55 protein-coding genes (2 of these 55 running past the window's edge) are annotated in these 56232 nt (G+C 68.4%); 31 read left to right on the plus strand and 24 right to left on the minus strand.

Translation table 11 applies throughout. The features are described 5' to 3' along the window. From ACFSGX_RS16955 to ACFSGX_RS16970, 4 genes are all read left to right on the plus strand, one after another. Window positions 1–1023: the 3' portion of a glutathionylspermidine synthase family protein gene (locus tag ACFSGX_RS16955; protein ID WP_380931478.1), read on the plus strand. 162 nt of this gene lie to the left of the window's left edge; only the last 1023 of its 1185 coding nucleotides appear in the window; its start codon lies off the left edge, out of view; it ends in the stop codon at window positions 1021–1023. 135 nt (window positions 1024–1158) lie between these two features. Beyond that, a complete protein-coding gene (locus ACFSGX_RS16960) occupies window positions 1159–2103 on the plus strand; it encodes a polysaccharide deacetylase family protein (RefSeq protein WP_380931479.1) in 945 nt (314 codons plus the stop codon). Between the two features lie 117 nt (window positions 2104–2220). Then, window positions 2221–2907, plus strand: a complete 687-nt coding sequence (locus tag ACFSGX_RS16965; RefSeq protein WP_380931480.1) for an EI24 domain-containing protein — start codon at window positions 2221–2223, stop codon at window positions 2905–2907. Beyond that, window positions 2904–3293, plus strand: a complete 390-nt coding sequence (locus ACFSGX_RS16970) for a hypothetical protein (protein ID WP_380931481.1) — start codon at window positions 2904–2906, stop codon at window positions 3291–3293. Before ACFSGX_RS16965 ends, ACFSGX_RS16970 begins: the two co-directional genes overlap by 4 nt. Before the next feature lie 3 nt (window positions 3294–3296). On the opposite strand, the gene ACFSGX_RS16975 is transcribed toward ACFSGX_RS16970, so the two are convergent. Then, a complete protein-coding gene (locus ACFSGX_RS16975; protein WP_380931482.1) occupies window positions 3297–4118 on the minus strand; it encodes a shikimate 5-dehydrogenase in 822 nt (273 codons plus the stop codon). Between the two features lie 226 nt (window positions 4119–4344). Between ACFSGX_RS16975 and ACFSGX_RS16980 the strand changes: the two genes are divergently transcribed. Further along, window positions 4345–5343: an adenosine kinase gene (locus ACFSGX_RS16980; protein WP_380931483.1), complete on the plus strand. Its 999-nt coding sequence runs from the start codon at window positions 4345–4347 to the stop codon at window positions 5341–5343. Window positions 5344–5768: 425 nt separating this feature from the next. On the opposite strand, the gene ACFSGX_RS16985 is transcribed toward ACFSGX_RS16980, so the two are convergent. From ACFSGX_RS16985 to hisB, 8 genes are all read right to left on the minus strand, one after another. Further along, window positions 5769–7301 (minus strand): amino acid permease, encoded by a 1533-nt coding sequence (locus tag ACFSGX_RS16985; protein ID WP_380931484.1) that lies wholly within the window; start codon window positions 7299–7301, stop codon window positions 5769–5771. Between the two features lie 115 nt (window positions 7302–7416). Beyond that, window positions 7417–7794, minus strand: coding sequence for a histidine triad nucleotide-binding protein (locus ACFSGX_RS16990; protein ID WP_380931485.1), 378 nt, complete (start codon window positions 7792–7794; stop codon window positions 7417–7419). Window positions 7795–7798: 4 nt separating this feature from the next. Further along, complete coding sequence (locus tag ACFSGX_RS16995; RefSeq protein WP_380931486.1) at window positions 7799–8119, minus strand: phosphoribosyl-ATP diphosphatase; 321 nt, start codon at window positions 8117–8119, stop codon at window positions 7799–7801. Next, on the minus strand, window positions 8116–8910 hold the full coding sequence (hisF, locus tag ACFSGX_RS17000; protein ID WP_380931487.1) for an imidazole glycerol phosphate synthase subunit HisF: 795 nt from the start codon (window positions 8908–8910) through the stop codon (window positions 8116–8118). The genes ACFSGX_RS16995 and hisF overlap by 4 nt, the downstream gene beginning before the upstream one ends. A 220-nt stretch (window positions 8911–9130) precedes the next feature. Beyond that, on the minus strand, window positions 9131–9862 hold the full coding sequence (hisA, locus tag ACFSGX_RS17005; protein WP_380931488.1) for a 1-(5-phosphoribosyl)-5-[(5-phosphoribosylamino)methylideneamino]imidazole-4-carboxamide isomerase: 732 nt from the start codon (window positions 9860–9862) through the stop codon (window positions 9131–9133). Beyond that, a complete protein-coding gene (gene hisH / locus ACFSGX_RS17010; RefSeq protein WP_380931489.1) occupies window positions 9859–10470 on the minus strand; it encodes an imidazole glycerol phosphate synthase subunit HisH in 612 nt (203 codons plus the stop codon). Before hisH ends, hisA begins: the two co-directional genes overlap by 4 nt. Then, complete coding sequence (locus ACFSGX_RS17015) at window positions 10467–10751, minus strand: YciI family protein (protein WP_380931490.1); 285 nt, start codon at window positions 10749–10751, stop codon at window positions 10467–10469. The genes hisH and ACFSGX_RS17015 overlap by 4 nt, the downstream gene beginning before the upstream one ends. Before the next feature lie 18 nt (window positions 10752–10769). Continuing rightward, complete coding sequence (gene hisB, locus ACFSGX_RS17020) at window positions 10770–11366, minus strand: imidazoleglycerol-phosphate dehydratase HisB (protein ID WP_380931491.1); 597 nt, start codon at window positions 11364–11366, stop codon at window positions 10770–10772. A gap of 73 nt (window positions 11367–11439) precedes the next feature. Between hisB and ACFSGX_RS17025 the strand changes: the two genes are divergently transcribed. Both ACFSGX_RS17025 and fumC read left to right on the plus strand, forming a co-directional pair. Next, a complete protein-coding gene (locus tag ACFSGX_RS17025) occupies window positions 11440–11919 on the plus strand; it encodes an SspB family protein (RefSeq protein ID WP_380931492.1) in 480 nt (159 codons plus the stop codon). Window positions 11920–12093: 174 nt separating this feature from the next. Next, complete coding sequence (gene fumC / locus ACFSGX_RS17030) at window positions 12094–13485, plus strand: class II fumarate hydratase (protein WP_380931493.1); 1392 nt, start codon at window positions 12094–12096, stop codon at window positions 13483–13485. A gap of 316 nt (window positions 13486–13801) precedes the next feature. Here fumC and ACFSGX_RS17035 read toward each other — a convergent pair whose 3' ends face one another. From ACFSGX_RS17035 to ACFSGX_RS17045, 3 genes are read right to left on the minus strand one after another with little or no spacing between them, the layout of a single operon-like run. Then, the gene (locus tag ACFSGX_RS17035) at window positions 13802–15799 is read right to left on the minus strand and encodes a M3 family metallopeptidase (RefSeq protein ID WP_380931494.1); all 1998 of its coding nucleotides are present in this window, start codon (window positions 15797–15799) and stop codon (window positions 13802–13804) included. Continuing rightward, complete coding sequence (locus ACFSGX_RS17040; protein WP_380931495.1) at window positions 15789–16619, minus strand: transglutaminase-like domain-containing protein; 831 nt, start codon at window positions 16617–16619, stop codon at window positions 15789–15791. Before ACFSGX_RS17040 ends, ACFSGX_RS17035 begins: the two co-directional genes overlap by 11 nt. Before the next feature lie 29 nt (window positions 16620–16648). Continuing rightward, window positions 16649–17536: a transglutaminase family protein gene (locus ACFSGX_RS17045; RefSeq protein WP_380931496.1), complete on the minus strand. Its 888-nt coding sequence runs from the start codon at window positions 17534–17536 to the stop codon at window positions 16649–16651. 16 nt (window positions 17537–17552) lie between these two features. On the opposite strand from ACFSGX_RS17045, the gene ACFSGX_RS17050 reads away from it, so the two are divergent. The 5 genes from ACFSGX_RS17050 to ACFSGX_RS17070 all read left to right on the plus strand — a co-directional run bounded on the left by ACFSGX_RS17050 (window position 17553) and on the right by ACFSGX_RS17070 (window position 24695). After that, a complete protein-coding gene (locus ACFSGX_RS17050; RefSeq protein WP_380931497.1) occupies window positions 17553–18362 on the plus strand; it encodes an N-formylglutamate amidohydrolase in 810 nt (269 codons plus the stop codon). Window positions 18363–18389: 27 nt separating this feature from the next. Next, the gene (locus ACFSGX_RS17055) at window positions 18390–19223 is read left to right on the plus strand and encodes a PDZ domain-containing protein (protein ID WP_380931498.1); all 834 of its coding nucleotides are present in this window, start codon (window positions 18390–18392) and stop codon (window positions 19221–19223) included. A gap of 172 nt (window positions 19224–19395) precedes the next feature. Further along, on the plus strand, window positions 19396–20976 hold the full coding sequence (locus ACFSGX_RS17060) for a hypothetical protein (RefSeq protein WP_380931499.1): 1581 nt from the start codon (window positions 19396–19398) through the stop codon (window positions 20974–20976). Between the two features lie 76 nt (window positions 20977–21052). Beyond that, window positions 21053–23782 (plus strand): TonB-dependent receptor domain-containing protein, encoded by a 2730-nt coding sequence (locus tag ACFSGX_RS17065; RefSeq protein WP_380931500.1) that lies wholly within the window; start codon window positions 21053–21055, stop codon window positions 23780–23782. Between the two features lie 100 nt (window positions 23783–23882). Then, the gene (locus tag ACFSGX_RS17070) at window positions 23883–24695 is read left to right on the plus strand and encodes an APH(3')-I family aminoglycoside O-phosphotransferase (protein WP_380931501.1); all 813 of its coding nucleotides are present in this window, start codon (window positions 23883–23885) and stop codon (window positions 24693–24695) included. A 129-nt stretch (window positions 24696–24824) separates the two neighbouring features. Here ACFSGX_RS17070 and ACFSGX_RS17075 read toward each other — a convergent pair whose 3' ends face one another. From ACFSGX_RS17075 to ACFSGX_RS17085, 3 genes are all read right to left on the minus strand, one after another. Beyond that, window positions 24825–25844, minus strand: a complete 1020-nt coding sequence (locus tag ACFSGX_RS17075) for a patatin-like phospholipase family protein (protein WP_380931502.1) — start codon at window positions 25842–25844, stop codon at window positions 24825–24827. Next, window positions 25841–26854, minus strand: coding sequence for an SDR family oxidoreductase (locus ACFSGX_RS17080; RefSeq protein WP_380931503.1), 1014 nt, complete (start codon window positions 26852–26854; stop codon window positions 25841–25843). Before ACFSGX_RS17080 ends, ACFSGX_RS17075 begins: the two co-directional genes overlap by 4 nt. 419 nt (window positions 26855–27273) lie before the next feature. Continuing rightward, window positions 27274–28491 carry an FAD-dependent monooxygenase gene (locus ACFSGX_RS17085; RefSeq protein ID WP_380931504.1) on the minus strand — a complete coding sequence of 406 codons (1218 nt, stop codon included), beginning with the start codon at window positions 28489–28491 and terminating at the stop codon, window positions 27274–27276. Between the two features lie 193 nt (window positions 28492–28684). On the opposite strand from ACFSGX_RS17085, the gene ACFSGX_RS17090 reads away from it, so the two are divergent. Beyond that, the gene (locus ACFSGX_RS17090) at window positions 28685–31021 is read left to right on the plus strand and encodes an FtsK/SpoIIIE family DNA translocase (protein ID WP_380931505.1); all 2337 of its coding nucleotides are present in this window, start codon (window positions 28685–28687) and stop codon (window positions 31019–31021) included. A gap of 64 nt (window positions 31022–31085) precedes the next feature. Here the strand turns inward: ACFSGX_RS17090 and ACFSGX_RS17095 are convergent, their stop codons facing one another. After that, complete coding sequence (locus ACFSGX_RS17095; protein WP_157176055.1) at window positions 31086–32003, minus strand: manganese catalase family protein; 918 nt, start codon at window positions 32001–32003, stop codon at window positions 31086–31088. Between the two features lie 245 nt (window positions 32004–32248). Here ACFSGX_RS17095 and ACFSGX_RS17100 point away from each other — a divergent pair, with 245 nt between their 5' ends. The 4 genes from ACFSGX_RS17100 to ACFSGX_RS17115 all read left to right on the plus strand — a co-directional run bounded on the left by ACFSGX_RS17100 (window position 32249) and on the right by ACFSGX_RS17115 (window position 35616). Next, complete coding sequence (locus ACFSGX_RS17100; RefSeq protein WP_380931506.1) at window positions 32249–32854, plus strand: LolA family protein; 606 nt, start codon at window positions 32249–32251, stop codon at window positions 32852–32854. A gap of 415 nt (window positions 32855–33269) precedes the next feature. Next, window positions 33270–34064: an exodeoxyribonuclease III gene (locus tag ACFSGX_RS17105; protein WP_380931507.1), complete on the plus strand. Its 795-nt coding sequence runs from the start codon at window positions 33270–33272 to the stop codon at window positions 34062–34064. 35 nt (window positions 34065–34099) lie between these two features. Continuing rightward, window positions 34100–35119, plus strand: a complete 1020-nt coding sequence (gene ribA / locus ACFSGX_RS17110) for a GTP cyclohydrolase II (RefSeq protein WP_380931630.1) — start codon at window positions 34100–34102, stop codon at window positions 35117–35119. Beyond that, complete coding sequence (locus ACFSGX_RS17115; RefSeq protein WP_380931508.1) at window positions 35116–35616, plus strand: L,D-transpeptidase family protein; 501 nt, start codon at window positions 35116–35118, stop codon at window positions 35614–35616. Before ribA ends, ACFSGX_RS17115 begins: the two co-directional genes overlap by 4 nt. Before the next feature lie 20 nt (window positions 35617–35636). On the opposite strand, the gene ACFSGX_RS17120 is transcribed toward ACFSGX_RS17115, so the two are convergent. From ACFSGX_RS17120 to ACFSGX_RS17130, 3 genes are all read right to left on the minus strand, one after another. After that, window positions 35637–36932, minus strand: coding sequence for an Hsp70 family protein (locus ACFSGX_RS17120; protein WP_380931509.1), 1296 nt, complete (start codon window positions 36930–36932; stop codon window positions 35637–35639). Window positions 36933–37032: 100 nt separating this feature from the next. After that, window positions 37033–37671, minus strand: coding sequence for a carbonic anhydrase (locus tag ACFSGX_RS17125; protein WP_380931510.1), 639 nt, complete (start codon window positions 37669–37671; stop codon window positions 37033–37035). Further along, the gene (locus ACFSGX_RS17130; protein ID WP_380931511.1) at window positions 37668–39245 is read right to left on the minus strand and encodes a SulP family inorganic anion transporter; all 1578 of its coding nucleotides are present in this window, start codon (window positions 39243–39245) and stop codon (window positions 37668–37670) included. Before ACFSGX_RS17130 ends, ACFSGX_RS17125 begins: the two co-directional genes overlap by 4 nt. A 414-nt stretch (window positions 39246–39659) precedes the next feature. On the opposite strand from ACFSGX_RS17130, the gene ACFSGX_RS17135 reads away from it, so the two are divergent. The 6 genes from ACFSGX_RS17135 to ACFSGX_RS17160 all read left to right on the plus strand — a co-directional run bounded on the left by ACFSGX_RS17135 (window position 39660) and on the right by ACFSGX_RS17160 (window position 46130). Next, window positions 39660–40793: a phosphoserine transaminase gene (locus tag ACFSGX_RS17135; protein WP_380931512.1), complete on the plus strand. Its 1134-nt coding sequence runs from the start codon at window positions 39660–39662 to the stop codon at window positions 40791–40793. A 144-nt stretch (window positions 40794–40937) separates the two neighbouring features. Beyond that, window positions 40938–42512 carry a phosphoglycerate dehydrogenase gene (gene serA, locus ACFSGX_RS17140; protein ID WP_380931513.1) on the plus strand — a complete coding sequence of 525 codons (1575 nt, stop codon included), beginning with the start codon at window positions 40938–40940 and terminating at the stop codon, window positions 42510–42512. A 131-nt stretch (window positions 42513–42643) separates the two neighbouring features. Then, window positions 42644–43111, plus strand: coding sequence for an endonuclease domain-containing protein (locus ACFSGX_RS17145; RefSeq protein ID WP_380931514.1), 468 nt, complete (start codon window positions 42644–42646; stop codon window positions 43109–43111). Then, window positions 43108–44211, plus strand: a complete 1104-nt coding sequence (locus ACFSGX_RS17150; protein ID WP_380931515.1) for an ATP phosphoribosyltransferase regulatory subunit — start codon at window positions 43108–43110, stop codon at window positions 44209–44211. Before ACFSGX_RS17145 ends, ACFSGX_RS17150 begins: the two co-directional genes overlap by 4 nt. Before the next feature lie 70 nt (window positions 44212–44281). Continuing rightward, window positions 44282–45571, plus strand: coding sequence for an adenylosuccinate synthase (locus tag ACFSGX_RS17155; RefSeq protein ID WP_380931516.1), 1290 nt, complete (start codon window positions 44282–44284; stop codon window positions 45569–45571). 13 nt (window positions 45572–45584) lie between these two features. After that, window positions 45585–46130, plus strand: a complete 546-nt coding sequence (locus ACFSGX_RS17160) for a hypothetical protein (protein ID WP_380931517.1) — start codon at window positions 45585–45587, stop codon at window positions 46128–46130. Window positions 46131–46328: 198 nt separating this feature from the next. Here ACFSGX_RS17160 and ACFSGX_RS17165 read toward each other — a convergent pair whose 3' ends face one another. The 3 genes from ACFSGX_RS17165 to pdxH are packed head-to-tail and all read right to left on the minus strand — an operon-like array spanning window position 46329 to window position 48691. Beyond that, complete coding sequence (locus ACFSGX_RS17165) at window positions 46329–47138, minus strand: PhzF family phenazine biosynthesis protein (protein ID WP_380931518.1); 810 nt, start codon at window positions 47136–47138, stop codon at window positions 46329–46331. Window positions 47139–47171: 33 nt separating this feature from the next. After that, window positions 47172–48116, minus strand: coding sequence for a cation diffusion facilitator family transporter (locus tag ACFSGX_RS17170; protein WP_380931519.1), 945 nt, complete (start codon window positions 48114–48116; stop codon window positions 47172–47174). Beyond that, entirely contained in the window at window positions 48113–48691 is a 579-nt protein-coding gene (gene pdxH / locus ACFSGX_RS17175) for a pyridoxamine 5'-phosphate oxidase (protein WP_380931520.1), read from the minus strand. Before pdxH ends, ACFSGX_RS17170 begins: the two co-directional genes overlap by 4 nt. A gap of 155 nt (window positions 48692–48846) precedes the next feature. Between pdxH and ACFSGX_RS17180 the strand changes: the two genes are divergently transcribed. The 5 genes from ACFSGX_RS17180 (at window position 48847) to ACFSGX_RS17200 (ending at window position 53224) form a co-directional block, all read left to right on the plus strand. After that, the gene (locus tag ACFSGX_RS17180) at window positions 48847–49794 is read left to right on the plus strand and encodes a DnaJ C-terminal domain-containing protein (RefSeq protein ID WP_380931521.1); all 948 of its coding nucleotides are present in this window, start codon (window positions 48847–48849) and stop codon (window positions 49792–49794) included. Window positions 49795–49854: 60 nt separating this feature from the next. Then, on the plus strand, window positions 49855–50826 hold the full coding sequence (locus tag ACFSGX_RS17185; protein WP_380931522.1) for a YihY/virulence factor BrkB family protein: 972 nt from the start codon (window positions 49855–49857) through the stop codon (window positions 50824–50826). 16 nt (window positions 50827–50842) lie between these two features. Next, a complete protein-coding gene (fabI, locus tag ACFSGX_RS17190; RefSeq protein ID WP_380931523.1) occupies window positions 50843–51646 on the plus strand; it encodes an enoyl-ACP reductase FabI in 804 nt (267 codons plus the stop codon). A gap of 120 nt (window positions 51647–51766) precedes the next feature. Then, entirely contained in the window at window positions 51767–52837 is a 1071-nt protein-coding gene (aroC, locus tag ACFSGX_RS17195) for a chorismate synthase (protein ID WP_380931524.1), read from the plus strand. Between the two features lie 123 nt (window positions 52838–52960). Beyond that, a complete protein-coding gene (locus ACFSGX_RS17200; protein WP_380931525.1) occupies window positions 52961–53224 on the plus strand; it encodes a hypothetical protein in 264 nt (87 codons plus the stop codon). Between the two features lie 50 nt (window positions 53225–53274). On the opposite strand, the gene ACFSGX_RS17205 is transcribed toward ACFSGX_RS17200, so the two are convergent. Together ACFSGX_RS17205 and mnmA are read right to left on the minus strand one after the other, a co-directional pair. Beyond that, window positions 53275–53952 carry a class I SAM-dependent methyltransferase gene (locus tag ACFSGX_RS17205; RefSeq protein WP_380931526.1) on the minus strand — a complete coding sequence of 226 codons (678 nt, stop codon included), beginning with the start codon at window positions 53950–53952 and terminating at the stop codon, window positions 53275–53277. A gap of 180 nt (window positions 53953–54132) precedes the next feature. Beyond that, the gene (mnmA, locus tag ACFSGX_RS17210; RefSeq protein ID WP_380931527.1) at window positions 54133–55239 is read right to left on the minus strand and encodes a tRNA 2-thiouridine(34) synthase MnmA; all 1107 of its coding nucleotides are present in this window, start codon (window positions 55237–55239) and stop codon (window positions 54133–54135) included. A gap of 106 nt (window positions 55240–55345) precedes the next feature. On the opposite strand from mnmA, the gene ACFSGX_RS17215 reads away from it, so the two are divergent. From ACFSGX_RS17215 to ACFSGX_RS17225, 3 genes are all read left to right on the plus strand, one after another. Next, complete coding sequence (locus ACFSGX_RS17215) at window positions 55346–55624, plus strand: hypothetical protein (RefSeq protein ID WP_157176078.1); 279 nt, start codon at window positions 55346–55348, stop codon at window positions 55622–55624. 114 nt (window positions 55625–55738) lie between these two features. Next, the gene (gene sciP, locus ACFSGX_RS17220; protein ID WP_157176079.1) at window positions 55739–56038 is read left to right on the plus strand and encodes a CtrA inhibitor SciP; all 300 of its coding nucleotides are present in this window, start codon (window positions 55739–55741) and stop codon (window positions 56036–56038) included. Window positions 56039–56212: 174 nt separating this feature from the next. Next, window positions 56213–56232: the 5' end (the start) of a DUF3617 domain-containing protein gene (locus tag ACFSGX_RS17225; RefSeq protein WP_380931528.1), read on the plus strand. The gene runs 451 nt beyond the window's last position; the window shows 20 of its 471 coding nt (coding positions 1–20); it begins with the start codon at window positions 56213–56215; its stop codon lies off the right edge, out of view.

Below are 56232 nucleotides of genomic sequence, written 5' to 3' on the forward strand. Positions count from 1 at the left end.
GAACTGCACCGCATGTGCCTCGACCTGGTCGAGGAGGTCTGCCGCCATGACGCGCTGATGGACCGCCTCGCCATCCCGCGTGAGCAGCGCCAGTTAGTGCGCGACAGCTGGTCACGGCGCGATCCCTCGCTCTACGGCCGGTTCGACTTCGCCTATGACGGCTCCGGCCCGCCCAAGCTCTACGAATATAACGCCGATACGCCGACCGCGGTGTTCGAATGCGCGACCTTCCAGTGGATCTGGCTGGAAGAACGCCTCTCAACCGGCGCGCTCCCGGCCGGAAGCGACCAGTTCAACTCGCTGTTCGAGGCACTCCGCGACCGGTTCAAGGCGATCTTCCCAACCGGCGGCTACGTCCATTTCGCCGCCGAGCCGCAGTCGATCGAGGACCGCCAGACCGTCCGGTTCTTCGAGGATCTCGCCAGCCAGGTCGGGATCGAACCGAAGTTCGTCGCGATGAACGCGATCGGCCTCAACGAAACCGGCCAGTTCGTCGACGATGCCGGCGACGAGATCCAGGCCGCGTTCAAGCTGTACCCGTGGGAGGACATGTTCCGCGAACCCTACGCGCCGAGCCTGACCGGCGCGGGCGTCCGCTGGATCGAACCGGCGTGGAAAGCGATCCTGTCGAACAAGGGCATCCTGCCGCTGCTGTGGGAACGCCACCCCGACCACCCCAACCTCCTCCCCGCCTTCTTCGACGACGACTCCGCGGCCGCGGCATTGGGCGAAGAATATGTCCGCAAGCCACTCCTCTCGCGCGAAGGGGCCAACATCGAACTGGTCCGCGCCGGCGCATCCGAAACCGTCCTCGACGAAGGCTACGGCGCCGAAGGCCACATCCGCCAGGCGCTCTGCATGCCCCCCGAATATGACGGCCGCTACCCGGTGATCGGTGCCTGGATCGTCGGCGACCAGCCCGCCGGCATCGGCATCCGCGAGGACGACCACGCCATCACCCGCAACCTCGCCCGCTTCGTGCCGCACTATATCGAGCCGGCGGAGGCATCGCCAACGCCGTAACGTGCGTCCCGCCCGCGCATAGCAGGCCGATGCTGCTATGCGGGCGACTGGTCGAAGATTGTCAGACCGATCCGGAACCTGACGAAACCCATCGGCTGAGATTGCCAGACGACCCCATGGCCCCCATCATGCGGCATGGCCGTTCATCCCGATCGTCGAACCCTGCTTGCCGGGCTCGCTGCCTCCGGCCTCGTCGCCGGCTGCGCACGGCCCGACCGCGGGCGGGCCGCGGCGACCCCCGGCATTGCCGTCACCATCGACGACTTCGACCTGTCCGACACGCCACTGCTCAGCGGATCGGAGCGCGACGCGGCGATCCTTGCGGCCTTGCGGCGTCACCGGGTGAAGGCGGCCGGGTTCGTCGCCGGCAAATATGTCGACGCCACGGTCGCCCCCCGCGTTCTGACGCGCTGGTCGGACGAGGGGCATATCCTGGGCAACCATAGTTTCTCGCATCGCTATTTCAGCGGGCAGGATCCCGCCGGGCTGATGGCGGACATCCTGCGTTGCGAGCCCCTGCTGTCACGCTACGCCGGCTTTCGCAGGCTTTTCCGTTTCCCCTATCTCGCGGAAGGCAAGACTGCGACCGGGCGCGACGCGATGCGCGCGCTCCTCGATCGCCACCGATATCGCAACGCGCCGGTGACGATCGACACGTCGGACTGGTACATCGACAACCGCTTGAAAGCCCGGCTGGCGGTCGATCCGCACAGCGCGATCGCACCCTATCGGCGCTTCTATCTCGACCATGTGTGGGAACGGGCGACCTTCTACGACGGCCTCGCCCGATCGCTTTTCGGACACTCAATCGATCACACGATCCTGCTGCATCACCGGCTGACGACCGGCCTCTTCCTCGACGACATGCTGGCCATGTTCCGCGCACGGGGCTGGCGGCTCGTCGATGCCGAAACCGCCTTCGCATCGTCGACCCTTGCGTTGAAGCCGGACACCCTGCCAGCCGGGCAGAGCCTCATCTGGTCGCTGGCAAAGGCGGACGGCCGCTTCGCAGGTCAATTGCGCTATCCGGGCGAGGATGGCGATTACGAAGCACCGCGGATGGACGCGCGCGGACTGTAGCATCGCGGGCCGGGCAGGACCGACGCCACCGGTAGAGCAGCGTCCGATCCGGTGATATGCCCGAACCGCCGATCGGCCGCCGCCGGTGCCGAACTCAACAACAGGATACTCCGCCGCATGATCGCCGCCCTCCTGCTTTCGATTCGGCAACTGGGCGACCGGGCGATCCTGCGCGTGCTCGGGCTGTCGCTGCTCGTCACGCTGCTGCTGTTCGCGGCGGTCGGCTATGTGCTGCATACCTTGATCGTCGGCAGCGACAGCTGCGTCGCGGTCGCGTCCTACGAGCTTTGCACGCGCGATCTGGGCACGGTCGGCACGCTGTTGTTCCTGGTCGTTGCGGTCTGGCTGCTGTTTCCGGCCATCGCGATCGGCGTGATCGGTGCCTTTTCGGACGAGATCGTCGCGGCGGTCGAGCGGCGGCACTACCCCGCGGCGGCCACGGCGGCGCGGGCCCCCGGCTGGGCGCGCGGGGCGGCGATGGGGCTGCGGTCGGCGCTCCGGCTACTCGGCTACAATCTGCTCGCCGCGCCGTTCTACATCGTGCTGCTGGTCACCGGGATCGGGCCGCTGCTGCTCGTCGTCGCGGTGAACGGCTTCGCGCTCGGCCGCGACCTGTGGGAGATGGTCGCGGTGCGTCATCTGCCGCCTGCCGCGATTAAGCCCGAACTGGGCGCGACGCGCGGCGTCCGGTTGCCGCTGGGGCTTGTCGCGGCGGTGCTGTTCGTGGTTCCGGTCGTCAACCTGCTGGCGCCCGTGCTGGGTGCCGCGATGGCGACGCATCTGTACCACCGGAGACGGCGATGACCATGACGACCCGGCGGACATTCCATGGCACAGCCGGCGCCTGCGGGGCCGCGCTGCTGCTCGCGCTCGCCGGTTGCGCCACCGCACCGGTCAAGCCCGGCGTGGCGCAGGCGCCGCCGCGCGCGACGGTCATCAACCCGGCGGGGCTGGAACGCGTGATGGGGCGCGATGCCGACGCGGTCGTGGCACTACTCGGCACCCCCGACCAGGACCAGCGCGAGGACCGCGGCCGGCGGCTGCAGTTCGTCGGCCCCGCCTGTGTGCTCGACACCTATCTCTACCCCAAGGGCAACGGCAAACCGGTCGTCACCTGGGTCGACGCCCGCACCCCCGCCGGCGCCGACTACGACCGCGCAGCCTGCCTCGCGATGCTCAGCCGGCAATAGGCGCTAACCCGCCGCGGCGAACACAGCCGCCGCCGCGACCTGCGCATCGTTCGGCGTCTGCCCGGTATAGAGCACGAACTGCTCCAGCGCCTGCAACACCGCGATCTGCTCGCCCGTGATCCGCGCGACGCCGTGCCGCGCCGCTGCGGCGAGCAACGGCGTCTCGACCGGTACCGCGACCGCATCGCACACCAGCACCGCCTGCGCGATCATCGCGTCGGGAAACGCCAGCGCACCCTCGTTCCCGCCGCGCATACCGATCGGCGTCACGTTCACCAGCATGCCGGCCGCTGGCGCATCGTCCAACTCCGCGACCCAGCCGAATCCATATTGCTCAGCCAGCCGCCGCCCGGCGTCCGCGTTGCGCGCCACGATCGTACCCTGCGTCTGCCCCGCATCGCGCAACGCAGCGGCAACCGCCTTCCCCATCCCCCCGCTGCCGCGCAGCAGGAACGGCGTGTCGGCGGTGATCCCGGACCGCGTCACCAGCGTCCGCACCGCGCCATAATCGGTGTTGTACCCGGTCAGGTGCCCGCCATCGTTGACGATCGTGTTGACCGAATCGATCGCCCGCGCCGACGCGTCGAGATCGTCGAGCAGCGTGATCGCCGCCTCCTTGAACGGCATCGACACCGCGCAGCCGCGAATGCCCAGCGCACGGATCCCCGCCATCGCGCCGGCAAGATCGGTGGTCGAAAACGACTTGTAGACCCCGTCGATCCCCATCGCGTCGTACAGGTGATTGTGGAACCGCGACCCGAAATTGCCCGGCCGCGCGGACAGCGACATGCACATCATCGTATCGCGACCGATCGCGGGTTTCATGGGCAGGTCTCCTTCGTCGGTTCGTCGCCGCCTCATCCCGCGTTCCCCGCCAAAATGCAAAGCCGCGTCGCTCCCCGGCGAAGGCCTGGGCCTGGACACCACCGCTTCACCTAGGCCCCGGCCTGCGCCGATGAACGAAGCAACCCACAAACCCACCACCACGCTCGACAACCCCGCCGCGTCCGCCTAGGCGCGATCCCAACCAACGCAGCCACCGGAGACCGCCTTGACCGCCCCAACGCTCGATATTCTCGCGATCGGCAACGCCATCGTCGACGTCATTGCCGCCACCGACGACGCCTTCCTGTCGCAGGAGGGCATGGTGAAGGGCCAGATGCAGCTGATCGACGCGCCGCGCGCCGAAAGCCTCTACGCCGGCATGGGCCCGGGCCGCGAAGTCAGCGGCGGGTCCGCCGCCAACACGCTCGCCGGCGCCGCCATGATGGGCGCATCGTGCGGCTTCATCGGCCAGGTCGCCGACGATCAGCTCGGCGCCGTGTTCGTCCACGACATCCGCGCGCAGGGTATCGCGTTCGACGTCCCCGCGCGCGACGCTTCGGTTCCCACCGGCCGCTGCCTCGTCCTGGTCAGCGAAGACGGCCAGCGCACGATGAACACCTTCCTCGGCGCGGCGCAGTTCCTGCCGACCAACGCCGCGGACCGCACGCTCGTCGAATCGGCCGCCGTGCTGCTGCTCGAAGGCTATCTCTGGGATCCGGCCGAACCGCGCGCCGCGATGCAGGATGCGATCCGCATTGCCCGCGCCGCCGGCCGCAAGGTCGCACTCGGCGTCTCCGCGACGTTCTGCATCCTCAACCACCACGCCGATTTCGTCGCGATGGTCGAGGCCGGCGACATCGACATCCTGTTCGCCAACGAGGAGGAGCTGCTCGCCCTCGCCGCGCTCGACGATTTCGAGGCCGCGGTCGCCAAGATCGCCAAGTCGGTCCCCGTGCTCGTCGTCACCCGCGGCGCGGACGGCGCGATCGCGATCGAAAACGGCACGACCCGTCACGAGGTCGCCGCCGAACCGGTCGACCGGATCGTCGACACGACGGGTGCGGGCGACCTGTTCGCCGCCGGTTTCCTCGCCGGCCAGGCCAAGGGCCGCTCGATCGCCGACAGCCTGACCATGGGCGCCGTCGCCGCCGCCGAAGTCATCAGCCACTACGGCGCGCGCCCCGAAGCCGACCTCAAGACCCTCGTCACCGCCCGCCTGGGCTAAGTCCCGACGCAGGACGAAGACGCAACAAAAAACCCCCTCCCGTTCAGGGGAGGGGGTTTGGGGGTGAGGGCAACGGCACCACCAACACGGCACCGAAGACGAGCGTCACGCCAGCCGGGCCCGTCTAAACGCCTCAAGGTTTCGTGCGTAAGCACGTGATGGCCTAAGTTGCAGGCCGTGCGCGTCGCCTCGGCGCAGTTACAGCGCCACGATCGCGCCAAAGCTGGTCCGGCGATAGGCCGGCCGCATCCCGCAAGACGCTTCTCGTCAGAAAGCAGCAGAGAAACCCTGCGTCCGCTCGCCGACCGTGTCACGTTCGGGCAGCGCCACGCTTATGGCTGAGCCCAGCTGCATCCCATCACCAACCGCTGGTCCGCCCGGTCCGCGCCTCATCACGCGAACCGGGCCACACGCCGGACCTGGCCTTAAAACGTCCCCGGCGTCTTCGGTGCGTCCGGCACCACGTCCAGCCCGCGCGCCACGTGGCTCTTGCGGTAGCCATAGGCGAAGTACAGCAGCAGCCCGACCGCGCCCCACACCGGCAGCACCAACTGCGCGTCGCTCGGCAAGGCGAGGAACAGCCCGACGCAACCCAAGATCGTCAGGATCGCGACCAGCCACACCGCCGGCACGCGGAACGCGCGCTTCACGTTCGGATGCGTCTTGCGCAGCCGCAGCACCGCGATCGCCACCATCAGGAATGCGAACAGCGTGCCCGCATTGGCGATATCGGCCAGCTTGCCGACCGGCAGGAACGCCGCGGCCAGAGTCACGCCGATCCCGGTGATCGCGGTGATGATGTGCGGCGTCTTCCACTTCGGATGGATCGTCGACAGCTTTTCGGGCAGCAGCCCGTCGCGCGACATCACGAAGAACATCCGCGTCTGGCCGAAGATCATGACGAGGATCACCGACGGCAGCGCCAGGAACGCCGCCAGACCGATCAAATTGCCGATCTTCAGATAGCCGATCTCACGCAGCACGTGCGCCAGCGCTTCCTTCGAACACGCCAGCGGCTCGACACCGGCGGCGGTGATCGTGGCGCAGCGTGCAGCCAGTTCGGTCGAACCGGGCGCCAGCCACTGGCCAGCCGCGTTCAGCACCGGCTGCGCGCCCAGCGGCGATCCGATCGCGCCGGATGCCACCAGCATGTAGAAGATCGTGCAGATCGCGAGGCTGCCGAGCAGGCCCAGCGGCACGTTGCGCTGCGGATTCTTGGTCTCCTCCGCCGCGGTCGACACCGCGTCGAACCCGACATAGGCGAAGAAGATCGACGCGGCCGCCCCGATCACGCCCGAACCGCCGGCCCCCATCCAGCCCTGCGGGGCGAACGGTTCGAAATTCTCCATCCGCATCACCGGCAACGCGAGCACGATGAACAGCGTCAGCGCGGTCACCTTGATCCCGACCAGCACCGCGTTCACCTTGGCGCTCTCGCTGGTGCCGATGATCAGCAGGCCCGTGATCGCCAGCGAGATGATCACCGCCGGCAGGTTGATGATCCCCCCGGCATAAGGCCCAGCGATCAGCGACAACGGCATTTCGACGCCGAACCAGCCGCGCATCTGCCCGACGAAATAGCCGGACCACCCGACCGCGACCGCACTGGCCGCCACCGCATATTCCAGGACCAGCGCCCACCCGACCGTCCAGGCGAGCAACTCGCCCAGCGACGCATAGGTATAGGTATAGGCGGAGCCAGACACCGGCACCATCGATGCCAGTTCGGAATAACACAGTGCCGCAACCGCGCAGACCGCGCCCGCGATGATGAAGCTGATCATCATGCCGGGGCCTGCCTTCTGCGCGGCCTCCGACGTCAGCACGAAGATGCCGGTCCCGATGATCGCCCCGACACCCAGCAACGTCAGCTGCAACGCCCCCAGCGATCGGTGCAGCGATTTCCTCTCCGCCGTCGCCAGGATGGCGTCCAGCGACTTAACGCGCCCGAATATCATTCTGCCCAGTCCCCCATAGCCGGTACGCGCGGCTCATCCGCTCCGGCTGAAAGGGGAAAGACTAACCGCTATTCCGCATCGCGCAATAGGCTAAGCATTGCCGCGAAAAGCGTGGCTATTCGGCCACCATCCGGCCAAGCGCCCGCCCGCCGAACAGGTGGACGTGCAGATGCGGCACCTCCTGCCCGCCATGGCTGCCAACATTGGCCAGCAACCGGTATCCCGGCTCGACCAGCCCCTGTTCCCGCGCCACGGTCGCCACCGCGCGCACGAAGCCGGCAATCTCCGCATCGCCGGCGGTCGCGGAGAAATCGTCCCACGATACATAGCGCCCCTTGGGGATCACCAGCACATGCACCGGCGCCTGCGGGGCGATGTCGTGGAACGCCAGCGCATGATCGTCCTCGTACACGCGCTTCGCCGGGATCTCCCCGCGCAGGATCCGCGCGAAGATATTGTCGTCGTCATAGGGCAGCGTCGCATCGATCGGCATGGCGTCAGTCCTCTGTGCGGGCAGCTTTCTCGGCAAGGCCGGACAGGCCCTCGCGGCGGTCGAGTTCGGCCATGACCTCGGCGATCGGCACGCCCGCGTCGGCCAGCAGTACGGCCAGGTGGAAAAGCAGGTCCGCCGCCTCGCCGACCAGTCCGGCGCGGTCGCCCGCAACCGCGGCGATCACCGCTTCGACCGCTTCCTCGCCCACCTTCTGCGCGATCTTGGGTGTGCCCTTGGCGAACAGCCGCGCGACATAGGACGCGTCGGGGTCGCCCCCGCGGCGGGCGGCGATCGTGGCTTCCAGGCGAGCGAGCGTCTCGGTCATGCGTCCACCCTCCCCGCCGCGCCCGCACCCGTCAAGCGTCGCACCGGCAACCCCGCGGCCGCCAGCGACGCCCGCGCGTCCGCGATCGTATGCTGCCCGAAATGAAAGATCGACGCGGCCAGCACCGCGCTCGCATGACCCTCGACCACGCCGTCGACCAGATGGTCGAGCGTACCCACGCCGCCGCTGGCGATCACCGGCACGTTGACCGCGTCGGCAATCGTCCGGGTCAGCGCAAGGTCGTATCCGTCGCGCGTCCCGTCGCGGTCCATCGACGTGACGAGCAGCTCGCCCGCACCCAGCTTGGCCAGCCGCACCGCATGCGCCACCGCGTCGATGCCCGTGCCGCGCCGCCCGCCATGGGTGAAGATCTCCCACCCGTCGCCCGACCGTCGCGCGTCGATCGACCCGACCACGCACTGCGCGCCGAACCGGTCGGCGATCTCCGCCACCAGTTCGGGCCGCTCCACCGCCGCGCTGTTCACCGCGACCTTGTCCGCGCCGGCGAGCAGCAGCGCGCGGGCATCCGCCGCACTGCGCACCCCGCCGCCGACGGTCAGCGGCATGAAACACACCGCCGCCGTCCGCGCGACGACGTCGAGGATCGTTCCGCGCCCTTCGTGGCTCGCGCCAATATCAAGAAAGCACAGCTCGTCCGCGCCCGCGGCGTCATAGACGCGCGCCTGCGCCACGGGATCGCCCGCGTCCGCGAGGTCGACGAAATTCACCCCCTTCACCACGCGCCCGTTGGCGACGTCGAGACACGGAATGATGCGCGTGCGGACGGTCATGACAGAAAGCCCTCCCCCCCACGGGGGGAGGGTTGGGTGGGGGGCGTGGCTTGGGCTGACGTAGCCAACCGACGCTCCACCCAGAAAAGCCCCCCACCCCGGCCCTCCCCCCGTGGGGGGGAGGGACCAGAAGACGCTAGCCGTACCCCCGCGGAGGCGGGGATCCAGATCGGAGCGCGGAACTGGACCCCCGCCTGCGCGGGGGTACGGAGCGGAACCATCACGCCCGCCCGACCCTGAGCGCCTCGCCCAGATCGAGCCGCCCGTCGTACAGCGCGCGCCCGGTGATCACGCCCTCGATCCCCTCCGACGCCAGCCGCGCCAGCGCGAGCACGTCGCCGATATCGGTCACGCCCCCGCTCGCGATCACCGGGATGCGCGTCTTGCGGGCGAGCGCCACCGTCGCCTCGATATTACACCCGCGCATCATCCCGTCGCGCCCGACATCGGTGAACAGCAGCGACGCCACCCCCGCATCGCGGAACCGCTCGGCCATCTCGACCACCGGCACGTCGGAAACGTCTGCCCAGCCGCGCGTCGCGACCATGCCGTCGCGTGCATCCACCGCCACCACGATCCGCCCCGGCAGATCGCGCGCCGCCGCCCGGACCAGTTCCGGGTCCTCCAGCGCCGCGGTGCCGATCACCACCCGCTCGACACCCAGCGCCAGCCAGCGGTCGATCCCCGCCCGGTCACGGATGCCGCCACCCAGCTGAACCTTGCCCGGAAACGCCGCGACGATCGCCTCGACCGCCTGCGCATTCACCGCCTTGCCCGCGAACGCGCCGTCGAGGTCGACGACATGCACCCAGTCCGCCCCCGCCGCAGCGAACGCTTCCGCCTGCTGCGCCGGGTCGTCGCCGTATACCGTGGCGCGGTCCATATCGCCCTCGGCCAGCCGCACGACCTGGCCCTGCTTCAGGTCGATCGCCGGGAAAATGATGATGCTCAAGGCCGCCACTCCAGAAAACGCGACAGGAACGCCAGCCCGTAGGACTGGCTCTTTTCAGGATGGAACTGCACGCCGATCACCGTGTCGCGCGCCACGGCGGCGGTGACCGGCCCGCCATGCTGCGTCTTCGCGAGCACGTCGGCGGCATCGTCCGCATCGAAGCGGTAGCCGTGCAGGAAATACGCCTCGCCCGGGCTCAGCATCGCATGCGGCCGCGCCGGCACGACGTCGTTCCAGCCCATGTGCGGCACCCGCGCCGCCGCGCTCGGCACCATCGCCGACACGCTGCCCGGGATCCAACCGAGCCCGGCATGGACGCCGTGCTCCTCGCCCTGCGTCGCGAGCAGCTGCATCCCCACGCACACGCCCAGGAACGGCACGCCGCGCGTCTGCACCGCCGCCGCCATCGCCTGCTCCATCCCGTCGATCGCGCGCAACGCGCCGATGCACGCGCCGAACGCGCCGACGCCCGGCAACACGATCCGGTCCGCCGCCGCCACGACATCGGTGTCCGCGGTCACGACCAGATCGTCGCACCCCGCCGCGCGCAACGCATTCTCCACCGAGCGCAGATTGCCCGCGCCATAATCGATCAGCGCCAGCGTCACGCCTGCAAACCCTCGTACCCGTCGCCGACCATCGTCGCGCGGAACTCGGTCACGGCGTAGGTCGCCACGCCAGCCGTCGCGAACGGATCGGTCTTCACCAGTTCCTCGATCAGCGTGCGCTCGCCCAGCGCCAGGATCACGCCGCCGGTCCGCGGGATCTGCCGCCCCGCCGCCACGAACACGCCGGCGGCAAAGCCCTGCTTCAACCACGCGACATGCGCGTCCATCTCGGCGTCCACCGCCTCCAGCGGCGCCACGTACGTCAGCGTCAGCACGAACATCGACAAGTCTCCCAGCGGTCAGATGCCGCCCAGCGTACCCTTGGTGCTCGGCACCTGATCGGCCTTGCGCGGGTCCACCTCCACCGCGAAGCGCAGCGCGCGCGCCGCCGCCTTGAAGATGCTTTCGACGATATGGTGGTTGTTGCGCCCGTATAGCGTCTCGACGTGCAGCGTGATGCCCGCCGTCTGCGCCAGCGAATGGAAGAAATGCTCGAACAGCTCGGTGTCGAAATCGCCGAGCTTGGCCTGCGAGAACTCCGCCCGCCACACCATGAACGGCCGGCCGGAAATGTCGATCGCGACCCGGCTCAGCGTCTCGTCCATCGGCGCATAGGCGTGGCCGTAACGCTGGATGCCCTTGCGGTCGCCCAGCGCGCGGGTCAGCGCCTCGCCGATCGCCAGGCCGGCGTCCTCGGTCGTGTGATGCTGGTCGATGTGCAGGTCGCCGGTCGCCGCGACGTCGATGTCGATCAGCGAATGGCGCGACAACTGCTCCAGCATATGGTCGAGAAACCCGATGCCGGTGCGGCAGTGATAGATGCCGGTCCCGTCGAGGTTCAACGTGACGCGGATCTCGGTTTCGCTGGTCTTGCGGTGGACGGTGGCTGTGCGCATGCCGCCGCTATAGCGCAGCGTCGCCCCCACGCAACGCTTGACCCCGCCGCGCCCCGCGTTCACCTAGCGAGCCATGACCGAGACCTCGCCCGACAGCCTGATTCCCTATGACGAGATCGTCCAGGAGGCGTTGCGCGCCGTGGTCGGCCGCGTGCTGGGTGAGGTCGAACGCGGCGGCGGCCTGCCCGGCGAGCATCATTTCTACATCACGTTCAAGACGCATGCGGCCGGCGTCGACATCCCGCGCCACCTGATCGAACGATTCCCGGACGAAATGACGATCGTCATCCAGAACCGCTACTGGGACCTGATCGTCCGCCCCGACGAGTTCGAGGTCGGCCTGTCCTTCAACCAGATCGCCTCGCGCCTGGTCATCCCGTTCGCGGCGATCACCGGCTTCGTCGACCCCGCCGTCAACTTCGCGCTCCAGTTCCAGGCGCAGGCCGACGACGACGCCGTCGAACAGACCCCAGCCGGCAACGACACCCCGATCGCCGAACCGATCGAAGACGGCAGCAACGTCGTGTCCGTGGACTTCACGCGGAAGAAATAAGGCCGGACTGAAGGGGCAAACTCTTCACGGGGTCTGCGCTCGAGGGAGGCGTATCCCGGACTTGATCCGGGATCCAGGGTCACAAGGACCGCCGCCCGACCGTTCGGCTCCCGCGCCGTGGCGCCCGTCACGTCATAAAATGCAACCCAAGCCGCCCCCGCGCGCTTGTCCGTCATGACCAGCCAGACCCGCACCGAAACCGACAGCTTCGGCCCGCTCGAAGTTCACGCCGACCGCTACTGGGGTGCCCAGACCGAGCGATCGATCGCCAACTTCCCGTTCGGCGCGCAGGAACGCATGCCGATCGGCATCGTCCACGGCCTCGCGCTGGTGAAGCAGGCCGCCGCCCGCGTGAACCGGCTTCACGGCCTCGACGCAAAGGTCGCTGATGCGATCGAATCCGCCGCGGCCGAGATCGTCGCCGGCAAGCTCGACCAGGAATTCCCGCTCGTCATCTGGCAGACGGGTTCCGGCACGCAGTCGAACATGAACGTCAACGAGGTGATCGCCGGCCGCGCCAACGAGGTGCTCACCGGCACCCGCGGCGGCAAGAGCCCGGTCCACCCGAACGACCACGTCAACCAGGGCCAGTCGTCGAACGACAGCTTCCCGACCGCGCTTCACATCGCCGCGGCGCGCGCAGTCCACGACGCACTGCTTCCCGCCCTCCGCGCGCTGCACGCCGAACTGTCGGGCAAGGCGCAGGCGTGGGACGCGATCGTCAAGATCGGCCGCACGCATCTCCAGGACGCGACCCCGCTCACGCTCGGCGACGAATTTTCGGGCTATGCGCAGCAGATCGCCGACGGCATCGCGCGCATCGAAGGCGTCCAGCCGCGGCTCTACCGCCTTGCGCAGGGCGGCACCGCGGTCGGCACCGGGCTCAACGCACCGGCCAATTTCGGTCCCGCAGTCGCGGCGGAGCTCGCGGAACTGACCGGCCTGCCGTTCGAAACCGCTCCGAACAAGTTCGAGGCGCTCGCCAGCCACGACACGCTCGTCGAGCTGTCCGGTGTGCTGAGCGTGCTCGCGGTGTCGCTGTCGAAGATCGCCAACGACATCCGCCTGCTCGGCTCCGGCCCGCGCTGCGGCCTGGGCGAACTGCACCTGCCCGAGAACGAGCCCGGCAGTTCGATCATGCCCGGCAAGGTCAACCCGACGCAGTGCGAGATGCTGACGATGGTCGCCGCCCAGGTGATGGGCAACCACATGGCCGCCACGATCGGCGGGCTCCAGGGTCATCTCGAACTCAACGTCTTCAAGCCACTGATCGGCGCCGCCGTCTTGCGCTCGATCGACCTGCTCAGCGTCGGCATGGACAGTTTCCGCCTCCGCGCGCTCGAAGGTCTCGAACCCGATCGCGACCGCATCGCCGCGCTGCTCGACCGTTCGCTCATGCTGGTCACCGCACTCGCCCCCGAGATCGGCTACGACAACGCCGCCAAGATCGCCAAGACCGCGCATCACGAGGGCCAGACCTTGCGCGAGGCTGCGCTGGCGTCGGGGCTGGTCGATGCGGAAACGTTCGACCGCGTCGTGCGGGCGGAGACGATGCTGGGGCGGTAATTGACCCGGCGAGGGACTGCCCTGGCCGACATCACTGTCCGCCTTATCCGGCCTCACCCCAAACCTTCATCCCGGCGAAGGCCGGGATCGCCCTACGGTGAAGCGCTCATCCCCAGCCCAAGGGAGATCCCGGCTTTCGCCGGGATAACGGTCGCGGTGAACGCAAGGTCGCCGCGAACGGGACAGTAAGCCCCTCTCCTTTAGGGGAGGGGTTGGGGTGGGGCTGACCGCTTCAACCAAACAGCGTTGCAGGGGAGGCGAGGTAGCCCCCACCCCAACCCCTCCCCTGAAGGAGAGGGGCTAAGAGAGAAGCAGCCTACCCCACCAAACCCCGCTGGCGCAGCAACGGCGCCTCATCCGGCCCACGCCCGCGGAACGCTACGAAGGACAGCATCGGATCGCGACTGTCCCCGCGCGCCAGCACCTCGTCGCGGAACCGTTCCGCCAGCCCGCGATCGAACAACCGACCCGGTTCGGCGAAGCTGTCGAACGCATCCTCGTCGAGCACCTCGGCCCAGAGGTAGCTGTAATAGGCCGCCGCATAGCCGCCATCGAACACGTGGGTGAAGTGTGGCAACCGGTGGCGCAGCACGATCGCGTCCGGCATCTGCAGTTCCGCCAGCATCGCCGCCTCGAACGCCGGCGCTTCGACCGGCCCGGTCGCGCGGTGCAGCGCCAGATCGACGATCGACGACCCGGTCAGCTCGACGGTCGAGAAACCCTGCCCGAACCCGTCGCCCGCGCCGATCGCCGCGATCATCGCATCGTCCATCCCGAACCTGCGCAGCACTTCCGGCGCCACGATCCAATGCTCCATGAACTTGCTCGGGAATTCGACGAAATCGCGTGCCACCGCGGTCCCGGCCAGGCTCGGATAGGTCACGTTCGACAGCAGCGCATGGAGCGCATGGCCGAATTCGTGGAACAGCGTCCGCGCCTCGTCCAGCGACAGCCGGCTCTCCGCCGCGACCGGCGCCTTCGAGAAGTTCGCGACGGTGTAGACGATCGGCAGCACCGGCCCGTCCATCCGCTCCTGCACGCGGAGCGATCCCATCCACGCGCCGCCATGCTTGGTCGGCCGCGCGAAATAATCGGTGTAGAGCAGTCCGACTGCCTCGCCCGCCGCATCGCGCACGTCCCACGCGGTCACGTCGGGGTGATAGACCGGCACGTCCGGCCGCGCGACGAAGCGCAGCCCGTACAACCGCCCCGCCACATCGAACGCCGCGGCGCGCACGCCCTCGACGCGCAGCAACGCGCGCACCGCACCGGCATCCAGCGCATACTCCTCGCGCCGCACCTGTTCGGCATAATAGCGCCAGTCCCACGGCGCGATCATCACGCCGTCGCGGTCGGCCAGCCGCTGCAACGTCGCGGTCTCTACGATCGCCTTTTCCCGCGCCGGCCCCCATAGCCGCATCAGCAGCGCATGCGCCGCGTCCGGTGACGCCGCCATGCTGTCGACCAATTTGTAGTCGGCATAGGTCGCATGACCGAGCAGCGCCGCGCTCTCGCGCCGCAACGCGACGATCTCCGCCACCAGCGGGTTGTTGTCGTAGGCCGAGCCGTCGCAGCGTTGCGTGAACGCGCGCCACATCGTCTCGCGCAGCTCGCGGTTCGTGGCGAACGTCGTGACCGCCTCGAAATCCCCGCGGTCCAGCATGAACCGGTACCGCCCCGCCAGCCCTTCGGCCGCCGCACGCGCCGCCGCCGCCTCGCGCACCGCGGTCGGCAGGCCGTCCACCTCCGCCTCGTCCGCCACCAGCGACCAGTCGCCAACCGCGCCCATCACATTCTGCCCGAACTTGACGGACAGCGCCGCCAGCCGCGCATCGATCGCCGCGAACCGCGCCTTGTCCGCCGGATTCAGCCCCGCCCCGCCATTCACGAACCCGTGATAGACATTGTCGACCAGCCGCAGCTGTTCGGCAGTCAGCCCGGCCAGCTCGCGCGCTTCCCACACCGCGGCCACGCGCGCGAACAGCGCGGGATCATGCGAGATCGCGGTGCCGTGCGCCGACATCCGTTCGGACACCTCCGCCTCGATCGCGCGGATGCCCGCATCGCCGTGCGCGGACGACAGCGTCCAGAAGACGCGTCCGACCTTCGCCAACGCGGCGCCCGACCGTTCGAGGGGCGCGATCACGCTGTCGAACGTCGCGGGTCCGGTCGCGTCGGCGATGGCGCGGATCTCCGCCATCTTCTCCGCCATCGCGATTTCCAGCGCGGGCAGGAAATGGTCGGCCTCGATCAGGTCGAACGGCGGCGCACCGAACGGGGTATCCCAGTCGGCGAGCAGGGGATTAGGGGACATCGGTATGGCCTTCATCAGGAAGTTCGTCGGTATGGACATCGAACCGGCTGAGCGTCGCCGGACCGAACACGGTGGTCAGCGCCGTGTCGGTCGCGTCGCGCCCGCGCGCCATCAGGATGCGGCCGATCCGCGGGATATTGTGCCGCGCGTCGAACGTATGCCACTCGCCGCCCAGATACACGTCGAACCACGCGCTGAAATCCATCGGCGCGTCGGAAATCGGCACGCCGATATCGCCCAGATATCCGGTGCAGTAACGCGCCGGGATGTTCATGCAGCGGCAGAGCGTCACCGCCAGATGCGCGAAATCGCGGCACACGCCGCGCTTTTCCTGGAACGCGTCCCACGCCGTCTTGGTCGACCGCGCATGGTTGTATCCGAATTCGATATGGTCATGGACGAAATCGACGATCGCCTGCACCCGCGCCCAGCCGGGCGGCGTGTTGCCGAAGAGGTTCCACGCGGTGTTCGAGAGCCGGTCCGTCTCGCAATATCGGCTGCCCAGCAGGTAGACGAGGATCTCGTCGGGCAGGTCCGCCACCGGCACCTGCGGCGCATCCGGCACCACCCGGTCCGGTAACCCGCTGTCCTCCACCGTGAAATCCGCCGACAGGGTGATGCCGCCGGCGGGGATCGTCAGCCGGGTACACACATTCCCGAACCCGTCGATATAGTCGTACATCGGAACATCCTTGTCCGATGTGATGCGGTGCGGCGTCGTCAGGTCGCGGCTGCGCGACGGGTGGATACTCAGCATCGCCATCATCGGCGTCGGCCGGTTCGCGGTAAAACTGATGTCGTAACCGGTGCGGATCAGCATGATGGCACGTCTCCCAGTGACGCTTGTGCTCAAGCGGGGATCGTATCGTCGTCCAGATGAACCGCAATGTCGACAGTCATGCCGGTATCGCTGCCCGGAAAGCCCGCCCAGCTTCCCGACAGCGGCACCGCCTGCATCGGATCGCGCGCCACCGCGACGCGGATCAGGCCGCGATTGCCGACGATGCCGTTGGTCGGATCATATTCCACCCACCCCGATCCGGGCAGGAAGATCCGCACCCAGGCATGGGTGTTGCCGCCCCCCACGCGGCCCTCCCCGCGCGACGGGCTGTAGACGTAACCCGACACGAACCGCGCCGCGAGGCCGAGCGCACGCGCCGCCTCCATCATCAGCACGGCATAGTCGCGGCAGGTGCCCTGCCGCCGGTTCAGCGTCTCGATCGGGCTCTGCGTCCCCTGTTCGTAGCGCGGGACATAGGTGAATTCGCGGCGGATCGTCTCGGTCATGGTGGCCAGCATCTCGGCCGTGTCGGTCCGCCGGTCGTCGCTCACGAAACTGCGCGCCCAGCTGTCGACGATCCGTTCGGGGTCGAGGTGCTGCCGCTCGATCGAGCGCAACAGGTCGGGCATGTCCTCGCTGGCATAGGTGAACGGGAAGGCGCGGGCATAATCCTCGATCGCGACCGCATGGTCGCCGGCCGGGCTGTGTTCCATCCGCACCACGCTGTCGAACCGCAGTTCGCGCGCGCGCCGGTCGAACCGCGCGATCGCGACGGAATTGCCGAACACGTCGTGGATGTAGCGCAGCTCGGCCGGTGCGGGCGTGATATCGAGCCGCGCCTCGATCAGGCGCTGGTCATGGCTTTCGCGCGGGCGCACCATGATGCGGTGTTCGCCGAACGATACCGGGTGGCGATAGGCATAGCGGGTGCTATGCGCGATGGTCAGGAACGGCATGATGGGGAGATCGGACGTGACGACGGCTGCATGGAATACCCTGTTGTCCGCGGGCGACCCCGATCCGGTCGCCATTCGCAACCCGTCGGGGACCGCCCCTTTCCTCCTGATAGGGGATCATGCCGGAAACGTCATCCCGCAAAGCCTGGGCGACCTGGGCGTGTCGGCCGCCGAGCGCGCCCGCCACATCGGCTGGGACATCGGCATCGCGGCGCTGGGGGCGGAATTGTCGCGCCATCTCGACGCCGTGTGGATCGCGCAAAATTATTCGCGGCTGGTGATCGACTGCAACCGTGCGCCGGATGCGTGCGCCGTGCCGAACGCGGTCGTGCCGGTCAGCGACGGGACGCCGATTCCCGCCAATCACGGGCTGGACGATGCCGCCCGCGCCGCCCGCGTGGACGAGATCCACGCCCCCTATCAGGACGCGATCGCCGCCGAGATCGCGCGCCGCACCGCCGCCGGCCAGCCGACCGTGCTGGTCGCGCTGCACAGCTTCACCCCGATGATGGCCGGCACGAAACGCCCATGGCACGTCGGCATCCTGCACGACGGCGCGAACGACGGCTTCGCCCGCGCGGTTCTGTCGCTGCTCCAGTCCGACCCGCTGCTGACGGTCGGCGACAACGAACCTTACAAGATGGACCGCATCGACCACACGATCCCGCGCCACGCCTTCGCGGCGGGGCTTCCCTATGTCGAATTCGAGGTGCGGCAGGACCTGCTCGGCGATGCGGCCGGGATCGACCGGTGGTGCGGCATCGTCGCGCGCGTCCTGACCGCGGCGGCACGCGGCGACGCGACGTGCGGCATGCGTCACCATTAAGTCATTGTAACGTCATAGGCCGCCGCGATGGTTACCGCGTCCACAACACCCGACCCGATCGTCGTCGTGCGCCCTGCTTCGGCGAACCGGCGACTGGGCGTCATCCTGGCGGTCGGCACGCTGGCCGTGATCGGCGCCTATGCGGCCACATCGCCCTCCGAACCGACCGCCGCGGTCATATCCGAACCGCCCCCGCTGCCCGCCCCGCCCCCGATGCCGGCGCTCGTCACGCCCGTGCCCCCGCCACCGGCCATGCCCGTTGGGCCGGTCGCGCCCGGCGCGATCCTGCGCGGCAGCATCCCCGGCCTGTCGGTCAACGCCACCTTCGCGACGCGGGCGGGCGGCGGCAGCATCCTCGTCACGCGCGGCGACGGCACGCGCGCGCTGATCGCCAGCGGCACCGACGTCGTCCCCGGCACGCGCCTCACCGGCGTGGCCGCAGATCGCGCCACCTTCACCACCGGCGCCACGCGCTTCTGGATGCCGCTCCAGTCGGAGGCCGCGGCCAAGGCGGATCCCGGCCCCGCCACCGTCATGACTGCCGCCGCGGCACCACCGCCACCGCCCAGCGTGCCCGCCGCCGCGTCGGCCGCCGAATTGCGCGATTCGGTCGCCTATCAGGCGGCGCTCACCCCCGGCGCGGACGGCGTCTACCGCGGCTACACCGTGCGTGCGCTGCCGCCGCTGTTCGCCAAGGCCGGGCTGAAACCCGGCGACATCATCACCGGCATCAACGGCCGCGCGTTCGACGGGCCGACCGAAATGGCGACGCTGGCGCACGAGGCCGCGATCTCCAGCACCGTCGTGTTCCGCATCCGCCGCAACGGCCAGACGCAGGAACTGCAGGTTCAGCCGCGCTGATCCTCCCCGAGTCGCGGCGCCGCGATGCAAGTGGGCCACAGTTAAGAACGAGATTACCTCGTTGTAACATTACCATCACGAACCGCCCCTAGGCACCGCGTCAGCGAACAGTGGAACCCGCATCCGCGGAGTGGCCCGTCGCGCACGACGTGAACACCAAAAGGGGCCGATCATGACATCCTTCAAGTCCATCCTGCTGCTCGGATCCGCACTGGCACTGGCCGGTTGCGGCGCAGACGATGTCGCATCGCCGGGCGAAGGCGTCATCATCCAGCCGACGCCAACGCCGACCCCGACTCCTACGCCGACCCCCACGCCCACCCCGACCCCCACGACGGGTCCGGCCACGGGTTGCCCCACCGGCACCACCGACGTCGGCACGATCGGCTCCTACCGCTCCTGCCGCATCCCCGGCCTGATCACCGGTTCGCTGACGCTGCCGCGTCGCGCCGGCACCGCCTATGAAATGAACGGCCGCGTCGATGTCGGCGTCGATCTGGGCGGCGCGGGCAATGCCGCCGGCGGGTCCAGCGCCACGCTGACCGTCGAGCCGGGCGCGCTGGTCTATGCCAACACGACGAACTCCGACAACGACTACATGGTCGTCAACCGCGGCTCGCGGATCGTCGCCGACGGCACCGAATCGCTGCCGATCGTCTTCACGTCGGAACAGAATATCCGCGGCACCGCGACCGACGATTCGCAGGGCCAGTGGGGCGGCATCATCATGGCCGGCCGCGCACCGATCAGCAATTGCAACGCCACGACCACCGGTGGCGCCGCGAACTGCGAAAACGTCGTCGAAGGCACCGGCAACGCACTGTACGGCGGCAACGTCGCGACCGACTCCAGCGGCGTGTTCCGCTACGTCCAAATCCGCTATTCCGGCACGGTCATCAGCCCGAACAACGAGTTGCAGGGCCTGACCCTCGGCGGCGTCGGTTCCGGCACCGCGATCGACCACGTCCAGATCCACAACAGCTCGGATGACGGCATCGAGGTCTTCGGCGGCCGCGCCAACATGCGCTACCTCATCGTCACCGGCGCGGACGACGACTCGCTCGACACCGATGTCGGGTATCAGGGCTTCATCCAGTTCGTGATCGCGGCGCAGAAGCCGAACAACACGCAGACCGACAACTACATCATGGAAATCGACTCGAACGGCAGCGAAGACGCCCTGCCGCGTCAGTTCGGTCGCATCTCGAACTTCACCTTCATCCACACCTCGACCGCCACCAACGCTGCGCTCCGCGTGCGCGGCGGTGCCGACTTCACCTTCGTGAACGGCATCGTGGTCAGCCCGACCGCCTGCCTGAACACCGTCGCATCGAACAGCGCGACCGACCCGTCGACGATCCGCGCCGCCAACACCGCGCTGGAAGATCAGGGCCCGCCCGTCTTCAACTCGGTGTCCTTCGCCTGCGCCGCATCCTTCGCTGAAACCGCGCAGGGCGGCGTGACGATCACGAACGCACAGCAGGCGACGTTCTTCAACGCCGGCAGCAACAACCTGGCGATGGCGACCTCCACCCTCGCCAGCCTGTATGTAAACGGTGCCAACGAAACGGCGCGCCCGGCCTTCAACGCCGCGACGCTGAACCCGACCGGCACGTCCTTCATGGTGTCGACGAACTACATCGGCGCCGTCCGCGACGCCAATGACGGCTGGTTCCGCACCTGGAGCTGCAACTCCAACCGCGCCCAGTTCGGCGCGGCCAGCAGCGCCTGCACGGCTCTTCCGACGACCTGAGCTGCGCCGACGCCGGGCGGGTGATGCGCAAGCGTCACCCGCCGTTCGCGCATATCCGATCTGACAGGATGCCATCATGACCAAGCCGCTCGCCTACGGAACGCTACTCCTCCTCACCTCCACGCTCGTGACGCCCGCGGCGCTCGCGCAGACCGCGTCCGGCGGCGGTGGCACGTCCTCGACTCCTGCCATGTCCAGCGCACCGGCCACGCCGGCCGCCGCAGACCCGCAGAGCGCGGCGCAGGTCGAGGAAGACGTCGAAATCTCCACCCCGGGCGGCGCCAACCGCCCGTCCGCCGCACCGATGCAGGAAGGCGACATCGTCGTCACCGGGCGTTACATTCCCAACGTCGTGCGCAACACGTCGCAGGTCCTGTCGGTGCTGTCGCAGGCCGACATCGCCCGCACCGGCGAAGGCGACATCGCCGGCGCGCTCCAGCGCGTGACCGGGCTCAGCCTCGTCGGCAACGGCTTCGTCTATGTCCGCGGGCTGGGCGATCGCTACTCCTCGTCGCTGCTCAACGGGTCGCCGCTTCCGTCGCCGGAACCGCTGCGCCGCGTCGTCCCGCTCGACATCTTCCCGACCAGCATCGTGGCGAGCGCGCTCGTCCAGAAGAGCTATTCGGTGAACTACCCCGGCGAATTCGGCGGTGGTGTCATCAACCTCACCACCCGCGCCGTGCCTGAAAAGACGACCTTCGCATTCGGCACCTCGCTCGGGGTCGATACCGAAACCACGGGTCGCCTCGGCTACACCTACTACGGCAGCGACACCGATTTCCTCGGCTACGATGATGGCGAGCGCAGCGTCCCGAAGGCGATCAAGGATGCCGGCCGCAATGGTACATCGCTCGGTTCGAACGAAATCCTGAACCTGTCGAACGCGCGCACCACATTGCTCCGCCGCAATACCGATGTTCCGGCCAACTTCTCGGCCGATATGAACTTCGGCACCGCCAAGGACATCGACGACGGCCGGATCGGCATGGTCGTGTCGGCCGGCTACGACAACAGCTGGCGCACCCGCAACGCGATCCAGCAGGCGACCGACGATCAGCAGGGCAACGCCCAGCGCGATTTCCGGACCGTCCTGACCGACAACCGCACCATCGTGAACGGCCTGCTCGGCTTCGGTGCCGAATTCGGCGATCACCGCGTCCGGTTCACCAACGTCTACATCCACGACACGCTCAAGCAGAGCCGGCTCGGCGCAGGTACCGACGTCAACATCGCGGGCGTCCCCGGCATCCCGACGCTGCTTGAACAGAACACCAACTTCTTCGAACGCCAGCTGATCACCACGCAGGGCGTCGGCGAATTCAAGTTCGGCGATGTCGGCTTCGACGTCCGCGGCAGCTACGCCAACACGTTCCGCAAATCGCCCTACGAACGGGCGTTCGTCTACCAGTACGACAACGTGCTGGCGAAGGACTATGTCAACAACCTCAGCGGCACCCAGTCCGCGACGGTCGCGTTCAGCGACCTGAACGAGGATCTCTGGAGCGGCGCCGCCGATCTCAGCTACAAGATCACCGGCGCGGTGCCGATCCGGCTTTCCGCGGGCTATGCCTATAACGACACGGATCGCACCTCCAGCCGCTTCACCTTCCGCTACATCGGCCCCAACGCGGCGCCGCTGAACCAGACGGTGTCGCAACTGCGCCCCGACTATCTGCTGTCCGATGCCATCATCCAGCAATATGGCATCACGCTGCAGAACACCTCCACCGCGCAGGGTGCGGCCGAATATGACGCGTCGCTGCGCGTCCATGCGGGCTATGCCCAGATCGAGGCGGAGGCCAGCAGCACGCTGCGCGCCACCGCCGGTGTCCGTTACGAAACGGCACTCGAAACGGTGAACCCGATCGGCGTGACGTCGCTGCCGACGAAGCTCGACAACGACTATTGGCTGCCCGCGGCCACCGTCACCTGGAACTTCGTCCCCGACATGCAGCTCCGCCTACACGGGTCGAAGACGCTGGCCCGCCCGCAGTTCCGCGAACTGGCCGCGCAGATCTACCAGGACTTCGAATCGGATCGCCAGTTCATCGGCAACCCGCTGCTCGTCGACTCCCAGCTGTACAATGCCGAGGCCCGTTACGAATGGTTCTTCGGTCGTGACCAGCGGTTCAGCGCCGCAGGTTTCTTCAAGAAGATCAAGAACCCGGTCGAAGCCATCGCGACCTTCACGTCCGACGGCCGTCTCCAGACCGGTTTCTCGAACGCACCCGAAGCGCAGCTCTACGGCGGCGAGGTCGAGTTCCAGAAGTACATCCCGCTCGACACCATCGGCGGTCCGTTCTTCGCCACGCGTCGCCTCGTCCTGGTCGCGAACTATTCGTACACCAAGTCGAAGCTGAAGGTCGGCGACGAACAGGTTCCCGATCCGATCCAGTCCAGCGCAACCCCGCGTCTGCAGGCGGCCAACCTCCTGTTCCGCGACGGCTCGTCGCTCGTCGGGCAGTCGGACCATCTGGTGAACTTCCAGTTCGGGCTGGAGGATACGTCGAAGCTTTCGCAGATCACGTTGCTGGTCAACTACGCCAGCGACCGCGTTACCGCGCGCGGCCCGGTCAGCTCGGGCGTTCGCCTGCCCGACCTGGTCGAGCGGCCGGGCGTCAAGCTCGACCTCGTCGTCCGCCAGGGCTTCGAATTTTACGGCGCGCAGCTCGAATTCAAGGCGGAAGGGCGCAACCTCCTGCGCACCAACTACCGCGAATCGCAGGACTTCGGAGATCAGCGGATCCTGATCAACCAGTACGACCTCGGCCGCGTCTTCTCGCTCGGCGTGGGCGTAAAGCTCTAGCCCGACCAACCCTTCCCCCACCTTCCGGCCGGAGAGCACCCGCTCTCCGGCCGTTTTTTTGTGGCCTCGCCACATTGTGAATTGAGGGTAGAGTCCAGCGATGGACGGCGAACGCGAACACCCCTGCCCGCCCCCACCGCTTCCGTCGAGCATCGCCGCGGATGTGGCCGGATATGCCTGGGCGCGCGACACGGTCGGCGAGTCCGGCGGCACCGTCTACCGCCTCCACGGCAAGGCCGGGGCGCCCGACCTGTTCCTGAAACACGGCCAGGGCACCGTCGCCGACGACGTGACAGACGAGCTGGTCCGGCTCGGCTGGCTCGCGGCCCACTCCCAAGTCCCTGCGGTCCGAACCTTCCTGCGCACCCCTGACGAGGCGTGGCTGCTCATGACGGCCATCCCCGGCCGGACCGCCTATCAGATGCTCGTCGCACAACCGGACAACGGCCCCGCCATCGTCGAAGCGCTGGCGGTGTATCTCCGCCAGTTGCACGCGATCCCGACCGCCGCCTGCCCGTTCAACGCCGATCACACCTTCCGCCTGTCCCAGGCGAAGGCCCGGATCGCCGCCAGCCTGGTAGACACCGACGACTTCGACGACGCCCAGACCGGTTGGACCGCCGACCGCGTCTGGAACGCGATGCAGGCGCTGCTCCCCCTGGCCCCCGATCCCGTCGTCACGCACGGCGACGTCTCGCTCGACAATATCCTGATCGAGAACGGCGCCGTGGTCGGCTGCATCGACGTCGGCCGCGCCGGCATCGCCGACCGCTACCAGGACCTCGCCATCCTCTGGAACTGCCTCGGCGAGTTCGGTCCTGCGCTTCAGGATCGGCTGTTCACCAGCTACGGCATCTCCGCTCCCGACAAGCGCAAGCTCGACTTCCATCTGCTGCTCGACGAGCTGTTCTAGCGCGCCCTCAACTCTACCCCCGCCCCAGCCCCGTTTGGTTCGAGCCTGTCGAGAACCCCGCGCAGAGTTCTCGACAGGCTCGAACCAAACGGACTTGGGCTCATTTCGAGCAGGTTTTCGCGGGGAACATTACCCCTCCCCGCCACCAACGACGTTCAAACCGACCGCCCCGATCGACAGCGCCCCCGCCGCAACTTGCTCAGCAGCCGCAAGCCCCGCCCGGTGCCCCGCCGCCCAGCGCCGCTCGATCGTCGGGGGGGAAAAGTCGAGCGCCTTGCCCGCAACCTCCTCCGCTTGCTCGGTATAGGCCAGTCGCAACAGCGCAATCCGCACATCCTCGCGCCCGGCGTGCACCGCCTGCCACCGCGCGATCGTGCGGCGGGATTGCGCCGCGAAGATCAGGTCCTGCATCCGGCTCGCCGCCTCGCCCAGCGTCGTCGGCACGTCGCCACCCAGCGGCAGCAGGTCGACCGCGATGCACAGCACCGGCCGCGCCGAAGGCTCGGACAGCACGGGATCGAGCGGCAGGTTCGCCGACAGCCCGCCATCGACGTGCCAGCGCCCGTCCACCTCGACCGGCGGAAACGCGATCGGCAGCGCCGCACTCGCCCGGACATGATCCGGCCCGATCGTCCGGTCGCGGCTGTCGAACACGACATCCTCGCCAGTCTGCAGGTCGACCGCGGTCGCCGTGAACCGGCACGGCCCGGCGTTCAGAAGCTCGAAATCGATCAGCCGCGCCAGCGTGCTGCTCAACTGGTTCGTCTCGAAGATCGACGGCCGATCGTCGGTCCACGGCGTCATCGACGACAGCAGCGGACCGAAGATACCCGACCGCCCCGCCATCGCCGTCCAGCCGACCGCTGCGGTCCGCCGCCCGGTCTCCATCGCCGACGTCATCCACGGCAGCCCCGCGATCGACGCCATCCCCGGCCGCCAGAAGGCGCGCAACGTTTCGACCCGCTTTTCCGGCGCGGACCCAACGATCAGCGCCGCGTTGATCGCTCCGATCGACGCACCCACGACCCAGTCCGGCTGCAACCCCTGCGCATGCAGCGCCTCGTACACCCCGGCCTCGAACGCCCCGAGCGCGTTCCCGCCGCTCAGCACGAGCACGACATCGAAGTCGCGGTCCGCCCCGCCCGTCACCGCCCGCGCTTCCGCAGGCCGAGCGCGAGCAGCGCACCGCCGACCCCGAGCACTCCGACCAGCACCGCCGACGGCACCTTCTGCACCTGCAACGCGATGCTCGAGTTGCGCGCATGGACGTCCTGGCTGCCGCGCAACGCATCGGCCCGTGGCTCGTACAGATTGTCGCGCCGCGCGGGATCGCCCGGATCGCCTGGCTTCTGCTGCGCGCCCGTCCCGATCGCTTCCATGATGAAGTCCGTCATCCGCGGCGCGACCTGCGCCAGCTTCGCGGACACCAGCCCCCCGCCGCCCGCATACAATGTCCGCCGCGGGTGCGCGCAGGCGAACAGCACCGCGTCGGCCACGACCGACGGCGCGTAGAGCGGCGGCGGCAGGCGCGGCGGCTGGTCCATGAAATTGCGCGCATGTTCGGGGAACGGCGTGTCGATCGCACCCGGCTTGACCAGCGTGACCGAGATTGGCGCCCCCTCGTGTTCCAGCTCCATCCGCAACGTATCGGTCAGCGCCTGCACTGCGTGCTTCGTCGCGCAATAGGGTCCCTGCTGCAGGATCGACCGGTCGCCCAGGATCGACCCGACATTGACGATCGCCCCGCCACCCCGCGTGCGCAGATGGCGCGCGGCGACCAGCGACCCGTGCAGCGCCCCGAAATAATTGACGTCGAACACCCGGCGATGATCGGCGACCGGCACCTGATCGAGCGTCCCGTAGGTCCCGATCCCGGCATTGTTGACCCAGCTGTCGAAGCCCCCGAACGCCTCCGTCGCGACCGTGGCGGCACGCTCGACCGCTGCCATGTCGCTGACATCGGCGACGCACACCGCGATCCGCCCGCCCGCCGCGGCCAGCCGCGCCCGCATGGCCTCGAGCGCCTCTTCGTTACGCGCGACCGCAAGGACGGCCGCCCCCGCGCGCATCGCCTGCTCGACGATCGCGAGGCCGTTGCCACTGGTGGCGCCGGTGACGACGATCATCTGGTCGCGAATGGATTTGAGTTTGATCGGCATGTCGGGTCTCCGTCAGCCGGCTCGGCGCGAGGCGACGTCGATCGGTCAACGGAAGGTGGCGAGGATCGATCCGGTTAGTAATCTAGGTCAACCGAAAGTCAGCGACTTGAGCTGCCGTGACGCGACAAGCCATCTCCCGAAGACGTCATCCCGGCGAAGGCCGGGATCTCCCTTGGGCTGGGGTCAAGCTATTCACCGAGGTGAGATCCCGGCGTGCGCCGGGATGACGTCTTTGGGGGATATGGGCGAACTACTGTGGGTTCGCCACGGCTTAGCGGCAAGGGTTTGCGCCCGCATCAAACAACCTGCAACACGCTGCCGTATCCCCGCGGAGGCGGGGATCCAGGTCGGAGCGTGGATCTGGACCCCCGCCTTCGCGGGCGTACGAGAAGCAAGCCGCGCTGCTACCAGACCGAACCCTAAACCAACCGCCCCGCCAGCAAATCCGGCAAGTCCCCGCTCTCGCCGCGCGCCTCCGCCATAAACCGGTCCTTGAGCGGCGGGATCCGCTGCACCGCGGCCAGCCCGAACCGCCGCACCGTCGCCGCCGTCTTCCCGCCCAGCCCGAACAGCCGCGTCAGCCCGTCCGTCGTCGACGCGACCAGGAACGTATCGAGCGCGCGCCACCGTTCGTAGCGCGCCAGCGACTGCGCATCGCCCGGGTCCATGCCCAGCCGCGCCGCTTCGACCAGCACCTGGACCAGCGCCGCGACATCGCGGAAGCCGAGGTTCAGCCCCTGCCCCGCGATCGGGTGAATGCCGTGCGCCGCATCGCCGACCAGCGCCAGCCGCTCGCCTGTGACGTGCGCGGCATGGTGGAAGCCGAGCGGATAGGACGCCCGCGCGCCGTTGGTCGTGATCGCGCCGAGCAGGCCGCCCATGCGCTTCTCCGCCTCCGCCGCGAACGCCCGGTCGGGCAGGCCGAGCAACGCGGGGCCGTCGCGCGCGGCCACGCTCCACACGATCGCGGAGCGGTGCCGCCCGTCTGGCTCGTCGCGCATCGGCAGGATCGCGAACGGCCCGGCGGGGTAAAAGATCTCGTGCGCGACGCCGTCGTGCGGCCGCTCATGATGGATGCCGCCGATGATCGCGTGATGGTCATACTGCCAGCGCGCGACGCGGATGCCCGCCGCCTCGCGCGTCGGCGATCCGCGCCCTTCCGCAGCGATCAGCAACGGCGCCGACAGGACGCGCCCGTCGTCCAGCGTCACGCGAACCCCCGCCGCATCGCGCACGGTCGAAACCGGCCGCGCGGGCTGCAGCAGCGTGACACCGCCCGCCTCCACCGCCGCGGCGCGCAATGCGGCGCGCAGCACACGGTTCTCGAACATGATCCCGAGCGGCCCGTCCGCCGGGTCCGCATCGAACGCCAACCCGCCGACCAACCCGTCGGTCACGCGGATCGTGCGGATCGGGCAGCCCTGCCCCTCCAGCCGGTCCGCCACGCCAATCGCCTGCAGCATCCGCCACGACGCGCTGGCCACCGCGGAGGCGCGCCCGTCGAACGCGGGGGCCGCCTGCGCCGCCGGGTCGGCCGGATCGACCACGATGCTGGTCAGGCCATGCGCATCGAGCGCGCTGGCAAGGGTGAGCCCGACGAGTCCGCCGCCGAGGATGATGACGTCCGCTGTATCCATGCGCACCAGTGTACGCGGTGCGCGCGGACCGCGAAACGGGTTTCCGCGGGTTGGGGCAAATGGTCCGGCGGAACGGGCGACCGACCGGCGCCTGCCTTGACCGCATCCGGCCCCGCGTCGCATGGTGGCGCCTTGACCAGACGCACGGCCGGCGATCGCCCGGTCGCGGGTGGACGCGCGGCGGGATCGAGACATGGCGAGCAATGGGGTGGCGACCACGGTGTGGCGTACGCAGGCGAAAGCGGCGGCGGTGCGATCCGGCACCATGGCGTGCGCGGCGGCTTTGCTGGCGCTGACGCTGGCGCTGGGCTTCGCAATGGCGAGCTATCATGGCAGCGACCCGTCGCTCAACACCGCGGCGGATGGCCCGGTTCAGAACGTACTCGGCACGCCCGGTGCCTGGACCGCGGACATCCTGTTCACGCTGTTCGGCCTGCCCGCGCTGCTGCTCGTGCCGCTCGTCCTGCTCGCCGGGCTGCGGCTGTGGCGCGGTGCGCCGGCCGGACGGTGGAAGCGGTCGCTCCTGCTGTCCGTCGGCGGCATCGTCTTGCTCGGCGGCGCGCTGACGCTGTTCCGCAACGGCGCGGGCGGGTCGCTGCCCGCCGGCTGGGGCGGCATGGCCGGCATCGGGATCGCGAGTGCGGTGGATGCGCTGGCCGGCCTGTTGCCGGGGCCGGACGCGGGGCGCATCGCGCGGCTCAGCATCATGGCGCTGCTGGTGCCCGCGGGCCTTGCGGTCTGCGTGCGCGGCCTCGCGTTGCAGGCGGGCGAACGCGCGTTCCTCGGCAATATCCGCCGACGCCGCGTCCGCGCGGACGGGTCGGTCGACCCGCGCGACACGGGCGAGGACGGCATGCCGATCGACGAACTGGTCGTGCCGATCCCGCGCCCGCCGCGCCCCGTGGCGGTGCCCGACGGCCGCGCGCCGCCGGTCATCACCGAACCGGCGATGGCCCCCGCCCCGGCACGCAAGGCGCAGACGCAGACCAAGCTCGATCTACGCGACAACACCTACGAACTGCCGCCGCTCGACCTGCTCACCCCGCCGCCGCCGCCGACCGGCGTGCCGATCGACCGCGCCGCGCTCGAACGCAATGCGCGTCTGCTCGAATCGGTGCTCGACGATTTCAAGGTGAAGGGCCAGATCGTCGAGATCCGGCCCGGCCCGGTCGTGACGATGTACGAACTGGAACCCGAATCGGGCATCAAGGCCAGCCGCGTCATCGCGCTGGCCGACGATATCGCGCGCAACATGTCCGCGCTGTCGGCGCGCGTCGCGGTGATCCCCGGCCGTACCGTGATCGGCATCGAACTGCCCAACCAGAAACGCGACATGGTCGTACTGTCCGAACTGGTCGCAAGCCAGGGCTTCGAGGACCAGCAGGCGCAGCTGCCGATCATCCTGGGCAAGAACATCGCGGGCGATCCGGTCATCGCCGATCTCGCGCCCATGCCGCACCTGCTCGTCGCCGGCACCACCGGGTCGGGCAAGTCGGTCGGGCTCAACTGCATGATCCTGTCGCTGCTCTACCGGCTGACCCCGACGCAGTGCCGGATGATCATGATCGATCCGAAAATGCTCGAACTGTCGATCTACGACGATATCCCGCACCTACTGTCGCCCGTCGTCACCGATCCGCCCAAGGCGATCCGCGCGCTCAAATGGGCGGTGGAGCAGATGGAGGAACGCTACCGGATGATGGCGTCGGTCGGCGTTCGCGGCCTGGGTTCGTTCAACGACAAGGTGCGGCAGGCCAAGGCCAAGGGCCAGCCGCTCGGTCGCAAGGTGCAGACCGGCTACGATGCGGAGACCGGCACGCCGATCTACGAGGAGGAGAAGCTGGAATATGAGGTCCTGCCGCAGATCGTCGTGATCGTCGACGAGCTGGCCGACCTCATGATGACCGCCGGCAAGGAGGTCGAATTCCTCATCCAGCGGCTGGCGCAGAAGGCGCGCGCGGCCGGCATCCACCTCATCATGGCGACGCAGCGCCCGTCGGTCGACGTCATCACCGGCGTCATCAAGGCGAACCTGCCGACCCGGATCAGCTTCCAAGTCACCAGCAAGATCGATTCGCGCACCATCCTGGGCGAACAGGGCGCCGAACAGCTGCTCGGCAAGGGCGACATGCTCTACATGCCCGGCGGCAAGCAGATCGCGCGCGTCCACGGCCCGTTCGTCAGCGACGAGGAAGTCCGTGCCGTCGCCGACTTCTGGCGCGCGCAGGGCCAGCCCGACTATATCAAGAGCGTGACCGAGGAGCCCGAGGACGGCGGCTACGCCATGGAAGGCGCGCCGGTCGGCCCGGACGATCCCGAGACGCAGGTCTACCACCGCGCGGTGCAGTTGGTGGTCGAGAACAAGAAGGCCTCGACCAGCTGGCTGCAACGCCAGTTGCGCGTCGGCTACAACAGCGCGGCCCGGCTGATCGAGCGGATGGAAAAGGAAGCGATCATCAGCCAACCCGACCATGTCGGCCGGCGCGAGGTGCAGGTCGAACCCGAGGACCTCCCCCGCATCCTCGGATGATCGCCGCGAGACACAAAAAAGCCCGGGGCGGACCGTCATGGTCCGCCCCGGGCCTTTTGTTAGATCAAACCAGCTTGGTCAGCTTGGCCGCGATCTCGTACATCTCTTCCGGTGCGTAATCCGGCGTAAATGCGCAGGGGACACCGGCCAGCTGGTGGATCTTGCCACCGTCCGGCATGCCGCGCACGACTTCCAGATTGCCCGGCGGATCACCCGGAAGCGCGACTTCGTCGTTGCTCCAGATGCCGGCCATGTCCTGATAATCGTCCGGGCTGAACGTATAGAGACGACGGTGCGAACCCTCGTCCAGATACTTCTGGCATTCCGGAATACGGTCCAGGTTGATGTTCGGCGTTGGCAGCATCTTCTTCAGGTCGACACCCGTCAGCTTCTGGATTGCCAGCGCGTAGGAATGCGCATGCACCGAACCACGGACGAGCAGGTAACCGCACACTTCACGACCCGTCGGATCGGTCAGCGTCTCGTACACGCGCAGCTTGTGAAGCCGTGCGCCGCACTCGAGGTGGAAGTTGTGCAGTAGGTCGGTGATAACATTGCCGGTCGTCGTGATGAAATCATTGTTCCACGACGCGCCGTTGCTGTTCACCGGGGTCACGCCGCCGCCGTTCGACAGGAACGATGCCGCCAGGCGGATGTCGGTCATGTCCTCGAACGGTGCGCCGGAAATGTCGCCGCCGTCACCCGTGTCGTCGCCGTCGGGGCCATTCGCTAGCATCGCGACACCGTTCGACACGAGCTCGACGTGACCCAGTTCCTCCGCCGTGATCGACGCGACCAGGCTGTAGAACGGGCGCAGCTTGCTCTTCGATCGGAAGTTGAAGCTCTGGAACATGTAGTTGCCCAGCGTGGACATCTCGCCATATTTGCCGCCCAGCAATTCCTGCAACGCTGCGGCTGCATTCGGATCCTTCGCCTTGGGCGCAGGAAGATTGGCTTGCAGCTTGTCGACACGCATGAACATGGGTCGTACCTTTTGAAGGAGGAACCGATTTAACCAATCTAAACTCGCTTTGGTTTCGCTAATTGACCTATGTTGGGTCGATTGCCGGAAATATTCGAGCGACTCACCCCATATTCGGCGCGCCCGGATATTTGTGTAAAGTCCATGACGGAAATGCCCCCCGTGGAACTCCGCGGGTTCAGAGCGCATTCAACCGCGACCCGTCATCTGACGCTGCGACACGACCTTTCCCGACTGGAGACCGCATGTTCCGCCCCGCCCTGATCGCCGTCGCCCTGATGGCCCCCGCCGCCGCCGTCGCGCAGACCGCACCGCTCGCGCAGGTGTCGCAACACCTCCGCGCCGTCACCACCATGACCGCGAATTTCGTCCAGACCGACCGCGCCGGCAAATCGGTCGGTGGCGTGCTCAGCATGAAGCGGCCGGGCAAGGTGCGGTTCCAGTATCAGAAGGGGTCGCCGCTCACGATCGTCGGCGACGGCAAGGCGCTGACCGTCTACGACTCGTCCGTCCGCCAGGAATCGCGCTGGCCGATCGGCAACTCGCCGCTGTCCGTCCTGCTCGACCCGTCGAAGGACCTGAGTCGCGTCGCAAAAGTCGTGCCCAGCCCGACCCCGCGCATGCTGCTGGTCGAGGCGCGCGATCCGAAGCATCCCGAATTCGGCACCACCACGATCGCGTTCGACCGCGTCGCATCGGCCCCCGCTGGCCTCGCGCTGATGGGCTGGTCCACGCTCGATGCGCAGGGCAACCGCTCCGCGGTGCGGCTCAGCAACCAGCGGTTCAACGGCCCGGTCGACGATCGGTTGTTCCGCTGGATCAGCCCGCGGCGAGCCGGTCCGCGCGGCTGATGGACCGTCCCGTCCGTTCATCCAGGCGACAGGAAGAAGGTCTATAGAAGGTCCTGCGGTTGCGGAGCCGCCCCGGGTTTTCCCCCTGTTATCCGGTCAGGTTCCGTACCCCGCCTGCGTGACGAACGCTAGGTCGGCCCTCGCTCCATGCCCCCGGAGCGGGGGCCTTTTTATTTTTGTTTAAGAAGGTCCTCCGCGGGTACTCCGCGTCCGGCGCGCGCTTTGCGCTTGCGGTCCTGCGGACCGGTTTTGGTTGCTAAAGCTCAACCTACCCCCCGTCCATCCCTAGCGAAGTCGAGGGACCCGTCGAGCGCAGCCGAGACGGCCAACACCTCCCCCTGCAAGCCAACCTCAACGAAACACGCCAAGCTACCCACACACTGGCGCCCCGCGCACCGCGTCGCTACATCGCGGCATGGCCGACCGCATCAAGATCGCATCGTGGAACATCAATTCGGTGCGGGCGCGACTCGACATCGTGCAGCAGTTCCTGACCGACCAGTCGATCGACATCCTCTGCCTCCAGGAAACCAAGGTCGTCGACGATACCTTCCCCGCCGCCCCGTTCGCGGCACTCGGCTACACCCACCACGTCCTGAACGGCCAGCGGATGCACCACGGCGTCGCGATCCTCAGCCGCATCCCGCTGTCCGCCGACCTGCGCCACGACTGGCAGGACAATGGCGAGGCGCGCCATATCGGCGCGGTGCTCGATTGCGGCATCCGGATCGAGAATGTCTACGTGCCCGCCGGCGGTGATGTGCCGGACCGCGACGTGAACCCGAAATTCGGGCAGAAGCTCGACTTCCTCGAACGCATGACGCGCTGGTCCGAAACCGTCGCCGAACCGACCCTGCTGGTGGGCGACTTCAACGTTGCCCCGCTCGAATGCGACGTCTGGAGCCACAAGCAACTCCTCGACGTCGTCAGCCACACGCCCATCGAGGTCGCGGCACTCGACCGGCTGCAGGCCGCGGGCAACTGGGTCGACATCGGGCGGACGTTCGTGCCGGCCCCCGCCCCGCTGTTCACCTGGTGGAGCTACCGCGCGATCGACTGGCGCGCGTCGAACCGCGGCCGCCGGCTCGACCATATGTGGGCCACCGCGGACGTCGCGGCCAAGGCGGTCGCGCACCGCGTCCACGACGAGTGCCGCGACTGGCTCAAACCCTCCGACCACGTCCCGCTCGTGACGGAGTTCGAACTTTGAGCGACCCGCGCGCCGCCGCCCGCGCGATCGACGCGATGCGTCGCGGCTGGCCGGTCACCGTCGCGGGCGACGACGGCACGATCCGCCTGCTCGCGATCGAGAGCGCCGACCGCGACCGCCTCGCCGCGTTCGACCCGGACGGCCAGGCGGGCGTGCTGCTCTCCCCATCCCGCGCGACGACCCTCAAACTCGGCAACCAGCGCGCCGCCGGCGACATGGCCCGCCCGGTGCTGCTCGCCCGTACACCCTGGCTCGATTTCGACACCGCGGTCGCGCTCGCCGATCCGCAGATGGACCTCGCCACCCCGTTCAAGGGCCCCTTCCCCGCCACCCCGCTCGGCCCCGTCGCCGCGGCGGAGGCAGCGCTCGAACTCGCGCGCCGCGCCGGCATGCTGCCCGCCTTCTTCCTGCTTCCCGCCACCGGCGATGCCGACGTCACCGCCGCCGACATGACCGAATTCGCCGCTCCTGCGAACCTCGCCATAGCCTCGCGCGCGCGCCTGCCGGTCGCGGCCGCGGACACCGCGGAGATCGTCGCGTTCCGCACCCCCGACGACCCGACCGACCATGTCGCGCTGGTCATTGGCACACCCGACGGCCGCCCGCCGCTCGTCCGGCTGCACAGCGAGTGCCTGACCGGCGACGTGCTCGGTTCGCTCAAATGCGATTGCGGCCCGCAACTCGACGCCGCGCTCGCCGCGATCGCCGCTTCCGGCTGGGGCGTGCTGCTCTACCTGCGGCAGGAGGGGCGCGGCATCGGCCTGATCAACAAGCTGCGCGCCTATGCCCTGCAGGACCAAGGTTTCGACACGGTCGACGCCAATCTCCGGCTCGGTTTCGCGGTCGACTCGCGCGACTTCGGCGTGGCGGCGCGGATGCTGGCGCTGCTCAACATCGACACCGTCCGACTGCTCACCAACAACCCCGCCAAGGTCGCCGGGCTGGAAGGGGCGGGCATCGCGGTGGCCGAACGCGTGCCGCACATCGTCGCCTCCAACCCGCACAACCACGACTATCTCGCCACGAAACGCGACCGGACCGGCCACCAGCTGTGATCCGGGTCGATACCGCCGCGCGGACGCTGACCGCGGGCGGCCGGACGATCGCCTGCACCATCGGCCGCAGCGGCGCCTGCGATGCTTCGACCAAGCGCGAAGGCGACGGCTGCACGCCCCGCGGCACCTGGCCGGTCCGCGCCGCCCTCCTCCGCAGCGACCGGGTCTCGCTCCCCGCCGGCATCACGCTCCCCTGGCGCTGGATCGCCGCGCAGGACGGCTGGAGCGACGATGTCCGCGACCCGGCCTACAACCGACCGGTCACCCACCCGCACCGCTTCTCCGCCGAACGGCTCTGGCGCGACGACGGCCTCTACGACGTCATCGTCGTCCTGGGCCACAACGACGCGCCCCCCATCCCCGGCCTCGGCAGCGCGATCTTCCTCCACTGCCGCAACGCCGACCACCCGACCGAAGGTTGTGTCGCGATCGATCGAGACGAGCTTCTCCGGTTGCTCCCGACGCTCCGGCAGGGCGATCCGCTCGTCATCGGCTAGGTACTACCGCTTACACGAACTCAGGCAGCCCAGGCCGCGACATCCTCTTCCTGCCCGATCAGCGCGAGCCCGTGCGCGATCGCGGTCAGTTCGTCGCCGGTCGCGATCCGGTCGCTGCCGAACCGCGCGTCGAAGATCGCGCGCACCGCCGGCACCAGCGACGACCCACCGGTCAGGAACACCCGGTCGATCGCATCCGCCGGCACGCCCGACGCCGCCAGCGCGCGGTCCACCGTCGCCGCGATGCGCTCCAGGTCCTCCGCGATCCAGCCCTCGAACTCGCCTCGCGTCACCACTGCCTCGATATCCACACCGCCGCCGTGGAACCGGAACGGCGCGCTCTCCGCCATCGACAGCGCACGCTTGCATGCCCCGACCGCGTCGTAGAGCGTGTAGCCCAGCTCGTTCTCGATCACCGCGATCATCCGGCCGATCGCCGCCGGATCGACCGCCGCCTTCGCCAGCTTGGCCAGTTCGTCCAGCGTCCGCCGGTTGCGCATCAGCGCCAGCCGCGACCAGTCGGCGAAGTCCGCATAATAGCTCCGCGGGACCTCCAGCGTCTTGCCGAACGAACGGTACTGCCCGCCCTTGCCCAGCATCGGCAGGACCAGCCGGTCGACGATCCGGTAGTCGAACCGGTCGCCCGCAATGCCGATGCCGGCATGACCCAGCGGTTCGCAACGCCGCGCCGCCCCCGGGGCCGCCACCCGCACCACCGAGAAATCGCTCGTCCCGCCGCCGAAATCCGCGACCAGGATCGTCGCGGCATGCGTCAGTCGCGCGGCATAGCTGAACGCCGCGCCGAGCGGTTCGTAGACATAGTGCACCGCCTGGCCCAGCTCCGCGAACATCGCGTCGTACCGCGTGCGGGCCAGCGCCGGGTCGGGCCGCGCGCCGGCATATTCCACCGGCCGCCCGACGATGATCCGCTCGGGCCGCGGCGCATCCAGCCGCCCGTCGCCATGCGCGACCAGCCGGTCGAGGAACGTCCGGCCCAGCTCCTCGAACCGGTATCGCCGGTCGAACACCGACGCCGTCTCGAAACTGGCGCTCGCCGCGACGGACTTGAACGATTGCAGGAAACGGCTGTTCTGCGGATCGTCGAGATATTCGTCGATCGCCCACGGCCCGGCCTCCACCGCCAGCCCGCCGCGCGCCGCCTCGTCCTGCCAGAAACACAGCGCGGACCGGAACACCGCGCCGCGGTTCCCGAACGGCACCAGTTTGGCCGTTCCTGCGGCACCCGCCAGCGCCACCACGCTGTGCGTCGTCCCGAAATCGATGCCAAGCGCCGCTGGCCTGTCGGTGGCGGTCATAGATGTGCAATCCCGGCTGCGCTGCGTGGCCGGCGCTCCTACAGCGAAGCTGCGCGCCGGACCAGCCTTCGCGGTGCGGACCTGGCAGACGCCCCGCGCGCTAGAGCAGCACGCTCTCCAGCTTCGCCAGCGCATACAGGTCGGTCGCCGCGTTGATATCCATCAGTGGCTTCAGTAACCCGTCGCGTAGGTCGTAGACCCAGCCGTGCAGCGTCAGCTTCCGCCCCGCCGCGAACGCGCCGGCCACCGGCGGCGTGGCGGCCAGATGGATCAGCTGCGCGCGGACATTATACTCGACCAGCCGATTGATCTTGGCCTCGCGGTCGGGGAGTGCGTCGATCTCCTCGCGGTGATCGTGATAGACGGTCCTGACGTTGGCCAGCCACTCCTCGGTCGGCCCCTTCGCATTGTCGTCCAGCGCCGCCATGATGCCGGTGCAGCCATAATGGCCGCACAGGATCACGTCGTTCACCTCCAGCACGTCGATCGCATATTGCACGACCGCCATAAGGTTCAGGTCGTTGCTGTAGACCAGGTTGCCGATGTTGCGGTGGATATACAGCCCGCCGGGAGGCGACTGGGTGATCTGGTCGGGCGCGACGCGGCTGTCGGAACAGCCGATCCACAGGAATTCCGGCCGCTGCCCGCGAATCTGGCGGGTGAAGAATTCCGGGTCGAAATGATGCTGTTCCGCCGCCCACGCCATGTTGGACAGGATCAGCTGCTGGGATTCCTTCATGCGAACCGCACTTCCTTGATCGGGGCCGAAATCTGCCGCGCGCTGCGGCCCGACAGGTCGCCCTTCACCAGCACGGCGATGTCGCGATACGGCGCGCCTTTGATGAACGCGTTGATGATGTCGATATTGTCCTCGTCGACATAGGTCGTGCTCGACAGGTCGATCAGCACGTCACGCCCGTCCGGCACGCGCGCGAGCGCCGCCTGCAACTGCGGCTTGTGGATAAAATACAGGTCGCGCCGCGCCCGCACCATGCACGCCTCGGGCGTCTCGACATAGCTGATCACCTGCCGGAAATTGCGCGCGATCACGAACACGAAGCCCACGACCAACCCGATCGCGATCCCTTCGAGCAGATCGGTGAACAGGATCGCGACGACCGTGACGAAGAACGGCACAAACTGGCGATATCCCTGCTTGTACCGCTGGAAATACAGCGCCGGCTTGGTCAGCTTGTAGCCGGTCTGGATCAGGATCGCGGCGAGTGCGGCGAGCGGGATCATGTTGAGCACGAACGGGATCGTGACGACGCTCAGCAGCAGCCAGAAACCGTGCAAGATCGTCGACAGCTTGCTGTCCGCACCCGAATCGACATTGGCCGAACTGCGCACGATCACCGACGTCACCGGAATACCGCCGAGCAGGCCCGACACGATGTTGCCCGTGCCCTGCGCCAGCAGCTCGCGATTCTTGTCGGTCACGCGGCGCTTCGGGTCGATCTCGTCGACCGCCTTCACGCTTAACAGCGACTCGAGGCTGGCGACGATCGCCAGCGTCAGCGCCGTGGTCCACACCAGCCCCGAACCGATCGCGGTGAAATCGGGCAGCTGGAGCAGGCCGAAGAACTCCGCCGGCGACGCGCTGACCGGCACGTTCACCAGATGGGTCTGCTGCACGGCGATCTGCGGCATCACGCGCTGGAAGAACATGTTCGCGACGATGCTGAACACCACCACCACCAGCGGCCCGGGCAGCAGCTTCAGCCAGCCGTCCTTGGGCTTGGCCTTTTCCCACCAGAAGAGGAAGATGATCGAGATCAGCGCGATCCAGGTCGGCCCGGCCAGCGTCTCCTCGCGGATCGTGTAGGCGATCGTCGACAGCGTGTTGCGCCCGTCTTCCTGGAAGAAGCGGAAGCTGCCCTCGTAATCGCCGTCGTAACCGATCGCGTGCGGAAACTGCTTCAGGATCAGGATGATGCCGATCGCGGCCAGCATGCCGGTGATGACCGACGTCGGCACGAACTCCGCCAGCACGCCGCCGCGCGTCAGCGAGAAGCCGATCTGGATCATGCCCGCCAGCATCACCGCGAGCAGGAAGGTCTGGTAGGTCGGCATCGCCTCGATCGCGCTCAGCACGATCGCGGTCAGCCCGGCGGCCGGCCCGCTGACCGACAGCGGCGACCGGCTCATGAACCCGATCACGATCCCACCGACCACGCCCGAAATCACGCCCGCGAACAACGGCGCGCCGGATGCCAGCGCCACGCCCAGGCAGAGCGGCAACGCAACGAGCGCCACCACGATCGACGCCGGCAGGTCGCTCCGCCAGCTCTTGAACAGACCGGGTGCCGTCACGTGGAGTTCCTCGCTACCAATCGACCGCCTTTACCCCACCCACGAACCCCCACGCGACCCCCGACCACCGCGAGACATACTTCCTTACAAATGCAGCGCCCGACGCAGCCGCAACAGAAAAGCCCTCTCCCCCACGGGGAGAGGGTTGAGAGAGGGGGCGTGGCTTGAGACGACCGCGCCTCACCCCCAGACCGTGGCTCCCCGCCCCCCAAACCGTCATCCCGGCACAGGCCGGGATCTCCCTCAGGTGAAGCGCGAACCCCCAACCCAAGGGAGATCAAGGCCTGCGCCGGGATGACGGAAAAGCGCGGCAGTGACGCCACCCCACGCTTGACACCCCCACCCCAGTCCCTAAACCCCGCGACGGGCCACGCCGCCCCAACGCGGCGCGTGCTCTCTGTGAGGAGAGACTACATGACTGCACGTCCCGACGCCGCACCTGCGCGTCCGTTTTTCTCGTCCGGCCCCTGCGCGAAACCGCCCGGCTGGTCCCCCGATACCCTCGCCACCGCATCGCTCGGCCGCTCGCACCGGTCCAAGATCGGCAAGGCGCGCCTGGCAAAGGCGATCGACCTCACCCGCGAAATCCTCGGCGTTCCCGCCGACTACCGCATCGCGATCGTGCCCGCGTCCGACACCGGTGCTGTCGAAATGGCGATGTGGACGATGCTGGGCCAGCGCCCGGTCACCGTCGCGGCCTGGGAAAGCTTCGGCGAAGGCTGGGTGACCGACGCGGTCAAGCAGCTCAAGATCGACCCGGTCGTAGCAACCGCGCCCTACGGCGAGCTGCCCGACCTCGCGGCGATCGACCCGAACCACGACATCGTCTTCACCTGGAACGGCACCACCTCCGGCGTCCGCGTGCCGAATGGCGACTGGATCGCCGCCGACCGCGCCGGGCTGACCATCAACGACGCCACCTCGGCGGTCTTCGCGCAGGCGATCGACTGGGCCAAGTGCGACGTCACCACCTTTTCCTGGCAGAAGGTCATGGGGTCGGAGGGCGGCCACGGCATGCTCATCCTCAGCCCGCGCGCAGTCGAGCGGCTCGAAAGCTACGTGCCCGACCGTCCGCTGCCGAAGATCTTCCGGCTGACCGCGAAGGGCAAGCTGATCGAGGGCCTGTTCAAGGGCGAGACGATTAACACCCCCTCGATGCTTGCGACCGAGGACTATATTGCCAGCCTGGAATGGGCGCAGTCGATCGGCGGCCTGCCCGAACTGTTCGCGCGCGCCGACCGCAACGCCGCGGCGCTCGACGCCTGGGTGCAGCGCACGCCCTGGATCGAGCATCTCGCGACCGATCCGGCGATCCGGTCGAACACCAGCGTCTGCCTGAAATTCGCCGGCCTGTCCGACGACGCGGCCACCGCGATCGAGAAGAAGATGGTCAGCCTGCTCGAGGCGGAAGACGCCGCCTACGATCTCGGCTCCTACCGCGACGCGCCCCCCGGCCTGCGCATCTGGTGCGGCGCCACCGTCGACACCGCCGACATCGAAGCGCTCGGCCCCTGGCTCGACTGGGCCTACGCGCAAGCGACCGCCTGACACGTCTAAAGCCCTCTCCCCTCCGGGGAGAGGGTTGGGAGAGGGGAGCAACGCCACCGGCAGCCCCCACCCTCCCCGTCATGGGGGGGGGGGGGGGGGGGGGGGGGGGGGGGGGGGGGGGGGGGNCAGAAGGTAGATACCCCCATGCCAAAAGTCCTCATCTCCGACAAAATGGATCCCCGCGCCGCCCAGATCTTCCGCGAACGCGGGGTCGAGGTCGACGAGATCACCGGCAAGACCAAGGACGAGCTGATCGCCATGATCGGCGAGTATGACGGCCTCGCGATCCGCTCGTCGACCAAGGTCACCAAGGAGGTCCTGGCCGCCGCGACGAACCTCAAGGTCGTCGGCCGCGCCGGGATCGGCGTCGACAATGTCGACATCCCGTCCGCATCGGCCGCCGGCGTCGTCGTCATGAACACCCCGTTCGGCAACTCGATCACGACCGCCGAACACGCCATCGCGCTGATGTTCGCGCTCGCCCGCCAGCTCCCCGAGGCCGACGCCTCGACGCAGGCCGGCAAGTGGGAGAAGAACCGCTTCATGGGTGTCGAGCTGACGTCCAAGACGCTCGGCCTGATCGGCGCCGGCAATATCGGCTCGATCGTCGCGGACCGCGCGCGTGGGCTGAAGATGAAGGTCGTCGCGTTCGATCCGTTCCTGACCCCGGAACGCGCGATCGAACTCGGGATCGAAAAAGTCACGCTCGACGAGCTGCTCGCGCGCGCCGACTTCATCACGCTCCACACGCCACTGACCGACTCGACGCGCAACATCCTGTCGGCCGAAGCGCTCGCCAAGACCAAGCGCGGCGTCCGGATCATCAACTGCGCGCGCGGCGGCCTGGTCGACGAGGTTGCGCTCAAGGCCGCGATGGACAGCGGCCAGGTCGGCGGCGCGGCCCTCGACGTGTTCGTCGAGGAACCGGCCAAGGCATCGCCGCTGTTCGGCACGCCCAACTTCGTCTCGACGCCCCATCTCGGCGCATCGACGACCGAGGCGCAGGTCAACGTCGCGATTCAGGTCGCCGAGCAGATGGCCGATTTCCTGATGTCGGGCGGCGTCACTAACGCGCTCAACATGCCCAGCCTGTCGGCAGAAGAAGCGCCCAAGCTCAAGCCGTACATGGCGCTCGCCGAACGGCTCGGCAGCCTGGTCGGCCAGCTCGAAGGCGAGATCACCGCGGTGTCGATCGAGACCGAGGGCGCCGCGGCCGACCTCAACCAGAAGCCGATCACCGGCGCGGTGCTGGCCGGCCTCATGCGCGTCTATTCCGACACGGTGAACATGGTGAACGCACCGTCGCTCGCCAAGGAACGCGGCCTCGACGTCCGCGAGGTCCGCCACGACCGCGAGGGCGACTATGCGACGCAGGTCCAGGTCACCGTCACCACGCCGAACGGCGAACGCGCCGTCGCCGGCACGCTGTTCGCCAACTCCGAACCACGCCTCGTCGACATTTTCGGCGTGAAGATCGAAGCCGACCTCGCCGGCACGATGCTCTACGTGGTGAACGAGGACGCCCCCGGCTTCATCGGCCGCCTCGGCGGCGCGCTGGGCGAAGCCGGCATCAACATCGGCACCTTCCACCTCGGCCGCCGCGCCGCGGGCGGCGAGGCGGTCGTGCTGCTGTCGGTCGACTCCACGCTCTCGGAAGAGGTGCTGGCGCAGGTGCAGGCGCTGCCGGGCGTGAAGGTAGCGAAGACGCTGCGGTTCTGACACGGGTCGGTCAAGCCTAAGCCCCCACCCCAACCCTCCCCCCGGTGGGGGGAGGGAGCCTGCTTAGCCCTCCCCCCACCGGGGGGGAGGGTTGGGTGGGGGGCTTCACTGGAAGCAACGGAGCGGGGAAGATGCAACAAGACCCCATCCTGAAAACCCGCGCCCGAACCATGCGCCGCCAACCCACCCCCGCCGAACAAAAGCTCTGGCAATCCCTCCGCCAATCCCAACTCGGCACCAAAGTTACCCGCCAGATACAAGTCGGCCCCTACATCCTCGATCTCGTTTCACGCCGAGCAAAACTCGCGATCGAACTCGACGGGGATACACATGCGACCCAAGTCGCGTATGACGCCGCCCGAACCGCTTTTCTCGAACGACAGGGCTACCGGGTGCTCCGCTTCACCAACGCCGACGTGACGACCAACCTGCCCGGCGTGCTCGAAGCCATCGCCTGCGAGCTTGCGTCCAGTGACGCCCCCCACCCAACCCTCCCCCCGAGGGGGGGAGGGCTAGAATCACAACAGGCCCCCTCCCCCCACCGGGGGGAGGGTTGGGGTGGGGGGCTTGGCCTGACCGAACCGAAAGCCAACACATGACCAACGGCCTCCTCCCCGAAGGTCTTCGCGACCGTCTCCCCCCGCAAGCCGAGGCAGCATCGCGCCTGCTCCACCGCGTCATCGTCGCGATCGGGCGGCACGGTTACGACCGCGTCTCCCCCCCGCTCGCGGAATATGAAGAAGAACTCGTCGGCCGCCTCAAGAGCGCCCGCCGCCAGGACCTGCTGCGCTTCGTCGATCCCGTGTCGCAACGCACGCTGGCGCTGCGCCCCGACATCACCGGCCAGGTCGGCCGCATCGCCGCGACCCGGCTCGGCCACCGCCCACGCCCGCTGCGGCTCGCCTATGGCGGCCCCGTCCTGAAGCTCCGCGCGACGCAGCTCCGCCCCGAACGTGAACTCACGCAGGCCGGTGCCGAACTGATCGGCACCGCCGCCGTGCCCGCGATCGTCGAGGTGTTGCGCGTCGCGATCGAGGCGATGGAGGCCGCCGGCGTCACCGGCATCACGATCGACCTCACCCTGCCGGATCTGGTCGAGACGCTCGCCGCCGGCCCGCTGCCCGTCCCCGCCGACAGGCTCGCCGCGCTCCGTGATGCGCTCGACGCCCGCGACGCAGGTGCGCTCGCCGGGATTGGCGCGGCGGACTATCTGCCGCTGCTTGAGGCCGCCGGCCCACTTCCCGCGGCCCTCGCCCGGCTCCGCGCGCTCAGCCGCTGGGAGATCCTCGACCAGCGGATCAATGCGATCACGCAGATCACCGACGCGCTCGACGGCCGCGTTACGTTCACGCTCGATCCGACCGAGCGGCAGGGCTTCGAATATCAGAGCCTCATCGGCTTCTCGCTGTTCGCGTCGGGGCTGCGCGGCGAGGTCGGTCGCGGCGGCTCCTACGCCATCCTCCATGCGGACGGCACCGCCGAACCCGCCGTGGGCTTCTCGCTCTACATCGATCCGCTGGTCGATGCCGGCCTCGGCCAGGAACCGTCGCGCCGCGTGTTCGTGCCCGTCGGCGCCGACCCCATCGCCGCGCAGGCACTGCGCCGCGAAGGCTGGACGACGATCGCCGCGCTGACCGACGACGATCTTCCCGTGGGTTGCACACACCGCATGGTTGGCGCGGTCCCCGAACCGCTCTAAGGCCCGCCTTTACTCTTGTCCGCCGCAACTTACCGGGCGGGCACCCGGCAACGAACAGGACTTACCGAGCATGGCCAACGTCACCGTCATCGGCGCCCAGTGGGGCGATGAAGGCAAGGGCAAGATCGTCGACTGGCTGGCGGAACGCGCCGACATCGTCGTGCGGTTCCAGGGCGGCCACAATGCCGGCCACACTTTGGTCGTCGACGGCAAGGTCTACAAGCTGTCGCTGCTGCCGTCGGGCATCGTCCGCGGCACGCTCAGCGTCATCGGCAACGGCGTCGTGCTCGACCCCTGGCATTTCCGCGACGAGGTGGCGAAACTTGCCGCGCAGGACGTGCGGATCACCCCCGACAATCTGCAGATCGCCGAAACCTGCCCGCTGATCCTCCCCTTCCACCGCGACCTGGACGGGCTGCGCGAGGATGCCTCGGGCGCCGGCAAGATCGGCACCACCCGCCGCGGCATCGGCCCGGCGTACGAGGACAAGGTCGGCCGCCGTGCGATCCGCGTCTGCGATCTCGCCCATCTGGACGATCTCGGGCCGCAGCTCGACCGCCTGCTCGCGCACCACGACGCGCTGCGCGCCGGGTTCGGCGAGGCGCCGATCGACCGCGCCCGGCTGCTCGCAGACCTGGCCGAGATCGCCGACGTCATCCTGCCCTTCGCTAGCCCGGTCTGGCGGACGCTGGGCGAGGCCCGCGCGCAGGGCAAGCGCATCCTGTTCGAAGGCGCGCAGGGCGTGCTGCTCGATGTCGATCACGGCACCTACCCGTTCGTCACCTCGTCCAACACCGTCGCCGGCACCGCCGCATCGGGCACCGGCCTCGGCCCCAGCGCGCCGGGCTTCGTGCTCGGCATCGTCAAGGCCTACACCACGCGCGTCGGCTCCGGCCCGTTCCCGACCGAGCTGGAGGACGAGACCGGCACGCGGCTGGGTGAGCGCGGCCATGAATTCGGCACCGTCACGGGCCGCAAGCGGCGCTGCGGCTGGTTCGACGCCGTGCTCGTGCGGCAGTCCGCCGCCGTGTCCGGCATCACCGGCATCGCGCTGACCAAGCTCGACGTGCTCGACGGATTCGAAGAACTGCGGATCTGCACCGGCTACGACCTCGACGGCCGGCACTACGACTACCTGCCGCCGCACCCGAACGACCAGGCGCGCGTGAAGCCGATCTACGAAACGATCGAGGGCTGGTCCGAATCGACCGCGGGCGCGCGCAGCTGGGCCGACCTGCCGGCGCAGGCGATCAAGTATATCCGCCGTGTCGAAGAACTGATCCGCTGCCCCGTGGCGCTCGTGTCGACCAGCCCGGAACGCGACGACACCATTCTCGTCCGCGATCCGTTCCAGGACTGACGCCATCACATCATTGTCGTTGCTGGCCATCGCGCTGGCTCTCTGCTGGTTCGTGCCGGTCCCGCTCGTGGGACTCGGCGCGCTGGCGCTCGCGGCGCTCTCCGGGCTCACCTTTCCGGACGTCGACCAGTTCGTACCGCTGCTCCGCCACCGCAGCGCGCTGACCCACAGCCTGCTCGTCGTGCTGCTCTGCATGGCTGATCGCCGCCTACACCCGGTCGCGGCCGGGCTCGCGCTCGGGATCGGTTTTCACCTCGCGGCGGACTGTTTCCCCGCGTCGATGCGCGGCTTCGCGACCGTGAAGGTGCCGCTCGCGGGCACGTTCGATACGCAAGGGTCCTACATGTGGCTGGCGATCAATGCGGTCGCGGGCAGCTACGTGTTCGGCATGCTGGTCGAACGGCTCTACGACCCGCAGGTCCAGATCATCGCACTGGTCGGCGCGCTGTTGCTCGGCGCGACCTACCTGGCCGGCGTCCCCGGCGGCTATCGCGCGCTGGCGGTGTATGCCGCGATCTTCTGGGTCGGCTGGCGGTTGCATCGGCCGACGCTGGAGTGACCAAAAGCCTTCTCCCCTACGGGGAGAGGGTTGGGAGAGGGGGAGTGGCTTGGGCGTCGCTTATCCCAAACCCGAACGGCAAGATTCGCGAACCGCACGGCCGCCAACTTCCGCAAAACACGACCTCACCCCAAGCCAAGCCCCTCTCCCCAACCCTCTCCCCGGAGGGGAGAGGGAGTCCCGGGCCCACCTAGCCCCTCAAACCGAAATAACCCCCTCGATCACAGTCACACACTGTCCGGTCAGCAACACCCGCCCGCCCTCGACCCGGCAGAGCAGATCCCCACCCCGCCGACTCGCCTGATGCGCGGTGGTCTCCGCCCGCCCCAGCCGCACCGACCACCAGGGCGCGAGCGCGGCATGCGCTGAGCCCGTCACCGGATCCTCATCCACGCCCCAGGCCGGCACGAACACCCGACTCACCATGTCGGTCGCCACCCCTGGCGCGGTACAGATCGCCATCAGCCGCACAGCCGCCAGCGCCACCATGTCGGGCGCCAGCGCGCGCACCGCCGCCTCGTCCGGCAGCACGATCAACGCCGTCTCCTGCACCGGTGGCGCGGAGAAGAACACCGCCGCATTCGCCAGCCCAAGCGCCGCCAGCAAGGGCGCGACCCGTGCGTCCCCAGCCTGCGCCGCGGTCAACTCGGTCGCCGGCAGGTCGAGCACATAGCCAGCCCCCGCGCGCCGCACCTCCAGCATGCCCGCCTGCCGCGTCGCGAACCGCACGGCGTTCAGCGACAGGTCGTCGCTCAGCAGCACATGCCCCGACGCCAGCGTCGCATGCCCGCACATCGCGACCTCGCTCGTCGGGGTGAACCAGCGCAGCTCATGATCCGCCGGCCCGTCCGGCGTAGCGAGCAGGAACGCCGTCTCCGACAGGTTGTTCTCCGCCGCGATCGCGACCAGCACGTCGTCCGGCAACCACGTATCGAGCGGGATCACCGCCGCCGGATTGCCCGTGAAAGGGCGCGACGCGAACGCATCGACCTGCGTGAACCGAGGCATCGCGTTCTCCGAAATCGTAGAGTTAAGCGGGCCTCAGACCCCGAGCCGCTTCCCGAACCACGGCGGCGTCACATCCGCCTCGACCAGCGGATTGTCCGGCTCGTCGACATGGCCCTCGGGGTCCAGGTGGATCAGAATCTCCACCTTGGGGAACGCCATGCGGATATTCTCCTCGACCTCGTCCATCACGTCGTGCGCGTCGGCGACGGTCATGTCGCGCGCCACGCACATGTGGAACTGCGCAAAGTCGTGCGATCCCGACCGCCGCGTGCGGAAATCGTGGATGCCGCACAGCGCCGGGTGCCGCGCCGCGACCTCCATGAATGCGTCGCGCTCCTCCTCCGGCCATTCGCGGTCCATCAGCTGGTCGATCGCCTGGCTCGATGCCTGGAACGCGCCCCATGCCAGCCACAGCGCGATCGCGATGCCGAACAGCGGATCGGCGCCCTTCACGCGGAAATACTGGTCGAGCACCAGCGCCGCGATCACCGACAGGTTCAGCAGCAGATCGGACTGGTAATGAACATTGTCCGCGCGGATCGCGACCGATCCGGTCTGCGCGATGATCCGCCGCTGATAGGCCAGCAGCCCGAACGTCGCGAGGATCGCGACCACCGACACCGCGATGCCGAACCCCGCATCGTCGGTCGCCTGCGCGCTGTTGAAACTCACAACCGCGCGCCAGCCGATGCCGACCGCCGACGCGGTGATCAGCGCGACCTGGAACAGCGCCGCCAGCGCCTCCGCCTTGCCGTGGCCGAACCGGTGGTCGTCGTCCGCCGGCGTCGCGGCCAGCCTCACACCGTACAACGTCACCAGCGAGGCGAGCAGATCGAGCCCGCTGTCCGCCAGCGACCCGAGCATCGCGACCGATCCGGTATGCCAGGCGGCGAACCCCTTCAGCACCATCAGCGCGCAGGCGACCGCAACGCTGGCCAGCGCCGCGCGCGAGGTCAGGATTCCGTTCGCCTTGGTCATGGGTACAGCAACCCTTCGGTCCAGCCGCCCTGCCCGTCGGGCGTGAACAGCCGCCGTTCGTGCAGCCGGTGCGCGCGGTCCTGCCACAACTCGATCCGGTCCGGCGTCACGCGGAACCCTGACCAGTGCGCCGGGCGCGGTACCGGGCCGCCATCGAACCGTGCCTTGATCGCTTCGAACTTTGCATCGAACGTCTCACGCCGGTCGAGCGGCTGCGATTGCTCCGACGCCCAGGCCCCCAGCTGCGAATCGCGGCCGCGCGTCGCGAAATACGCGTCGCCCTCCGCATCCGACACGCGGCTGACCGCGCCCTCGATCCGCACCTGGCGGCGCAGCGATTTCCAGTGGAACGTCAGCGCCGCCACCTGCGTCGCGAACAGGTCGCCCGCCTTGCGGCTTTCCAGGTTGGTGTAGAACACGAAGCCTTCGTCATGGCCCTTCAGCAGGACCATCCGCGCGGACGGGCGGCCGTCGGGCGCGACCGTGGACAGGCACATCGCCTGCGGATCGTTCGGTTCGGATGCGGTGGCCTCGGCCAGCCATTGATCGAACAGCGCATGCGGGTCGTTGGACATGACGTCGCCTTAACCCAAGTGCCTTTGTTTTTCGACCCCGGCGGTGTTCCCGGGATCAGGACAGATTGCCCTTGCACGCCCGAAATCCGCACCCATCTCCACCGTGACATATCGGCAACAGTTGGCGTTTCCCGGAAAGGGCGCGAAAGGGGCGCATGGCGGATCTTTATTCAAAGCTGAACGTGGCACGCGACGCGAGCGAGGCGGACGTCAAGAAGGCGTATCGCAAGCTTGCGAAAGAGCTGCATCCCGACCGCAATCGTGACAATCCGAAGGCGTCGGAGAAATTCTCCGAAATCACGCAGGCCTACGACCTGCTGTCCGACAAGGACAAGCGCGCGCAATATGACCGCGGCGAAATCGACGAGAACGGCCAGCCCAAGGCCGCGTTTGGCTATGGCGGCAGCCCGTTCGGCGGCCAGGGCCAGGGCGGGCGGCGCCCCGGTGCGGCCGGCGGCTATGGCGGTGCCACCGCGGATGCCGGCGATTTCGGCGATATCTTCGAAGGGCTGTTCGGCGGCCGGCGCGGTGCCGGCGGCCCGGCCGGCGGGTTCGGCGCGCGCCGTTCGCCCCCGGCCAAGGGCGCGGACATGGCCTACCGCCTGTCCGTCTCGTTCGAGGATGCCGCCTCGCTCGCGCCGCAACGCGTGACGCTGTCGACCGGCAAGGCGATCGACCTGAAACTCAGCGTCGACGCGGTCGACGGCAAGCCGATGAAGCTGACCGGCCAGGGCGAGGAAGGCCCCGGCGGCATCGGCGACGCGATCGTCACGATCGCGATCGACCCGCACCGTTTCTACACGCGCGACGGCGACGACATCCGCATGACCCTGCCGATCACGCTGGAGGAAGCGGTGCTCGGCGCCACGGTCCGCGTGCCGACCGTCGACGGTCCGGTGAACTTCTCGGTGCCGAAGGGAACGACCTCGGGCAAGACGCTCCGCCTGAAGGAGCGCGGCTTTCACAAAAAGGGCGGCGGTCGCGGCTATCAATATGTCACGCTGTCGGTCGATCTGCCCGCCGACGATGCGGAGCTGATCGCGTTCGCCGAAAGCCGGCGCGAGACGCAGACGCGCAACCCGCGCGCCGCTCTGGGCGTATAGCGCCATACGCTTGGGCGTGGCCGGGGCATGAAGGGGACACGCGTGACGGATCGCAGCAGAATGGCCGAGCCGGCAGACGGTACGCCCTCGGAGTCGCTCGGCGACGTATCGCCCGAGTCGCCGGAGGCGCGCGCGCGTCGTCGGCACCGCGTCGGGCGTCAGGTCGACAAGGTCCGGCCCGGGACCTACCCGTTCGAGGTGCTGAAGCGCGTCGGCATCGGCGTCTATTCCGACGGTTTCATCCATGCCGGCAACATCGCCTATCTGGCGCTGCTGACGCTGTTCCCGTTCTTCATCGTGGCGCTGGCGATCGCGTCGATCCTGGGGCGCAGCGATGACGGCCTGCGTACCGTCAATTCCTTCCTCGAAACGCTGCCGAACGGCGTGGCCGACCTGCTCCGCGATCCGATCCTGCAGGTGTTGAAGGCGCGCACCGGCTCGCTCCTTTGGCTCGGCGCTCTCGTCGGGCTCTGGACCGTCGGGTCGTTCATCGAAACGATCCGCGACATCCTGCGCCGCGCCTACGGCACCACCTCCAGTCAGCCTTTCTGGCATTACCGGCTGGGGTCGGTCGCGATCATCGTCGTGTCGGTCATACTCGCGCTCATCTCGTTCGTGGCGCAGGGCGTGCTGACCGCGGCGGAACAGATCATCTACCGCCTGCTCCCATGGGCGCAGGACATTGCCGGCTGGATCGGGCTGTCGCGTCTGGTGCCCGCCGCCCTCATGTTCAGCGCGCTCTATCTGCTGTTCCTCACGCTGACCCCGTCCAAATATCGCTACGGCAACTGTCCGAAATGGCCGGGTGCGCTGCTCGTGACGGTCTGGTGGCTCGGCACCACCGCGCTGCTGCCGATGCTGCTTGCCCAGCTTGGCGGGTACGAACCGACCTATGGCGGGCTTGCCGGCACGATCGTCGCGCTGTTCTTCTTCTGGACGGTCGGGCTCGGGATCGTGGTCGGTGCCCATTTGAATGCGGCACTGGCGGAAACGGTCGTCCCGGATATAGAGGACCCGGCCGTCAGTACGTGACGACGAAGGAGTGACGATGCCCGGATTGATGGACGGTAAGCGCGGTTTGATCATGGGCCTGGCGAATGAGCGGTCGCTGGCCTGGGGCATCGCCAAGGCGCTTCGCGCGCAGGGTGCCGAACTCGCCTTCACCTACCAGGGCGACTCCCTGCTGCGCCGCGTCCGCCCGCTGGCCGAGGAGGTCGGGTCCGACTTCCTCGTCGACTGCGACGTGTCCGACATGACGGCACTCGACAAGAGCTTCGCCGAAATCGCCGAACGCTGGCCGACGATCGACTTCCTCGTCCACGCGATCGGCTTCTCCGACAAGAACGAACTGCGCGGGCTCTATGTCGACACCAGCCTCGACAATTTCCTGATGACGATGAACATCTCGGCCTATTCGTTCGTCGCCGTCACCCGCGCGGCGCGCGCGATGATGCCGAACGGCGGCTCGATCCTGACGCTCAGCTACTACGGCGCCGAAAAGGTCGTGCCGCACTATAACGTCATGGGCGTTGCCAAGGCCGCGTTGGAGGCCAGCGTGAAATATCTCGCGATGGACCTCGGTCCCGAGAACATCCGCGTCAACGCCATCTCCGCCGGCCCGATCAAGACGCTCGCCGCCAGCGGCATCGGCGATTTCCGCTACATCCTGAAATGGAACGAGGTGAACGCCCCGCTCCGCCGCAACGTGACGATCGACGACGTCGGCGGCGCGGGGGTCTACCTCCTGTCCGACCTCGCCTCCGGCGTGACCGGCGAGATCCACCATGTCGACGCGGGCTACAACGTGATCGGCATGAAAGCCGAAGACGCCCCGGACATCGCGCTGGCGTGACCAAACTCCCTCTCCCCACCGGGGAGAGGGCCGGGGAGAGGGGGCGACGGGGAGGCCCCACGAAATGGTTGCGGCCCGACGCACCAGTTGCTCCCCTCTGCCCAGAAAGAAGGGGCTAACATGAGCTTCAACACGTTCGGTCGCATGTTCCGCTACACCAGCTGGGGCGAGAGCCACGGCCCGGCGCTCGGCGCGGTCGTCGACGGGTGCCCGCCCGGCATCGCCCTGTCCGAGGCGGACATCCAGCCCTGGCTCGACAAGCGCCGCCCCGGCACGTCGCGCTTCACCACGCAGCGCCGCGAACCCGACATCGTCCGCATCCTGTCCGGCGTGTTCGAAGGGCGCACCACCGGCACGCCGATCAGCCTGATGATCGAGAATGTCGACCAGCGATCGAAGGACTATGCCAACGTCGCCGTCGCCTACCGCCCCGGCCATGCCGACTATGCCTATGACGCGAAATACGGCTTCCGCGATCCGCGCGGCGGCGGGAGGTCGTCCGCGCGTGAGACCGCCGCACGGGTCGCCGCCGCCGCCGTCGCACGCGGCGTCATTCCAGAGGTCCGGATCCGCGCCTATTTGACCGAGATCGGCGGCGACGTCATCGACCGCGCCGCACATGACGATGCGGAGATCGACCGCAATCCCTTCTTCTGCCCCGATCCCGCCGCCGCCGCGCGCTGGGAGGGGCTGGTCGACGCCGCGCGCAAGGCCGGCTCCTCGCTCGGCGCCGTCGTCGAGTGCGTCGCCGAAGGTGTCCCGGCGGGCTGGGGGGCGCCGCTCTATGCCAAGCTCGACGGCGACCTGGCCGGCGCGATGATGAGCATCAACGCGGTCAAGGGCGTTGAGATCGGCGACGGGTTCGCCGCGGCCCGGCTGGCGGGCGAGGGCAATGCCGACGCGATGCGCCCCGGCCCGGACGGCCGCCCGCTGTTCCTGGCGAACCACGCCGGCGGCATCGCGGGCGGCATCGCGACCGGGCAGCCGGTGATCGTCCGCGTCGCGCTCAAACCCACCTCGTCGATCCTGACCCCGGTCGAGACGATCGACCGCACCGGTGCCGCGGCGGAGATCGCGACCAAGGGCCGTCACGACCCCTGCGTCGGCATCCGCGCCGCACCAGTGGTCGAGGCGATGATGGCGCTGGTTCTGGCCGACCACAAACTGCTGCATCGCGGCCAGATCGGCTAAAAGCACGCCTTTCGGTCAGCTTTTATTCAGTATCGCGCCGAACGGAGCCTCCCGGCGCGGTGAAGGGAGCGTCTTCCGATGTGTTCGGGCGTTGATCGCAAATAACACAGGAAAGGATGTCTCATGAAGAACCGTCACCTGATGGGCGCATTGATTGCCTTCGCACCGGTCGTCGCCTTCGCACAGGCAGGCATGACCCCGCCGGTCGGCAACGCGTCGGAAAGCAGCACGATGAACACCCCCGCGTCCGAGCCGATGATGGACAACGCGGCGGGCGTCTCCGACCCGGCCACGACCACCAACTCGGTCGCGACCACCACACCGGATCCGATGGCCCCGACGACGACGCCGGACCCGACGAAGCCCAAGCCAACGCCACGCGGCTGACGCTTGAAACGATAAATGAAAAAGGGCGGCCCGCGGGTCGCCCTTTTTTGTTACCGGCGCCGCCCGATCAGCGTGCCGGCGGTGTTCGTCACGCGATGGAACGTGAAGTCCGGCCACTCGCGCTTCCAGCGCCGCGCCACCAGCCTCTCGCCCGGCCGCGCCGCATCGTCGAGCAGGACGGTCCCGCCGCTCGGGATCCGGTCAAACAACGTCGCCGCCGCCCCGCGCACCATCGGATGCAGGAACCATGGCGGCCCGTCGACGATCAGCAGGTCGATCCGATCCGGCAGCGGGACCGGCGCATACCACGCCCCCGGCCAGCCATTCTCCTGATAATCGAGCGGTGCCGCGCGCACCTCGGCCTCCAGCCCGCGGGCATGGACCATCTCGCGCGTCGCATCGGCGAACGGTTCGCTCCCGTCGATGCTGACCAGCCGCCCGCCGCCGATCTTCTCCAGGCAATGCGCAGCGACCAGCGTGCTCGTCCCGCCGCCGAGTTCGACCACCGTCTTCGGCCGCCGTTCCAGGATTTCCGTCGCAATGATGTTCAGGAAATCGGCATCCGCACGCCAACTGCCCAGATCGGGCAGCGCGTCGTCGTCCAGCCCGGTGCGCGCGAGCAGCGCCGCGCGCGCCATCGGGCCGCCATCGCCCAGGCTCTTCAGCAGCCACGGCCAGCCGACCGCACCGGCCGCACCCACCGCGATCCACTCGTTCAGCATGCGCATGCCGGACCTTAGACGATCGGCATCCGCCAACGGTCTCGTGCGGGCGCGTTCCTGGGGAAAGGAAATGGGAGCCTCCGTGATCGCTCGCGTATCGTGGACCGATGCGTCGGGCGCGGCCGTTCGTCAATGACGTTGCGCGCCGCTCGGGCCGGACCGCCGCGTTTCAGTCACCAGCCGCCGTCACGCGACCTGCAGCGCCGCCTCGGTCTCCGCGATCCAGCCGCCGCCCAGCACGCGCTCGCCGGCGTAGAAGACCGCCGCCTGCCCCGGCGACACGCCATATTCCGGCGTCGCGAACCGCACCCGGTCGCCGTCCAGCCATGCCGGCACGGGCTTGGCCATCGACCGGACCTTGGCCATCAGCGGCCCGGCATGATCGCCGCCGATCCAGTTCATGTCCTCGACCCGCGCCGCCGCCACCGCGAGCGCCGCGCGCGGCCCCGCCACCACGCGCCGCGCCTCCGGCTCGACCCGCACGACATAGAGCGGATAGGGACTGCCGCCGATCTCCAAGCCCTTGCGCTGCCCGACCGTAAAATGCGCGATCCCGCGGTGTCGCCCCAGCACCCGCCCGTCCAGGTCGACGATATCGCCCGGCTCGGCCGTCTCGGGGCGCAGCCGCTTCACGATCCCGGCATAGTCGCCGTCCGGCACGAAACAGATGTCCTGGCTGTCGGGCTTCATCGCCACCGCCAGGCCGTTGTCCGCCGCTATCGCGCGCACCTGCGCCTTCGGCATCCCGCCCAGCGGAAAGCGCAGATAGTCGAGCTGCGCATGCGTCGTCGCGAACAGGAAATAGCTCTGGTCGCGCGCCGGGTCGATCGCGCGATGCAGCTCGGCCTGGCCGCCTGCGCCCACCACGCGCTGCACATAATGCCCCGTCGCCAGGCAATCCGCGCCCAGTTCGCGCGCGATGCCGAACAGGTCGGTGAACTTCACCCCCTGGTTGCACCGCACGCACGGGATCGGCGTGCGGCCGCGCGCATATTCGTCGGCGAAATCGGCGATCACGCCGTCGCGAAACCGGCTTTCATAATCGAACACATAATGCGCGATGCCCAGCCGGTCCGCCACCGCGCGCGCATCGCGGATGTCCTGCCCCGCGCAGCACGCGCCGGCCCGTTTCACGGCCGCACCATGATCGTACAGTTGCAGCGTCACGCCGATCGTCTCTGCGCCGCTCGCCTTGGCCAATGCGGCCACCACCGAGCTGTCGACGCCGCCCGACATCGCCACCACGATCCGCCTGCCGCGCAGGTCGTCGCCCAGTTGAAATTCTCCGTCCATTCGCACGCCTTACCGCATTTTGTGTGCGATCGGGACCCCGGCCTTTACTTCCCTTAAACCATAGTCGGTCTATCAAAGGGTTCGGCAGCGACCATATGAGCAGCTTATGGATCTTGGGTTTCACCGGCGCAATCGCGCCCGCCTGCGCGAAGACGGCGCGCTCGACTACCACGCCGTGGTGGCCGGGCTTGCGGCGGCGCAGGCGCGGGGTGTCACCGCGATGGCGGCGGAACGGATCGCGCATGCGACCACCGCCTTCCCCGGTCGCGATGCCGCGCTGGTGGTGCTGATGCTGTGCGAACCCGGTTGGGTGCGCGCGGCGGCGGCGCTGGGTGGCAGTTTCGACGCTGCGCTGTCGCTGAAGTTTCCGCCGCTCAAACCCTGAGCAAAACTGACCGGCGCCTTTACCTTCCCGTTTCAACGTTCCTTATATTTCCATGCTTTACACCGGCGTTAGCAAGAGTGAGGCCTTCCCCGACTGGCCCAGCCTGAGGTAGTTATGATCGAGAACCAGAAAATCAGACCGGCTCAGGTCATCGGCCCGCTCGGCGAACCGCTGACCGTCGACAGCCTGCCGCCGCCGCAGACGACTCGCTGGGTCGTGCGCCGCAAGGCGGAGGTGGTCGCGGCCGTCAGTGGCGGGCTGCTGTCGGTCGACGAGGTCTGCGATCGCTACGGCCTCAGCCTGGAGGAATTCGCCAGCTGGCAGCGCGCGGTCGACCGGTCCGGCATGCCCGGCCTGCGCGTGACGCGGATCCAGCACTACAAGTCGCTCTACGATCGCAAGACGAAATATTAACCTCCGCCCGCCATGGTCACGTCGAGCCGCCGACGTGGCGGGCCATAGGGTTTCCTCAGTTCGCAAGGTGCGTAAAGCGCCGCGATTCCCCCGAACCGACACCTCGACCCCGCCGCCCCACCCGGGCGGCGGGGTTTTTCTTGTGCCCGCCCGCAACCCGCGACATGACGGGCCATGCGCCCGCGATCCCCCGC

Origin of the sequence: Sphingomonas arantia (assembly GCF_042682045.1) — a bacterium.
GTDB lineage: Bacteria > Pseudomonadota > Alphaproteobacteria > Sphingomonadales > Sphingomonadaceae > Sphingomonas_R > Sphingomonas_R arantia.

Bases quoted from the DNA above. Each gene is read 5' to 3' on its own strand.
- hisF (WP_380931487.1), bottom strand. From the start codon at position 8,910: ATGACCGTCCGCACGCGCATCATTCCGTGTCTCGACGTCGCCAACGGG.
- ribA (WP_380931630.1), top strand. From the start codon at position 34,100: ATGCGTCGCGGCTGGCCGGTCACCGTCGCGGGCGACGACGGCACGATC.
- ACFSGX_RS17015 (WP_380931490.1), bottom strand. From the start codon at position 10,751: ATGTTCGTGCTGACGCTGACGTACGTGGCGCCGCTGGAGGCGGTGGAC.
- ACFSGX_RS17080 (WP_380931503.1), bottom strand. From the start codon at position 26,854: ATGCCGATCAAACTCAAATCCATTCGCGACCAGATGATCGTCGTCACC.
- ACFSGX_RS17205 (WP_380931526.1), bottom strand. From the start codon at position 53,952: ATGCGCATGCTGAACGAGTGGATCGCGGTGGGTGCGGCCGGTGCGGTC.
- ACFSGX_RS17035 (WP_380931494.1), bottom strand. From the start codon at position 15,799: ATGTCCCCTAATCCCCTGCTCGCCGACTGGGATACCCCGTTCGGTGCG.
- ACFSGX_RS16985 (WP_380931484.1), bottom strand. From the start codon at position 7,301: ATGATATTCGGGCGCGTTAAGTCGCTGGACGCCATCCTGGCGACGGCG.
- serA (WP_380931513.1), top strand. From the start codon at position 40,938: ATGCCAAAAGTCCTCATCTCCGACAAAATGGATCCCCGCGCCGCCCAG.
- hisB (WP_380931491.1), bottom strand. From the start codon at position 11,366: ATGCGCACAGCCACCGTCCACCGCAAGACCAGCGAAACCGAGATCCGC.
- ACFSGX_RS17095 (WP_157176055.1), bottom strand. From the start codon at position 32,003: ATGTTCATGCGTGTCGACAAGCTGCAAGCCAATCTTCCTGCGCCCAAG.
- ACFSGX_RS17060 (WP_380931499.1), top strand. From the start codon at position 19,396: ATGACATCCTTCAAGTCCATCCTGCTGCTCGGATCCGCACTGGCACTG.
- ACFSGX_RS17070 (WP_380931501.1), top strand. From the start codon at position 23,883: ATGGACGGCGAACGCGAACACCCCTGCCCGCCCCCACCGCTTCCGTCG.
- ACFSGX_RS16995 (WP_380931486.1), bottom strand. From the start codon at position 8,119: ATGACCGAGACGCTCGCTCGCCTGGAAGCCACGATCGCCGCCCGCCGC.
- ACFSGX_RS17045 (WP_380931496.1), bottom strand. From the start codon at position 17,536: ATGCCGTTCCTGACCATCGCGCATAGCACCCGCTATGCCTATCGCCAC.
- aroC (WP_380931524.1), top strand. From the start codon at position 51,767: ATGAGCTTCAACACGTTCGGTCGCATGTTCCGCTACACCAGCTGGGGC.
- ACFSGX_RS17155 (WP_380931516.1), top strand. From the start codon at position 44,282: ATGGCCAACGTCACCGTCATCGGCGCCCAGTGGGGCGATGAAGGCAAG.
- ACFSGX_RS17180 (WP_380931521.1), top strand. From the start codon at position 48,847: ATGGCGGATCTTTATTCAAAGCTGAACGTGGCACGCGACGCGAGCGAG.
- ACFSGX_RS16975 (WP_380931482.1), bottom strand. From the start codon at position 4,118: ATGAAACCCGCGATCGGTCGCGATACGATGATGTGCATGTCGCTGTCC.
- ACFSGX_RS17215 (WP_157176078.1), top strand. From the start codon at position 55,346: ATGGATCTTGGGTTTCACCGGCGCAATCGCGCCCGCCTGCGCGAAGAC.
- ACFSGX_RS17090 (WP_380931505.1), top strand. From the start codon at position 28,685: ATGGCGAGCAATGGGGTGGCGACCACGGTGTGGCGTACGCAGGCGAAA.
- fabI (WP_380931523.1), top strand. From the start codon at position 50,843: ATGCCCGGATTGATGGACGGTAAGCGCGGTTTGATCATGGGCCTGGCG.
- ACFSGX_RS17165 (WP_380931518.1), bottom strand. From the start codon at position 47,138: ATGCCTCGGTTCACGCAGGTCGATGCGTTCGCGTCGCGCCCTTTCACG.
- ACFSGX_RS17105 (WP_380931507.1), top strand. From the start codon at position 33,270: ATGGCCGACCGCATCAAGATCGCATCGTGGAACATCAATTCGGTGCGG.
- ACFSGX_RS17145 (WP_380931514.1), top strand. From the start codon at position 42,644: ATGCAACAAGACCCCATCCTGAAAACCCGCGCCCGAACCATGCGCCGC.
- ACFSGX_RS17135 (WP_380931512.1), top strand. From the start codon at position 39,660: ATGACTGCACGTCCCGACGCCGCACCTGCGCGTCCGTTTTTCTCGTCC.
- ACFSGX_RS16965 (WP_380931480.1), top strand. From the start codon at position 2,221: ATGATCGCCGCCCTCCTGCTTTCGATTCGGCAACTGGGCGACCGGGCG.
- ACFSGX_RS17150 (WP_380931515.1), top strand. From the start codon at position 43,108: ATGACCAACGGCCTCCTCCCCGAAGGTCTTCGCGACCGTCTCCCCCCG.
- ACFSGX_RS16970 (WP_380931481.1), top strand. From the start codon at position 2,904: ATGACCATGACGACCCGGCGGACATTCCATGGCACAGCCGGCGCCTGC.
- ACFSGX_RS17025 (WP_380931492.1), top strand. From the start codon at position 11,440: ATGACCGAGACCTCGCCCGACAGCCTGATTCCCTATGACGAGATCGTC.
- ACFSGX_RS17125 (WP_380931510.1), bottom strand. From the start codon at position 37,671: ATGAAGGAATCCCAGCAGCTGATCCTGTCCAACATGGCGTGGGCGGCG.
- ACFSGX_RS17040 (WP_380931495.1), bottom strand. From the start codon at position 16,619: ATGCTGATCCGCACCGGTTACGACATCAGTTTTACCGCGAACCGGCCG.
- ACFSGX_RS16990 (WP_380931485.1), bottom strand. From the start codon at position 7,794: ATGCCGATCGATGCGACGCTGCCCTATGACGACGACAATATCTTCGCG.
- mnmA (WP_380931527.1), bottom strand. From the start codon at position 55,239: ATGGACGGAGAATTTCAACTGGGCGACGACCTGCGCGGCAGGCGGATC.
- ACFSGX_RS17185 (WP_380931522.1), top strand. From the start codon at position 49,855: ATGGCCGAGCCGGCAGACGGTACGCCCTCGGAGTCGCTCGGCGACGTA.
- ACFSGX_RS17085 (WP_380931504.1), bottom strand. From the start codon at position 28,491: ATGGATACAGCGGACGTCATCATCCTCGGCGGCGGACTCGTCGGGCTC.
- ACFSGX_RS17100 (WP_380931506.1), top strand. From the start codon at position 32,249: ATGTTCCGCCCCGCCCTGATCGCCGTCGCCCTGATGGCCCCCGCCGCC.
- ACFSGX_RS16960 (WP_380931479.1), top strand. From the start codon at position 1,159: ATGGCCGTTCATCCCGATCGTCGAACCCTGCTTGCCGGGCTCGCTGCC.
- ACFSGX_RS17120 (WP_380931509.1), bottom strand. From the start codon at position 36,932: ATGACCGCCACCGACAGGCCAGCGGCGCTTGGCATCGATTTCGGGACG.
- ACFSGX_RS17200 (WP_380931525.1), top strand. From the start codon at position 52,961: ATGAAGAACCGTCACCTGATGGGCGCATTGATTGCCTTCGCACCGGTC.
- sciP (WP_157176079.1), top strand. From the start codon at position 55,739: ATGATCGAGAACCAGAAAATCAGACCGGCTCAGGTCATCGGCCCGCTC.
- pdxH (WP_380931520.1), bottom strand. From the start codon at position 48,691: ATGTCCAACGACCCGCATGCGCTGTTCGATCAATGGCTGGCCGAGGCC.
- ACFSGX_RS17065 (WP_380931500.1), top strand. From the start codon at position 21,053: ATGACCAAGCCGCTCGCCTACGGAACGCTACTCCTCCTCACCTCCACG.
- ACFSGX_RS17055 (WP_380931498.1), top strand. From the start codon at position 18,390: ATGGTTACCGCGTCCACAACACCCGACCCGATCGTCGTCGTGCGCCCT.
- fumC (WP_380931493.1), top strand. From the start codon at position 12,094: ATGACCAGCCAGACCCGCACCGAAACCGACAGCTTCGGCCCGCTCGAA.
- ACFSGX_RS17170 (WP_380931519.1), bottom strand. From the start codon at position 48,116: ATGACCAAGGCGAACGGAATCCTGACCTCGCGCGCGGCGCTGGCCAGC.